Source organism: Psychrobacter vallis, from assembly GCF_904846715.1.
GTDB classification, from domain to species: domain Bacteria; phylum Pseudomonadota; class Gammaproteobacteria; order Pseudomonadales; family Moraxellaceae; genus Psychrobacter; species Psychrobacter vallis.
Genome location: NZ_CAJHBU010000001.1, coordinates 230687 through 288357, shown reverse-complemented (window position 1 = coordinate 288357; position 57671 = coordinate 230687). Strand labels below are relative to the sequence as shown.

General features: G+C 44.2%; 51 protein-coding genes and 1 pseudogene (2 of these 52 running past the window's edge). 28 read left to right on the top strand and 24 right to left on the bottom strand.

Features of this window, described 5'->3' with window-relative positions; translation table 11 throughout:
• Both carA and JMY02_RS01215 read right to left on the bottom strand, forming a co-directional pair.
• Positions 1-428 carry the 5' end (the start) of a glutamine-hydrolyzing carbamoyl-phosphate synthase small subunit gene (gene carA / locus JMY02_RS01220; protein WP_201594360.1) on the bottom strand. Its footprint begins 802 nt before the window's first position, so the window shows 428 of its 1230 coding nt (coding positions 1-428); it begins with the start codon at positions 426-428; its stop codon lies beyond the left edge, outside the window.
• A 286-nt stretch (positions 429-714) separates the two neighbouring features.
• Positions 715-1266, bottom strand: a complete 552-nt coding sequence (locus JMY02_RS01215) for a phosphatase PAP2 family protein (protein ID WP_201594358.1) — start codon at positions 1264-1266, stop codon at positions 715-717.
• A 150-nt stretch (positions 1267-1416) separates the two neighbouring features.
• Between JMY02_RS01215 and JMY02_RS01210 the strand changes: the two genes are divergently transcribed.
• Positions 1417-1953: a gamma carbonic anhydrase family protein gene (locus JMY02_RS01210; RefSeq protein ID WP_201594356.1), complete on the top strand. Its 537-nt coding sequence runs from the start codon at positions 1417-1419 to the stop codon at positions 1951-1953.
• Positions 1954-2056: 103 nt separating this feature from the next.
• Here the strand turns inward: JMY02_RS01210 and JMY02_RS01205 are convergent, their stop codons facing one another.
• Positions 2057-2506, bottom strand: a complete 450-nt coding sequence (locus JMY02_RS01205; RefSeq protein ID WP_201594354.1) for a hypothetical protein — start codon at positions 2504-2506, stop codon at positions 2057-2059.
• 175 nt (positions 2507-2681) lie between these two features.
• On the opposite strand from JMY02_RS01205, the gene JMY02_RS01200 reads away from it, so the two are divergent.
• From JMY02_RS01200 to ppnP, 3 genes are all read left to right on the top strand, one after another.
• Positions 2682-3383, top strand: a complete 702-nt coding sequence (locus JMY02_RS01200) for an HAD family hydrolase (RefSeq protein ID WP_201594352.1) — start codon at positions 2682-2684, stop codon at positions 3381-3383.
• A gap of 131 nt (positions 3384-3514) precedes the next feature.
• Positions 3515-4610, top strand: a protein-coding gene (gene prfB, locus JMY02_RS01195; RefSeq protein ID WP_201594350.1) for a peptide chain release factor 2 whose coding sequence is annotated in 2 segments (ribosomal slippage) — positions 3515-3586 and positions 3588-4610 — 1095 coding nt in all. Because the reading frame shifts where the segments join, the coding sequence is not laid out codon by codon here.
• A gap of 44 nt (positions 4611-4654) precedes the next feature.
• Positions 4655-4939: a pyrimidine/purine nucleoside phosphorylase gene (gene ppnP / locus JMY02_RS01190; RefSeq protein ID WP_201594348.1), complete on the top strand. Its 285-nt coding sequence runs from the start codon at positions 4655-4657 to the stop codon at positions 4937-4939.
• A gap of 117 nt (positions 4940-5056) precedes the next feature.
• On the opposite strand, the gene JMY02_RS01185 is transcribed toward ppnP, so the two are convergent.
• The gene (locus tag JMY02_RS01185) at positions 5057-5509 is read right to left on the bottom strand and encodes a GNAT family N-acetyltransferase (RefSeq protein WP_201594346.1); all 453 of its coding nucleotides are present in this window, start codon (positions 5507-5509) and stop codon (positions 5057-5059) included.
• A 179-nt stretch (positions 5510-5688) separates the two neighbouring features.
• Between JMY02_RS01185 and JMY02_RS01180 the strand changes: the two genes are divergently transcribed.
• The 3 genes and pseudogenes from JMY02_RS01180 to JMY02_RS01170 all read left to right on the top strand — a co-directional run bounded on the left by JMY02_RS01180 (position 5689) and on the right by JMY02_RS01170 (position 8293).
• A complete protein-coding gene (locus JMY02_RS01180; RefSeq protein ID WP_201594344.1) occupies positions 5689-6807 on the top strand; it encodes a DNA topoisomerase IB in 1119 nt (372 codons plus the stop codon).
• A gap of 178 nt (positions 6808-6985) precedes the next feature.
• Positions 6986-7244: pseudogene (locus JMY02_RS13770) on the top strand (IS3 family transposase); the annotation flags it as partial.
• Positions 7245-7513: 269 nt separating this feature from the next.
• Positions 7514-8293 carry a transglutaminase-like domain-containing protein gene (locus JMY02_RS01170; protein ID WP_201594340.1) on the top strand — a complete coding sequence of 260 codons (780 nt, stop codon included), beginning with the start codon at positions 7514-7516 and terminating at the stop codon, positions 8291-8293.
• 206 nt (positions 8294-8499) lie between these two features.
• On the opposite strand, the gene JMY02_RS01165 is transcribed toward JMY02_RS01170, so the two are convergent.
• Positions 8500-8841, bottom strand: a complete 342-nt coding sequence (locus tag JMY02_RS01165) for a hypothetical protein (protein ID WP_201594338.1) — start codon at positions 8839-8841, stop codon at positions 8500-8502.
• A gap of 369 nt (positions 8842-9210) precedes the next feature.
• Here JMY02_RS01165 and JMY02_RS01160 point away from each other — a divergent pair, with 369 nt between their 5' ends.
• Positions 9211-10080 (top strand): DMT family transporter, encoded by an 870-nt coding sequence (locus tag JMY02_RS01160; RefSeq protein WP_201594336.1) that lies wholly within the window; start codon positions 9211-9213, stop codon positions 10078-10080.
• A gap of 25 nt (positions 10081-10105) precedes the next feature.
• Here JMY02_RS01160 and JMY02_RS01155 read toward each other — a convergent pair whose 3' ends face one another.
• From JMY02_RS01155 to JMY02_RS01145, 3 genes are read right to left on the bottom strand one after another with little or no spacing between them, the layout of a single operon-like run.
• On the bottom strand, positions 10106-10873 hold the full coding sequence (locus JMY02_RS01155) for an ABC transporter ATP-binding protein (protein WP_201594334.1): 768 nt from the start codon (positions 10871-10873) through the stop codon (positions 10106-10108).
• Between the two features lie 32 nt (positions 10874-10905).
• Positions 10906-12168: an ABC transporter substrate-binding protein gene (locus JMY02_RS01150; RefSeq protein ID WP_201594332.1), complete on the bottom strand. Its 1263-nt coding sequence runs from the start codon at positions 12166-12168 to the stop codon at positions 10906-10908.
• The gene (locus JMY02_RS01145) at positions 12165-13202 is read right to left on the bottom strand and encodes a FecCD family ABC transporter permease (RefSeq protein ID WP_201594330.1); all 1038 of its coding nucleotides are present in this window, start codon (positions 13200-13202) and stop codon (positions 12165-12167) included. The genes JMY02_RS01150 and JMY02_RS01145 overlap by 4 nt, the downstream gene beginning before the upstream one ends.
• 439 nt (positions 13203-13641) lie before the next feature.
• Between JMY02_RS01145 and JMY02_RS01140 the strand changes: the two genes are divergently transcribed.
• From JMY02_RS01140 to JMY02_RS01115, 6 genes are all read left to right on the top strand, one after another.
• Positions 13642-15369 (top strand): AMP-binding protein, encoded by a 1728-nt coding sequence (locus tag JMY02_RS01140; protein ID WP_201594328.1) that lies wholly within the window; start codon positions 13642-13644, stop codon positions 15367-15369.
• A gap of 102 nt (positions 15370-15471) precedes the next feature.
• A complete protein-coding gene (locus JMY02_RS01135; RefSeq protein ID WP_021813820.1) occupies positions 15472-16251 on the top strand; it encodes an SDR family NAD(P)-dependent oxidoreductase in 780 nt (259 codons plus the stop codon).
• Positions 16252-16365: 114 nt separating this feature from the next.
• Positions 16366-16935: a L,D-transpeptidase family protein gene (locus JMY02_RS01130; RefSeq protein WP_201594326.1), complete on the top strand. Its 570-nt coding sequence runs from the start codon at positions 16366-16368 to the stop codon at positions 16933-16935.
• A gap of 499 nt (positions 16936-17434) precedes the next feature.
• Entirely contained in the window at positions 17435-20032 is a 2598-nt protein-coding gene (gene clpB / locus JMY02_RS01125) for an ATP-dependent chaperone ClpB (protein WP_201594324.1), read from the top strand.
• A gap of 175 nt (positions 20033-20207) precedes the next feature.
• Complete coding sequence (locus JMY02_RS01120) at positions 20208-21458, top strand: PQQ-dependent sugar dehydrogenase (protein WP_201594322.1); 1251 nt, start codon at positions 20208-20210, stop codon at positions 21456-21458.
• Positions 21459-21631: 173 nt separating this feature from the next.
• A complete protein-coding gene (locus JMY02_RS01115) occupies positions 21632-23275 on the top strand; it encodes a BCCT family transporter (RefSeq protein WP_201594320.1) in 1644 nt (547 codons plus the stop codon).
• A gap of 153 nt (positions 23276-23428) precedes the next feature.
• Here the strand turns inward: JMY02_RS01115 and JMY02_RS01110 are convergent, their stop codons facing one another.
• The 5 genes from JMY02_RS01110 to JMY02_RS01090 form a co-directional block, all read right to left on the bottom strand.
• Positions 23429-23797, bottom strand: a complete 369-nt coding sequence (locus JMY02_RS01110; protein WP_201594318.1) for a hypothetical protein — start codon at positions 23795-23797, stop codon at positions 23429-23431.
• A 217-nt stretch (positions 23798-24014) separates the two neighbouring features.
• Entirely contained in the window at positions 24015-24371 is a 357-nt protein-coding gene (locus JMY02_RS01105; protein ID WP_201594316.1) for a DUF3144 domain-containing protein, read from the bottom strand.
• Positions 24372-24443: 72 nt separating this feature from the next.
• Positions 24444-25610, bottom strand: a complete 1167-nt coding sequence (gene metK / locus JMY02_RS01100; protein WP_201594314.1) for a methionine adenosyltransferase — start codon at positions 25608-25610, stop codon at positions 24444-24446.
• Between the two features lie 603 nt (positions 25611-26213).
• On the bottom strand, positions 26214-26909 hold the full coding sequence (gene nth, locus JMY02_RS01095; protein ID WP_201594312.1) for an endonuclease III: 696 nt from the start codon (positions 26907-26909) through the stop codon (positions 26214-26216).
• 32 nt (positions 26910-26941) lie between these two features.
• Positions 26942-27805, bottom strand: coding sequence for an RnfABCDGE type electron transport complex subunit B (locus tag JMY02_RS01090; RefSeq protein ID WP_201594310.1), 864 nt, complete (start codon positions 27803-27805; stop codon positions 26942-26944).
• A gap of 364 nt (positions 27806-28169) precedes the next feature.
• On the opposite strand from JMY02_RS01090, the gene JMY02_RS01085 reads away from it, so the two are divergent.
• Positions 28170-29099, top strand: coding sequence for a DMT family transporter (locus JMY02_RS01085; protein WP_201594308.1), 930 nt, complete (start codon positions 28170-28172; stop codon positions 29097-29099).
• Between the two features lie 50 nt (positions 29100-29149).
• On the opposite strand, the gene nudC is transcribed toward JMY02_RS01085, so the two are convergent.
• The 3 genes from nudC to dnaQ all read right to left on the bottom strand — a co-directional run bounded on the left by nudC (position 29150) and on the right by dnaQ (position 33690).
• Positions 29150-30088, bottom strand: a complete 939-nt coding sequence (gene nudC, locus JMY02_RS01080) for an NAD(+) diphosphatase (RefSeq protein WP_201594306.1) — start codon at positions 30086-30088, stop codon at positions 29150-29152.
• A gap of 148 nt (positions 30089-30236) precedes the next feature.
• Positions 30237-31919, bottom strand: a complete 1683-nt coding sequence (locus JMY02_RS01075) for a hypothetical protein (protein ID WP_227678354.1) — start codon at positions 31917-31919, stop codon at positions 30237-30239.
• Positions 31920-32085: 166 nt separating this feature from the next.
• Positions 32086-33690 carry a DNA polymerase III subunit epsilon gene (dnaQ, locus tag JMY02_RS01070; protein WP_201594302.1) on the bottom strand — a complete coding sequence of 535 codons (1605 nt, stop codon included), beginning with the start codon at positions 33688-33690 and terminating at the stop codon, positions 32086-32088.
• Between the two features lie 404 nt (positions 33691-34094).
• Here dnaQ and JMY02_RS01065 point away from each other — a divergent pair, with 404 nt between their 5' ends.
• Together JMY02_RS01065 and JMY02_RS01060 are read left to right on the top strand one after the other, a co-directional pair.
• Entirely contained in the window at positions 34095-34646 is a 552-nt protein-coding gene (locus JMY02_RS01065; protein ID WP_201594300.1) for a hypothetical protein, read from the top strand.
• A gap of 63 nt (positions 34647-34709) precedes the next feature.
• Positions 34710-35015 (top strand): hypothetical protein, encoded by a 306-nt coding sequence (locus tag JMY02_RS01060; protein ID WP_021813805.1) that lies wholly within the window; start codon positions 34710-34712, stop codon positions 35013-35015.
• Between the two features lie 108 nt (positions 35016-35123).
• On the opposite strand, the gene JMY02_RS01055 is transcribed toward JMY02_RS01060, so the two are convergent.
• Positions 35124-35603: a YkvA family protein gene (locus tag JMY02_RS01055; RefSeq protein WP_201594298.1), complete on the bottom strand. Its 480-nt coding sequence runs from the start codon at positions 35601-35603 to the stop codon at positions 35124-35126.
• A 292-nt stretch (positions 35604-35895) separates the two neighbouring features.
• Between JMY02_RS01055 and JMY02_RS01050 the strand changes: the two genes are divergently transcribed.
• Complete coding sequence (locus tag JMY02_RS01050) at positions 35896-37137, top strand: LD-carboxypeptidase (protein ID WP_201594443.1); 1242 nt, start codon at positions 35896-35898, stop codon at positions 37135-37137.
• Between the two features lie 29 nt (positions 37138-37166).
• Here the strand turns inward: JMY02_RS01050 and JMY02_RS01045 are convergent, their stop codons facing one another.
• Positions 37167-38165, bottom strand: a complete 999-nt coding sequence (locus JMY02_RS01045) for a GlxA family transcriptional regulator (RefSeq protein ID WP_201594296.1) — start codon at positions 38163-38165, stop codon at positions 37167-37169.
• A gap of 293 nt (positions 38166-38458) precedes the next feature.
• On the opposite strand from JMY02_RS01045, the gene JMY02_RS01040 reads away from it, so the two are divergent.
• The 6 genes from JMY02_RS01040 (at position 38459) to arfB (ending at position 44581) form a co-directional block, all read left to right on the top strand.
• Positions 38459-40294, top strand: coding sequence for an acyl-CoA dehydrogenase (locus JMY02_RS01040; protein ID WP_201594294.1), 1836 nt, complete (start codon positions 38459-38461; stop codon positions 40292-40294).
• Positions 40295-40316: 22 nt separating this feature from the next.
• Complete coding sequence (locus JMY02_RS01035) at positions 40317-41324, top strand: NADP-dependent oxidoreductase (RefSeq protein ID WP_201594292.1); 1008 nt, start codon at positions 40317-40319, stop codon at positions 41322-41324.
• A 3-nt stretch (positions 41325-41327) separates the two neighbouring features.
• Complete coding sequence (locus tag JMY02_RS01030; protein ID WP_201594290.1) at positions 41328-42110, top strand: SDR family NAD(P)-dependent oxidoreductase; 783 nt, start codon at positions 41328-41330, stop codon at positions 42108-42110.
• Positions 42111-42250: 140 nt separating this feature from the next.
• On the top strand, positions 42251-43012 hold the full coding sequence (locus JMY02_RS01025) for an SDR family oxidoreductase (protein ID WP_201594288.1): 762 nt from the start codon (positions 42251-42253) through the stop codon (positions 43010-43012).
• A 227-nt stretch (positions 43013-43239) separates the two neighbouring features.
• Entirely contained in the window at positions 43240-44106 is an 867-nt protein-coding gene (locus JMY02_RS01020) for an HpcH/HpaI aldolase/citrate lyase family protein (RefSeq protein WP_227678353.1), read from the top strand.
• A 61-nt stretch (positions 44107-44167) separates the two neighbouring features.
• Entirely contained in the window at positions 44168-44581 is a 414-nt protein-coding gene (gene arfB / locus JMY02_RS01015) for an alternative ribosome rescue aminoacyl-tRNA hydrolase ArfB (protein ID WP_201594286.1), read from the top strand.
• Between the two features lie 126 nt (positions 44582-44707).
• On the opposite strand, the gene JMY02_RS01010 is transcribed toward arfB, so the two are convergent.
• Positions 44708-46582 (bottom strand): autotransporter domain-containing protein, encoded by a 1875-nt coding sequence (locus tag JMY02_RS01010; protein ID WP_201594284.1) that lies wholly within the window; start codon positions 46580-46582, stop codon positions 44708-44710.
• Between the two features lie 106 nt (positions 46583-46688).
• The gene (locus JMY02_RS01005) at positions 46689-47888 is read right to left on the bottom strand and encodes a sugar transporter (RefSeq protein ID WP_201594282.1); all 1200 of its coding nucleotides are present in this window, start codon (positions 47886-47888) and stop codon (positions 46689-46691) included.
• 411 nt (positions 47889-48299) lie between these two features.
• Between JMY02_RS01005 and JMY02_RS01000 the strand changes: the two genes are divergently transcribed.
• The 4 genes from JMY02_RS01000 (at position 48300) to JMY02_RS00985 (ending at position 53971) form a co-directional block, all read left to right on the top strand.
• On the top strand, positions 48300-48932 hold the full coding sequence (locus tag JMY02_RS01000) for a hypothetical protein (RefSeq protein ID WP_201594280.1): 633 nt from the start codon (positions 48300-48302) through the stop codon (positions 48930-48932).
• A 451-nt stretch (positions 48933-49383) separates the two neighbouring features.
• A complete protein-coding gene (locus JMY02_RS00995; protein ID WP_201594278.1) occupies positions 49384-50592 on the top strand; it encodes an acetyl-CoA C-acetyltransferase in 1209 nt (402 codons plus the stop codon).
• A 63-nt stretch (positions 50593-50655) separates the two neighbouring features.
• The gene (locus JMY02_RS00990) at positions 50656-52857 is read left to right on the top strand and encodes a 3-hydroxyacyl-CoA dehydrogenase NAD-binding domain-containing protein (RefSeq protein WP_201594276.1); all 2202 of its coding nucleotides are present in this window, start codon (positions 50656-50658) and stop codon (positions 52855-52857) included.
• A 403-nt stretch (positions 52858-53260) separates the two neighbouring features.
• Positions 53261-53971: a DarT1-associated NADAR antitoxin family protein gene (locus JMY02_RS00985; protein ID WP_201594439.1), complete on the top strand. Its 711-nt coding sequence runs from the start codon at positions 53261-53263 to the stop codon at positions 53969-53971.
• A gap of 242 nt (positions 53972-54213) precedes the next feature.
• Here JMY02_RS00985 and JMY02_RS00980 read toward each other — a convergent pair whose 3' ends face one another.
• The 4 genes in view from JMY02_RS00980 to JMY02_RS00965 are tightly spaced (at most 51 nt apart) and all read right to left on the bottom strand, a layout consistent with a single transcriptional unit that may run on beyond the window.
• Positions 54214-54885 carry a glycosyltransferase gene (locus tag JMY02_RS00980; RefSeq protein ID WP_201594437.1) on the bottom strand — a complete coding sequence of 224 codons (672 nt, stop codon included), beginning with the start codon at positions 54883-54885 and terminating at the stop codon, positions 54214-54216.
• A 51-nt stretch (positions 54886-54936) separates the two neighbouring features.
• Complete coding sequence (locus tag JMY02_RS00975) at positions 54937-55773, bottom strand: class I SAM-dependent DNA methyltransferase (protein ID WP_406947696.1); 837 nt, start codon at positions 55771-55773, stop codon at positions 54937-54939.
• The gene (locus JMY02_RS00970; RefSeq protein ID WP_227678352.1) at positions 55757-56656 is read right to left on the bottom strand and encodes a PIG-L deacetylase family protein; all 900 of its coding nucleotides are present in this window, start codon (positions 56654-56656) and stop codon (positions 55757-55759) included. Before JMY02_RS00970 ends, JMY02_RS00975 begins: the two co-directional genes overlap by 17 nt.
• Positions 56644-57671: the 3' portion of an acyl-CoA dehydrogenase gene (locus JMY02_RS00965; protein ID WP_201594274.1), read on the bottom strand. The gene runs 61 nt beyond the window's last position; 1028 of the gene's 1089 nt are visible here — the last part of the coding sequence; its start codon lies off the right edge, out of view — the gene reads right to left on this strand; the stop codon is at positions 56644-56646. Before JMY02_RS00965 ends, JMY02_RS00970 begins: the two co-directional genes overlap by 13 nt.

Sequence of the window (57671 nt, the reverse complement as noted above, 5' to 3'; positions counted from 1 at the left end):
GAAGCGGTCATGATACAGCCGTTTTGAGCACCTTTATCACGCAATAGACGAGTTAATTGACGCGTGTCAATTTCAGCGATAGCAACGGTATCATTGCGCTCTAGATAATCCGCAAGCGATTCAGAATTTCGGAAGTTGGAGGTAACCAAAGTCGCGTCGCGGATGATGAGGCCGTCTGCCCACACTTTGTGACCGTTGCCAGACTCAGTGTCCTCGCTGTTGGTTCCTGTATTACCAATGTGCGGATAGGTGAGGGTCACTAACTGACGCGCGTAGCTTGGGTCGGTTAGGATTTCTTGATACCCAGTCATGGCTGTATTAAATACTACTTCACCAACACGATGACCTAGGCTGCCGATACTGACACCGCGAAAGATTGTACCTTCTGCTAGTGCCAAAATTGCTTGTGTTTCTGTCGATGAATTCAAGGATTGCCTCCGCTGTTATTGGTGAGTGCCATCATGTTTTGTTGGTTAAGATATTGGTCTGCATCCCTTTGTTATCCTGACGTGACCACTGGTTAGATCAGGATGATAAAAGGGCAATACCCAAAAATTTCCCACAAAAAAGCGAGAAGACATTATGGATGAAAACTACAAAACTCACTGGATAGTGAATAGGTAACTTGCATCATGTCCGCTCGCTTAGGCACAGATTTTGCGTATTATATACAAAATAGGTCGGTATGGCTAGTATTAAGGGCAAACGCAGTGATTAAAATTGATAATGGACAGAAAGCCCATAATAGTCAGGTTCTAGATTGGTGGTGATTACCAGTTGATCGTTATAGCTTTTTGTCAGATACATACTGCTGGCAACGCCTAACGCTGCACCAGCCAGTACATCAGCCACATCATGTTTGTCTGCTTGAACGCGACTATAACCCACAAAAGTAGCACCAACATAGGCAGGTATACTATATTCTAGTCCATAGCGTTTATGGATAAAGCTTGCGCCTTGAAACGCCATAGAAGTATGCCCTGAGGGAAAGGAATCATTATCGCTGTTGTCTGGGCGTTCTTTATCAATGGTTGACTTTAGAGCATGAGTTACGGCAAGATTGGCTGCAAACGATTGATAAAATTGCTGACGACCCTCCTTATCATCCATGTGATAAGTACTACCGTAAGCAATGGCAGGTATGGCAAAGGATAGAATGTCTCCTGCTTTGGCAATATCAGAGCTATTGCCCGCATGAGCAGGGGTAGTGGCAATAATGCTACTTGATAACAATATAAAAGTAGCTGTATGTTTTTTGCTGATCATTGCGGCAAGCCTAAATAGGTTTTATTGGCGGCATTATACTACAAAGTTTTTATCAGTCTTTATGACGGTTAGATTTTACGTCACATTTCTTTATGAAAGGATTTCTACGACAGATCGTCTTTTATAAAATATAACAACTAAGGATGGATTATGATTTATCAGTATTTAGACAAAACGCCTGAGTTTGCTGTGCCATTTAACGGTTGGGTGGCTGATTCAGCACGCGTGATAGGCGACGTATATTTGGGTCATCAAGCCAGCGTTTGGTTCGGTGCCGTGTTGCGCGGCGACAATGAACGCATTCATATCGGTGATTATAGTAATGTACAAGAAAACAGCGTGATTCATACCGATGCTGGTATTGAAGTAAAGATAGGCAACTATGTCACCATCGGTCATTTAGCAATGTTACATGGCTGCGAAGTTGGTGATAACAGTTTGATTGGTATTGGCGCGGTGGTCTTGAATAATGCCAAAATTGGCAAAAACTGTATTATTGGTGCCAAGGCATTGGTTACTGAAGGTAAAGAAATTCCTGATAATTCGCTAGTCATGGGCGCACCAGCAAAAGTGGTTAAGACGTTAACCGATGACCAAGCAGCAATGCTAAAATTATCAGCAATGCATTATGCTGAGCGCTGTCAGAAATTTAAAACAGGTTTAAAGGAAATGGCAATGCCAGACTAAGTTTAGCGGTAGGTAAGTAATAAAGTCATAAGTTCTGGTGTCTCTCTTTTATCTTGAACGGTTTATATCCTATTTATATTTTTGCTTCTTATATGATTGGCCTTTATGCCATCAACATCATAACCAGCCAAATAATGGCAAAGATAACAATACCAATAACTAGTCCGCGAAAAATATCATGGCGTACAGAATAGTCACTTAGGTAAGCGTTCTGATTGCTCGTTTCGTCGATATTTAACGCATTGACACTTTCAGCACCAGCGGATTTACCAACGATGAACCCCATTAACGCCCCAAGTATCAACATAAAAGGGGTAAAGAGCCAGAAAATGTCGCCATTGCCATGACCGAATATTGAACGAATAACTACAATGGCTAAGTCTATCAGTAGGCCACCAATGCCATACATTAGCGCGTTCAAGAGTGCATACATCAGACGATCTAAGAATGACTGATCGTTATTCTCTGATTGGCGCTGCCTAATTGCTCTAATTGAGCGAGCAGGTCTACGTGGTCTGTTAGGCAGGTCAAGTTTATCATTAGGCGATTTCATAGCGTTCTCTAGATTTTTTAAACGGACTATGAAAAATAAGTTACCATGATTTTGTTTGGTAAACAGTAATGTTTTCGCAAGCTTATTTATCAAATTTTTTTCATAGAAACATTTATATCAGAAGTAATTTACATTAAAAATCCTATTTTTCAACAAACAATAAGAAGGTCTCACTATGCAGGCGACTCAAGCACAGAATTATCAAAAAGAATTGGCATTATTTGATTTAGATCATACCTTACTCGATGTTGATAGCGACTATCTGTGGGGCGAATATATCGTCAAGCATGACCTTGTTGATGAAGCTGAATATCGCACGGCCAATCAAAAGTTTTATCAAGATTATATCGAAGGCACGCTTGATGCGACTGAATATAATGAATTTGTCGCGCAGTTTTTGAGTAGTCTACCGATGGACAGACTGCATGAGCTGCGAGAAGATTATATCAAAAGTGAAATCGAGCCACACATCCGTCCAAAAGCGATGGAGGTATTGTGTCAGCACATTGAGCAAGGACATGATGTGGTGATTATTTCTGCAACCAACGACTTTGTGGTGTCTGCTATCGCTAAACGGTTCGGTATCGAAGCCGCCAATGTATTATCGACCCCACTTGAAATAAAAGACGAGCGCTATACTGGTAAATTAATGGACAAGCCAAACTTCAAAGAAGGTAAGATTTATCATCTCAATAAATGGCTCGATAAGCAGCAAGGCGTCGGTATCAATTTTAAAAAAACCTATGCGTATTCAGATTCTAAGAACGACATTCCACTGCTTGAGTGGGCAGATGTGGCTATTTGTGTGTCACCTGATGACGCATTACATGCCCATGCGCTCGCGCATCGCTGGGCAGTAGAAGATTGGTCAATATAGTTTGCTTAGTGTATGGTCAATCGTAATTAGCCAACCATTTGACGTCAATCTCCTTTAAAATAGCACTTTATTGGTTATACACTCGCTGTTCAAGAAAGAAAACAGGCATTATTCAAAAAACAGGAAAATTTATGGAAATCAATTCGTATCAAGAAAAAATCAAAGATTTGTCTGAACGTGGGCAGGACTTGCGGAGGTATCTTTGACTTCGATGGTAAGCAAGAGCGCTTAGAAGAAGTCAATTTAGAATTAGAAAACCCTGAGCTATGGAATGACCCAGAGCGTGCGACCAAGATTAACAAAGAAAAAAGTCATCTTGATGGGGTCATCGATGTCGTGGTCTCACTTGAAACCACGTTAGAAGATGCCGCCGCGATGCTAGAGCTGGCGGTAGAAGAAGATGATGAGTCACTGCTTGCCGATGTGCAGAGCGAGCTCGACAATGCGGAAAAACGCGTTGCAGATCTTGAGTTCCGCCGCATGTTCAGTGGTGAGATGGATCCAAATAATTGCTATTTGGATATTCAGTCGGGCAGTGGTGGTACAGAAGCGCAAGATTGGGCAGAAATGCTACTGCGTATGTATACACGCTGGGCTGAGTCTCATGACTTCAAGGTTGATGTGATCGAAGTCTCCGCTGGCGGTGTCGCTGGGATTAAATCGGCAACGATTGAGATTAAAGGCGATTATGCTTTTGGTTGGCTTCGTACCGAAATTGGCGTGCATCGTCTGGTACGTAAGTCACCATTTGATAGTAACAATGGACGTCATACGTCATTTGCTGCGGTGTTTGTCTCGCCTGAAATCGATGATAATGTCGAGATTGACATCAATCCTGCAGATTTACGCATCGATACGTATCGTTCATCGGGTGCGGGTGGTCAGCACGTCAATACCACGGACTCTGCTGTGCGTATTACCCACGAGCCGAGTGGGGTGGTCGTAACGTGTCAGAATGAGCGTAGTCAACATGGTAACAAAGCCACCGCCATGAAAATGCTGCGCGCCAAGCTTTATGAGCTTGAAATGCAAAAGCGCATGGAAAAACAGCAAGCGGTCGAAGATGGCAAATCTGACGTTGGTTGGGGCAGTCAAATTCGCTCTTATGTACTCGATGACTCACGTATCAAAGACTTGCGTACGGGCGTTGAAACCTTTAACACCGGTGCTGTGCTAGATGGCGACCTCGATCAATTTATTGAGGCGAGCCTAAAAGCGGGTCTGTAACAATACCTTTGAAACATTACCTAAACTCTTATTAAGGATGAATTATGCCAAGCGTTAATAATTATTTTGATGATAAAGTCACTTCTATCGCCTTTCAAACAGCAACCAAGCCTGCCACCGTTGGTGTCATGGAAATTGGTGAGTACGAATTTGGTACCAGTGAGTTTGAGACCATGAGTGTGGTCAGCGGTGCACTGACGGTTAAGCTACCAGAAAGTGATGAATGGCAAACTTTTAATGCTGGCGAGCAGTTTACCGTTGACGCCAATAAAAAGTTTCAGGTAAAAGTAGAAGTCGAAACGGCTTATTTATGTGTGTATGGCAAATAATATTTGTTGAGTTAAAGCTGTATTTATATGACTAATGCTGTCTTGAAACAACCAACGCCAAGTGTTTAACGCTTGGCGTTTTTTTATGGTCATTTTAAAAGAAGTGGGTTCCCAATACTATAAGTTGTGACGATATTGAACCATGTCGGTCAAGCTCGCAATTTTGTCATAAAGTTGGCGCGCGTCGGTATTGCTTTCTTGCGTCGTCCAATAGACACGATTACAGTTTTTCTGATTGGCAAAATCATAAACTTGTTCAATCAGAGCACGTCCTACGCCTTTACCGCGCACAGTTTCACTCACGTATAAGTCCTCTAGATAACAACACTCTGTGGTATTCCATGTATTGGGATGCAGTACCACATGGGTAATACCTACCAAAATATCATCTTTCCACGCCCCAAATCCATAAACGGGGACATCGTCATTAAGCAGATTGCGCCACGTCGTCTCCGTTGTAGTTGACGGCAAACTGGTCTCATAAAATGTCAGATAGTTTTGCCATAAGTGTAACCAAAGGTCGTAATCAGTGAGAGCTAGTGGTTTTATTTTTATAGATGAATGGTTCATTTTATTTTAATAAACTTAAGTCGTGAGTAGTGCTAAATTATGCCTCAAAAGCGCATCGTTTAGAACCCTTGTACCCACTTTATTTTACACAGGATTACACTTTATCCGTGGCAAATAAACAGTAAAAATAGCCTGAGTTCATTATGCTAAAACGATTCATTCATCAAGCGAGTATTGTTATGACTAAGGCAGACCAACAGACCACCATGCCGGATGTGCGTCATGATTATGAGCACTTAGCTGGTTTGGCAAATCTGCGCTATGTGAGCGACGATGAACCGGGATATGGACGCAGACGTTGGGGTAAAGGGTTTACTTATCGAGATGCGACTGGCAAAACGGTAAAGGACAAAGCCTTGCGTAAGCGGTTTGATGCGTTGGTAATACCGCCAATGTGGTCAGAGGTTTGGATATGCCGAGACAATAAAGGACATCTGCAATCAACAGGGCGTGATGACAAAGCACGTAAACAGTACTTGTACCATCCAGAGTGGGATCGCGTTCGCGACCAAGCCAAGTTTGATGCCATGATCGGCTTTGCAGAAGCGCTGCCAAACTTGCGCGCCCAAGTCGAAACAGACTTGGAGGCAACACCTTTATCACGAGCCAATGTCCTCGCGGCGGTGGTCAAACTGTTAGAGACTACCTTGATTCGTATCGGCAATAGCCGTTATGCTAAGTTGAATAAAAGCTATGGTCTCAGCACATTACGCAGCAAGCATGTCAGCGAAACGGACACAGGCTTGGCGTTTGATTTTGTTGGTAAAAGCTCAAAGGAACATCATATTGAATTGCAAGATGAGCGTTTGATAGAGATTATACAAGCATGTTCTGAGTTGCCTGGTTATCAAGTTTTTAAGTATTTGGACGAAAATGGTGACAAGCAAGCGGTCGATAGTGCTGATATTAATGACTATCTACGGACACATACTTGCCTTAATGACAGCAGTGGTCAACTGTATAGCGCAAAGGATTTCCGTACGTGGATGGCCAGTGTCCTCGCAGCTAGTCACTTGTATGATGCGCTGCAAACATCCGCTGGTAAATCCATATTATCCAGTAGTCCTGAAAGCTCTGATCGCCAGCAGCTGGTCACTGATATGGTCAAAGAAGTGGCAGAAGCACTGGGTAATACCCCTGCTGTCTGCCGTTCTTCTTATATTAATCCTATTATTATTGAGAAATTCTTAGCGGGTCAGTTTTTTGAGCCTTATAAACAAGCCCGCCGTGGACGTACCAAGAATTATCAAAGCTGTGAAGAAAAGGCATTGCTTGGATTTCTGAACACAGTAAAATAATAGAATGTGGGCATAAACCGTCATTGCTTAAATTCGAGATTAGGATCTTGTTCAATACGATCCAGTATTCGTTAAACGTATTATCGCTGAGGATATCGCTATTTTAGTGCAACCGATACAATGGTTTTTTTCGAGTCTAAAGTAATTTGCCATAACATCTGTTATGGGAACAATGGCAGCGTTAAATCAAGCGCTAGCAGACAGAAACAAGCCCAAAGATGTGATTCATCATAGCGATCGCGGCGTTCAGTATCTATCCATTCGCTATACTTATAGTATGACTGATTGCGGCGTGATGGCTTCCGTTGGTACAACAGACGATTCATACGATAATGCCTTGGCTGAAACCGTCAACGAGCTATATAAGTCTGAGGTGATTGAGTACCTAAAAGAGCAGTGGCATGGGGTGAACGATGTTGAACTGGCAACCCTTGAATAGGGGGGGGCGCTTCGAGCATAGCTCTCGTCTTGCAAAGCTAAATCGATAATGAATCGATTTTTAACGCTTCTCAGGTTGAATAAAGCCCGACTGCATAGTGCAATTGGTTATGTCTCACCTTTTGAGTTTGAAAAGCGGTATTATGATAATTTAACCCTGTCAAGCATTGCTGCCTGACACAAGTAAACCAGCCTCTGATATAGTGGGGACGATTCAGCCCCACGCGATCGTCAGCCCGCCACATCAATACTCTTAGGGAGTTCGAACATGATCCTGAAACTTAACGTCAAACTCCATTATCGGCTCTCAGAGCCGATGGACCTTTTGCTTCAGATCGAAGCCCCCGATCTTGTGGATCAGCGGGTGCGTTCGACCGAGATTTGGACATCAGACGTTGCGCATTTTTCGCGGGTCGCCGCCGATGATGGCATAGGAGAGCGGATTTGGATCCGCGCCGAAGGGGATTTTAGCTGCACTTACATCGCAGAAATTGCCGTTGACCGTCCTGCTTTGGACATATCGGCACTGCCACAAACGCCCCTCCATCTTTTGCCCGGAGAGACGATCAAGCATTTGATGCCGTCTCGCTATTGCCCGTCAGACCAGTTCCAAGCCTTCGTGGACGCCGAGTTTGGCGATCTCGCTGGCGGCGCACGGATTGCCGCGATGCGCGATTGGATCGAGTCGGCGTTTAGCTATGTGCCCGGATCGAGCCACGCACAAACCACCGCGCTCGACAGTTTTGTTCAACGTCAGGGCGTATGCCGTGACTTCGCGCATGTTCTCGTGGCACTAGCGCGCGCGTCGTCGATACCGGCTAGGTTCGCGAGCGTTTATGCGCCCGATGTAACGCCACAGGACTTTCATGCCGTGGCCGAAGTCTATCTCGGGGGGAGCTGGCACCTCGTTGATCCGACCGGCATGGCAGAGGCTGACACGATGGCCCGCATCGGTGTTGGATCTGACGCGTCCAGCGTCGCGTTCTTAACCGCGTTCGGATCCATAGAATTGGTCAACCAATCGGTATCTGTGACCAGACAAGCTTAGGATTCTGACCCTAGGCATGCGGGCCTGCGTTTAAAACAGACACTGTCCCTCATGCACGATAAAAACTTTACTAAAGCGTCTCAGGCTGCTGCCTTTTTAGGAGTGATCCCTATTCAGTCTCTAAACCCATTTTCAAAGTGGTATATTCATTCAATGAGTTATCAATCTATGTTCGGTACGCTATACAGGCATCGATCTGTTGGATACTAACGGCTATTCAATAAATGATTGTCAACACTCGCTATTAAACTAGTTATATCATTTCTTAAATTTGTTAATATTTTATTCGCTTCAACTCTTTCGTTAAAATCCTCTCTCCAAATGAAGAAATCAGAAAAGCTGCCGTTACCAGAATTCATAAAAAAATAGGTGTTTCCAACGCTTTTAATCGTTGCTTTAGCATTTTCATTATATTCTAAAGAAAACTGTATCATATTTAGAATTGAGTTGATTCCTCTTATAAAGTTGTCTTCATTCTCCTGTAGTAAAATTATTTTTAGTTTATTAAAAAGCACATCTAATTTAATTAGCTCATCAGTATTATCCATTTTATTTACCTATCAATTTTTCTGAAATAACGTTAGTGATATAATTTTTTATAGGGTATACCCCAGCGGAACCAATTAATTCACTCTTCAAACCTATTAATAGACCACTTAAAACAGACTGGTATAATTGAACCACTTATATTAGAGCGTGTTTGATGACTCAACCAAATATATTGAATTTTTTACAACCTTCAAACAACATAAAAGGGTTGGGATTTAAGTCATTTACCCAAGTATTTCAAAATTTTTACCGTCAGGCTGCCTGATATAATCTACCAAGTGTTTTTGTCCGTGATTGATAGCACAGGTCGCTATTACAGGGAGGCAGAATGCTACAATAGCGTTTTTTCACCATTTGATAAATTGACAATGATAAAAACAAAATATGCGTTAGGCTCAGCATGGATGATTGTGGCGGCATTTTTATTTGCTTTAATGAGCATTTTGGTAAAAAATGCTGGCACACAGCTTGATATGAATTCTTACGAGTTGGCGTTTTGGCGGTCAGTTTTGCCTGCCTTGATAATTTTTTGTGGGACGCTCGTGCGTCGGCAAACCCTTAAGACTCCATTTTTTTGGGGGCACATGAAGCGTAGCGTCGCAGGTACAACCGCTTTATTACTGGCTTTTTATGGGTTAAGTCAACTGCCTTTGGCAACCTCTGTGACCCTTAACTATACTTCAGTGGTATTCATTGCCATTTTATCCATTGTCTGGCTAAAAGAAACGCCTTCGTTAAAAACGTGGATAGCCCTGTTAATGGGTTTGGGCGGTATTTGTTTGATGCTGAAACCTGCCTTTGAATCAGATAGGTTGATTCAAACCTTGATTACACTGAGTGGCGGCATTTTTACCGCTTTTGCCTTATTACAAGTGCGAGCGTTGTCGCTGATGGGCGAACCTGCTTGGCGAATTGTGTTTTACTTTTCGGCGGTGGCAGCGGTCATCTCGGCAGTGTTGGCAACGTGGGTGGGGTGGCATCGTCTGACGCCAGAAATCTTGCCTTATATAGCCGGTATTGGTGGCGCAGGATTGTTGGCGCAGCTCGCAATGACTCATGCGTATCATGTGGGACAAAAATTTACGGTGGCGGCGTTGTCTTATTTAACTGTGGTATTTGCGTCCATTTATGGGGTAGTATTTGTGGGCGAAACCATCGGCTTAGTAGAGATTTTAGGTATTGTAGCAGTGATTTTGGCAGGGGTGGTTAGTAGCTTTCCTGAGAAGAAAGCTGGTTAAAATTGCATTAACAATGATAAATAATTTAATCGATTTTTCGGTAAGGATGCACAACAGGCAACCCTCGGCTACTGGTCAAAATCTCGATGTCTACTTGATACACTTGGCGTAAAATCTGAGGCTGTAACACTGCGTGAGGCGTACCTTGTGCTTGGATTTTACCATCTGCCAATAGCAACAATTCATCAGAGAACTGAGCGGCAAGACTTAAGTCATGCAATACCATCAAGCAAATAAGGTGATTTTCTTGAGTATAATGTCTCACCTTTTGTAATAAATTGATTTGATGCGCCATGTCCAGTGCCGACACAGGCTCATCAAGTAGCAGAATTTTGGGACGACGTAGCAAGGCTTGGGCAAACATGGCAAGCTGACGTTGTCCTCCACTTAATGCACTGATAGGACGATGTGCCAGCTCAGCAATATTTAATTGTGCCATCAGGTCAATTGCCTCACGCATCAAGTCATCGCTAATATGCCGACCCAGCGCGTCCATACGCCCCAATAGCACTACCTCAAGCGTGTTAAGCTCGGCATCGGTATGGCTATCTTGGGGCATATAAGCAATGGGTTTACGCCATGCCATCAGATGGGCTTTACGTTGCACGGTGTCTCGATAGCGGACACTACCCAAAAACGCTAATTCACCAAAAATCGCCTTTAATAAGCTTGATTTTCCTGCCCCATTTGCCCCAAGCAGCGTATATATTTTGCCTGAGTGGAACTGGGCATTGATATTTTGGGCAACAGTGAGCGAGCCACGCTGTACGGTTAAATGGTCAAGTTCAAGCATTATTATATCTTTATAAAGTTAATGGCAAAAAATTAAGCAAATAGGTTACGCATCCAACTAACCAGTTTATCCCACCATGACATTGTTTGAGGCGGCGTAGCGGTTGGCGTAGTGTTGGCGGTGGTCAGTCCTGTGTCGGCTATTTCGGGTGCTTTGGCTGTCGTTGATACATTGTCTTTACAAATACTTGCGCCACAGCCTAGCTGGATAAAAAACGTGCCGCTCGGCTTGATTGGCAAGTATTTTTCATGAAAATTCATGTAAGTTTTTTCAGGATCTATATCGGCAAAGGCCTCAGGATACAGAGCCTTTGCCATAAACTGAGCCGATGCCAAGTCAGACAACGAGCGAGAAGCTGTGTGATAAATGCCATACACACGGTTATTTTTTACCGCCGGTAGATTTTCCCAACCGTTACGTGTGGTAAAGCCTTTGAGCCGACGTTGGGCTTCATCGGCACTGATATCAATACCCATTGCCATAGAGTCGGTCTGTTTCATACCAACTTCTGTGCCTGAGATAATAATAACCTCAGGTTTACTCACCAATAGTTGCTCGGGGTTAATAGGTCCCCAGTTTTCGACAAACGGTTTACTGATGTTATCACCGCCCACCGTATCGGCAATCGCACCCCACATATTTTTGCCAAAGGTAAAACTGTGCTCTTTTGGTCCTTTGTCACCAAATTCAACATAGATTTTTGGCTTGGCTGACTCGGTGGCTTGCACCCGCTTTTGGATATCAGCAATCCCATCGGCGTACTCTTGGGCGACTTGGTTAGCCCGTTGTTCTGTCCCTGCAATTTGCCCAAATATTTTGGTGCTTTCGGTATGCCTTTTGACACTTTGTTCGTTATAATCGACCACAACAACAGGGATGTTTGCCGCCTCGAAACGGGCCATTTCGGCTTTTAGTGTATCGTATTGCTGCTTTGCCAATATCACCACATCAGGTTTCAGCGCCAAGGTTTTTTCAAGCGAAAACGTGCCTCTATCGATATTGCCAATATCGCCAATGCCCTGTAAATTGGGCAATTTTTCATTATACAATGCCCAGCTACCAGGGTTGAATTCTTCCCAAAACTCCCGAGAAATACCCACCACTTGCCCAAAACTATCTGCCCCCGTTGCCGCAATATAATCCGGATAATAAAACCCTAACACCACCCGTTTGGCAGGCACATCGACTTTGACGTCACGCCCTAGTACATCATGAATGGTCTTGATTTCAGCTTGTGCATTCATCGCTGTCATTAATACTACTGTCGTCAACGTGGCACGAATAAATTGTCTCACCGCTTACTCCAAATAATCCAAAACAAAAAGGGAACGCCCACAAATGAGGTCACAATGCCAACAGGGAATAATGCCCCCGGAATAATAATCTTCGATAATACCGATGAAAAGGATAAAAAAGCCGCTCCAGCGAGCATGGTTGCTGGTAAAAAATAGCGTTGGTCTTCTCCCACCAATAGGCGGGCAACATGCGGGGCAACCAAGCCGATAAACCCAATGACGCCCACAAAACTGATCGCCGTTGCCGTCATCATAGCGACCAAAATTAGTGTTCTAATACGCAATCTTGTTAAATTGACGCCAAGGGCGGCGGCTCTCTCTTCCCCCAGACGTAAAGCCGTTAATTGCCAACCATCTCGCATCAATAAGGTAATGCAAACCGTACTGACCACCGCAACCACCGCAATATTTGTCCACGTGGCTTTGTTCAGGTTACCAAATAACCAAAATAGAACTTGCTGGGATACTTCAGGCGATGCGATAAATTGCACCAACGATAACAGCGATTGAAAAATGAACAAAAGGGCAATGCCCACCAGTATCAAGGTAGCGGCGGCAAATTGCTTTAAAGAAGCGAATAAAAACAACACCGCTGAGGCTAGCATGGTCATGACAAATGCCCCGATCGGTACGGCATACTGTATAGGTAAACCAAAACCACCAAACGCAATCACGAGCGACGCCCCAAACCCTGCTGCTGCTGCAAGCCCCAAGGTATAAGGGCTTGCCATGGGATTGTTCAATAAGGTTTGCATTTCAGCGCCGCCTGCACCAAGCGATGCACCGACCACTAACGCCATCAAGGCAACGGGCAAGCGTAGATCATAAACAATGGTATGGGTGGTATCTTCCACGCCCGTTAGGTGTAATAAGGCCTCAATCACATCCCTTATAGGTAACATCGAAGGGCCTGTCATCACATCTAAAATCAGCCCCGCTAAGCACGCTACCGCAAACGCCAACAACACTAGGCGGCGCTTGTTCTCGATTTTTCGTTGCTCACGAATGATACGCTCGCTGACTGATTGAGTCATTTTATAATCCATAGGGTTAGAGCCATATTAAACAACCCTATTGTGTTCGCTTGAAATTTGAATTGAGGATTATAATGGTAATGATAAATATTCGCAATTAAATACTAAGTTTTCTCATTAAAACCAATTACTTTAAAATTAAAGATTTAAAAAGTAACAGGAATTATGTTCCACTTAGTCTGAATGAATATTAACCAATTAAAGGTCATCTGAGAATTCGAACCATATAGGGCGGTAAGGAATTTTGTCGAGCTTTGATGCCATATAATTGTCTGGACGAGATTTTTTATAAATGATACGTTATGTATTGAAATAAATATAAAAATGCGTTACTAATAGATCATGTTAAATACGATTGCACACGGCCTATAGGATGTGACCGTCTTGCAATTATCAAAACCATTTTACCAGTGACCTGCTATTGCTAAAGGATTAGCTTATGAATATCTCCTCTCAAAGTGCTTCTTTAAGCCCTTCATCGTTAGACACGGATACCAGTCCTAAAAATGCACCAACGAATTATCGTGACTATTATGATAACTTCGATATGAATACATTGTTGACGGAAATATTTGGCGAGCATGTAGACGATCGTTTGAATGCCTATATGGCGTGCTGCGGTCGCCATGTGCGTGACGGTCGTGGCGATACTATCGCGCTGGTGCACGAAGACACGGCGGGTAATGTGACGCAAATGACATTTTCGGAGCTTGATAACGCGAGCGCCCAAGTTGCCAATTTATTGCAGTCTTATGGTGTACAGATAGGCGATCAAGTGGCGACCATGCTACCGCGCACGCCAGAGCTACTGACCATTGTATTGGCCACATGGCGGATTGGAGCAGTCTATCAACCGTTATTTACCGCTTTTGGTTACGATTCTATTAAGTACCGAATGGACAAAGCAGGCACCAAAGTGGTCTTTACCAATCAGGAGAATCGCGGAAAATTTGAAAATTTGGCCGAGCAAACCAAGATGGTACTGGTTGGCAGTGTCGCGGACGCTCAGACGTGGGGTGACGACAACTATAGCAAGTCATTGGCGACGCAGCCGCAAACAATAGAGCCTGTGATATTAGATACCGCTGCGCCATTTTTGCAGATGTTTACCTCAGGTACGGTTGGTAAATCTAAAGGGGTCAGCGTACCGTTATCAGCGCTATCCGCTTTTTATCTATATATGCACTATGCCATCGATCTACGCAAAGACGATCACTATTGGAATATGGCAGATCCGGGCTGGGCGTATGGATTGTATTACGCCATCACAGGACCATTATTATTAGGCATTACCACGTATTTTAATGAAGCTGGCTTTGATGCTGCCAACACTCGCGACTTTATGATACGTCACAAGATTAGCAATTTGGCTTCTTCACCAACGGCATTTCGTATGATGAAATCCAGCGGGGTGTTTGACAACGTTAATGACGATGCTAATGACAGCAGTAAACTATTTTTACGCTGTGCCAATTCAGCAGGGGAGACGTTAAATACTGAAGTGGTCAATTGGGTCGAAACCTATTTAAATTGTAAGGTTTGTGATCAGTATGGTCAGACAGAGACGGGCATGACCTGCTGTGAGCATCATGCGTTGACACATGAATGTCCAGTCGGCTCTATGGGTATGGCATTACCGGGGCACACCCTTGTCGTATTGGACGATGACATGAACGTGTTGCCTGATGGCGAGCAAGGGCAATTGGCAGTCGTGGTCAGTCAGTCGCCAGCGTTTTATTTTCGTGGCTATAGCTGGAATGAAAAGCAAGCGTTCGCTGATGATTACTATCTGACAGGTGATGTGGTCGAGCGCCATAGCGATGGCAGTTATTGGTTTTCAGGACGAGATGATGACATTATTATCACTGCAGGTTATCGCGTGGGGCCAACCGATGTTGAAAACACCGTGCTAGAACACGAAGCGGTTGCAGAATCAGCCGCCGTTGGTGTGCCGGACGAGGTGCGTGGTCATACCATCAAATCGTATGTGGTGCTAAAAGACGGCATCGAAGGGACTGAAGAGATTGCCAAGCAAATCCAAGAATTGGTACGTAAGCGTTTATCAACTCATGCATACCCACGTGAAGTTGAGTTTGTGGCCGCGCTACCAAAGACGCCCAGTGGTAAGATTCAGCGCTTTTTATTACGTAGCTTGTCGGTGGCTTAAATGTAGTCGGTTTAAAACAAGGCATTATACTAGGATGCATTTTTCTCAATAAAAATATTGAATGAAAACATTGAATAAAAATAGCTATATAAAGGAATCATCATGCAAATTAAAGAAAACAGCTTTTTGGTCACGGGCGGTGCATCTGGATTGGGTGAATCAGTGGTTCGCGCTATCGTCGCTCAAGGTGGTAATGTCGTCATCGCTGATCTCAATGAATCTGCCGGACAAGCATTGGTCGATGAGTTGGGTGATAACGCACGTTTTGTACGCTGTGATGTAACCAGTGGTGATGAAGTACAAGCGGCTGTCGATATGGCAGAAAAAGCGTTTGGCGGTCTGCAAGGTTCGATTAATTGTGCGGGTATCGCAGTGGTACAAAAGCTGCTAGATCGTGACAACAATCCAGCCGATCTTGAGTCCTTTAGTCGCGGCGTCAATATCAATCTTGTGGGTTCTTTTAATGTTGCGCGTTTGGTCGCGGCCAGTATTGCCAAGCGTGTGGCTCATGATGGCAGTGATGAGAAAAATATCGATCAAGGTGTCATTATCAATACAGCCTCTATCGCGGCCTTTGACGGTCAAGTAGGACAAGCCAGTTATGCGTCGTCGAAAGCGGGTGTGGTCGGTTTGACTTTGCCGCTGGCTCGTGAGTTGGCGCGTCATGGTATTCGTGTCATGACCATTGCTCCTGGAGTCTTTGCGACGCCAATGATGCAAAGTATTCCCGAAAAAGCGCGCGAGCAGTTGGAGGCTGGTGTGCCTTATCCAAAACGTTTGGGCAATCCAAATGAGTTTGCCAAACTGGTCACTCATATCATTGATAATGCGTACTTAAATGGTGAGGTCATTCGTCTAGATGGGGCGATTCGTATGGTATAAGTGCTTTTAAGTGTCATTAGGGCTTTATTCATTAATTCTGCACAAAGATTGACATAGTGCTTTGCTATATTATGATTCATTGCTATTAAGTATGAGTTATAAGGAGTAAAATCTATGTCATTTCTTCGCAGAGAGTCTCGTAAATACTCAAGCTGGTTTCTCATTGTGATAGGACTGAGCCTTGCGACTATTGTTAGCGCAAGCGCCATTGCTTACATCAAAAATGCCTCAAATACCAAATCTCCCATTCCTAATACGGTCATTATCGATAAAGTTTTCGTTGATAAATCAGAACGTGTGTTGAAGTTATTAAGTCAAGGCGAGGTTGTTAAAACTTATCATATTGCGTTAGGCGATAATCCTATCGGTCATAAGCAGCAAGAAGGCGATGAGCGTACGCCAGTAGGAAACTATACGTTAGATTATAAAAACGAAAATTCTATTGCCCATCGCTCCATTCATATCAGTTATCCCAATGCTACTGATAAAGCAAAGGCACAATCATTAGGCATCAATCCGGGTGGTAATATCATGATTCATGGACAGATGAATGGCTTTGGTCATTTGGCTTGGATTAATCAACGTCGTAATTGGACAGATGGTTGTATTGCGGTCACCAATAGCGAGATGGATGAGATTATGGCAGTAGTGAAGGTAGGCACTGCTATTGAAATAGTTGAGTAAATGTTGTTTAACTTTCTATCACTCAAGTCAATGAAACATTCATACTTGTAGTAAAGTGGGTTTTGTAGATATTCTAACCATACTTAATAGTCAGTATTAAAAAATGTCTGTCAAATATGATGTATCAACTATTATCAAAATTCTTTTAAATCAGTACTCTACGTATGCTTTTCTGTGAAGTAAACCTTTCTTTTTGTTATTCTTTATTTGTTCTCTTGAAATACATTCTTAATGTACCTATTAAAGTTCTATGGTGATATCATCACAATCAGTAAGGTTTTTTGACAGAATCAAAACCTGACTTTCCTGTCATTTGCCACTAAGTCATTATTTATAATTGACAAGTAATTCAGACGAGTTGATATCTTACATATTGCACCCTATATCAAGAACAACTAACAGTGATGGATACGAAATTAGAGCGATAATAAATGCCATAATTTTGGCATCTTATTTTTTGTCAATCAACTAAAAATACTAATTATAAAAGGACACAATCATGAGGTTCGAAAAATTTACCCAAAAACTGCAATCTGCCATTCAAGAAGCACAAAGCCTAGCGTTGGGACGCGATCATACTGGTATTGATCCAGTTCATCTGCTGGCCGTATTGCTACAAGATGAATCCAATTTGTCTATTTGCCAACAAGCGGGTGCTTCTATTCCTGCATTAAAAAACGGCGTGGCAAAGGCATTAAATAATCAAGCAACGATTTCGGAGCCAACAGGCGACGTCAATCTAAACCCAAACTCAGTAAAAATCTTAAACTTAGCGGATCGCCAAGCCCAAAAAGAAGGCGATGATTTTATTGCGACAGAATGGGTGATGTTGGCACTCGCTGAGCAAGGTGAAACCAAGAAGATATTTGAAAGTGCTGGCGTGACGGCAAGCAAACTAAAGACTGTCATCGAGCAATTGCGCGGGGATGATACGGTAAGCAATCAAAATGCCGAAGATCAGCGTGATGCGTTAAATAAATATACGATTAACCTGACTGAGCAGGCGGAGCTTGGCAAACTTGATCCCGTCATTGGTCGTGACGAAGAGATTCGTCGTACCATTCAAGTATTGTCACGTCGCACCAAAAACAACCCTGTACTTATTGGCGAGCCGGGTGTTGGTAAAACGGCTATTATTGAAGGCTTGGCACAAAAAATCATCAATGGTGATGTACCAGAGGGACTACGTCGCAAAGAAGTGTTGTCGTTAGATTTAGGTTCATTGATTGCGGGCGCAAAATTCCGTGGTGAGTTTGAAGAGCGACTCAAAGCGGTACTCAGTGACTTATCAAAGCAAGAAGGCAATGTCATCTTATTCATTGATGAGTTGCACACCTTGGTAGGTGCGGGTAAAGCTGATGGTGCGATGGATGCTGGTAATATGTTAAAACCAGCACTCGCTCGCGGTGAGCTGCACTGCGTCGGCGCGACAACGTTGGATGAATATCGCAAATATATCGAAAAAGATGCAGCGCTTGAGCGTCGATTCCAAAAAGTACTGGTTGACGAGCCAACGGTCGAGGACACCATCGCGATATTGCGTGGTCTCAAAGAGCGTTATGAGTTGCATCATGGGGTTGATATTCAGGACAGCGCGATCATCGCTGCCGCTCGCATGAGCCATCGCTATATTACCGATCGTAAACTGCCGGACAAAGCGATTGATTTGATTGATGAGGCGGCGAGTCGTTTGCGTATGGAAATGGATAGTAAGCCTGAATCATTAGGGAAGCTTGATAGCCGTCTGATTCAACTGAAAATGCAGCGCGAAGTGCTCAAAAATGAAGAAGACGCTGGCGCACAAGCAGAGCGTAAAGTGCTTGACGCGCAAATTGAAGAGCTAGAAAAAGAGTACGCTGATCTCAATGAGATTTGGCAAGCAGAAAAGGCCTTAGTCAAAGGCAGCCAGCAGTTAAAAGACGAGCTGGACAAAGCACGTATTGCTTATGACAAAGCCAGCCGCGAAGGCGATTATGAAACCATGAGTAAGCTGCAATACGAAACCATTCCGCAGTTAGAGCGCCGTATTCATGAGTCTGACTTGGCAGAACAAAAAGAGCAGACCGGCGAAAGCAGTGGCGTAAAACTGTTACGCAATAAAGTCACGGACAATGAAATTGCTGAAGTCGTGGCAGCAGCGACTGGCATTCCAGTCAGTAAAATGATGCAAGGTGAGCGTGACAAAATGCTTGCTATGGAAGAAAAACTCCATGAGCGCGTTATTGGACAGAATGAAGCGGTCGAAGCCGTGGCAAATGCGGTACGTCGTAGTCGGGCGGGCTTGTCTGATCCGAACCGTCCTTCAGGCTCGTTCCTATTTTTAGGGCCTACGGGTGTCGGTAAGACTGAGCTAACCAAATCACTGGCGAATTTCCTATTCGACTCTGAAGATGCGATCGTCCGTATCGACATGAGCGAATACATGGAGAAACACAGCGTCAGTCGTTTGGTGGGTGCGCCTCCAGGTTATGTCGGCTATGAAGAAGGTGGCGCATTAACGGAAGCAGTACGCCGCAAGCCTTATAGCGTTATCTTGTTCGATGAAGTTGAGAAAGCGCACCCTGATGTGTTCAATATCTTATTGCAAGTGTTGGATGATGGGCGTTTGACAGATTCACAAGGCCGAGTGGTCGACTTCAAAAATACCGTCATCATTATGACCAGCAACTTGGGTTCGCATAAAATCCAAGAGATGGTCGGCGAGAGCTACGATGATATTAAAGCAGAGGTCATGGACTCTGTGGGTCAGCATTTCCGCCCAGAGTTTGTCAACCGTATCGATGAGATTGTGGTTTTCCACCCGCTTGGTATGTCGCAGATGGCAGGCATTGCTGATATTCAGTTAAATCGCTTGCGCCAGCGCTTGCATGAGCGTGAGTTGGATATCGAACTCTCAGCCGATGCGATGAATAAGCTGGTGGCAGTTGGTTACGATCCTGTGTATGGTGCGCGTCCACTCAAACGTGCCATTCAGCAAGAGATCGAAAACCCCTTGTCATTGAAGCTATTGGCAGGTGATTTTATTGCTGGCGACATCATCAAAGTCGATGTTGGCTCAGATGATAAGTTGGTTTTTGAAAAACTTAGAATGAGCTAGTAGCCAGTATTAAACGCTAAATAGTGATTTTTATAAATAAGAACCCTTTACTTGCGATAGCAGGTAAGGGGTTTTTGTTTGGCATTTTCGTATTATTTACTTTTTTAACACGTTTATTATGCCATAAATAATTTAAGCTCTAATGACATGAACTTAACACGGATGGAGAGGACAAATGACAATAATCAATACCAGATATAAGAATTCGCCGTTAACCCTACCAATTATTATATCAGCACTGCTGTTTAGTACGGCTGCTTGTTCTAATCAAGCGGTAGTCAATACCAACGCCGATCTCGCAGAGTATAAAGAAAAATCTCCTGCCGCTGCTGCATCAATTGGTACTGAAAAACCTGAATTTACCACCAAGGCCGTGGCTACTTTTTCTGAACCTTGGGCGATGACTGCGCTACCTAAAATAAATGATGAGCCACCAAAATTCCTTGTGACGCAAAAGACAGGTGAGTTATTTATCGTCGATACAGCAACAGGGGCTAAGACAGCGATTACAGGCGTGCCTAACGTTGCTTATGGGGGACAGGGCGGACTTGGCGATGTCGTCATTGCGCCAGATTTTGCCACGTCTAACGCTATTTATATCAGTTATGCAGAGGCGGGCGCAGGCAGCGAGAGTAATGCATTTGGTGCTAAAGTTGTCAAAGCCAAACTTTCAGGATTGAATACCAATGCGCCACGCTTGCAAGAAATTGTACCGATTTGGCAGCAAACACCAAAAGTAAAAGGGCAGGGTCATTATAGTCACCGTTTGCTCTTCTCACCTGATGGACAGTACTTATATATCAGCTCAGGTGATCGTCAACAAAAAGACCCCGCGCAAGACATGACGGTGAATTTGGGTAAAATCATTAGATTAAACACTGATGGTTCAGTGCCAGCAGACAATCCATTTGCGGACAATGGCAATGATCTTGCCGCTCAGTTCTGGACCACAGGCAACCGTAATGTATTGGGTATGGTATTCGATGGTGATGGCAAATTATGGGCGAACGAGATGGGTCCAAGAGGCGGCGATGAGTTTAATCTGATCGAAAAAGGCAATAACTATGGCTGGCCGCTGGTCTCTAATGGGCGTAATTACTCGGGTCTTGATATTCCAGATCATGATACTGCCCCCGAGTTTGTAGCGCCCAAGATTACGTGGACACCTGTCATATCCCCTTCATCGATGAGCCTTTATACTGTGGGTGCGCAGCGCAATTTTCCAGCGTGGCAAGGTAACATGCTTATCGGCGGTTTGTCATCCAAGGCGCTTATCGTCGTTGATACTGCTGCTGACAATACCGCTGATGAGCGTTATCGCTATGATATGGGCGAACGCATTCGCAGTGTATTGGCCGTGGATGGTGAGGTGTGGGTGTTGGAAGATGGCGATAGTGGACGACTGTTAAAGTTGTTACCTAAGTAGTAGAGTCTTAGTATTGTTTTGAGTGACGCGCCTATATACGGTGCGTCACCCATCATATGTAACTTAATTTATCTATATTAAAATAATATGTATATCAAGTTTTATTTTGTAATTAATTGATTGTTAAGACATATTTTGTTAAGGTGACGTTTCTTAAATTTAGGGACTTGCACATGGACAAAGTAAAAGTAGGTAGATTGGGTCCTTTTCCACGGGTAAGTAAGCCTGTGTTTATCACATCGTCGCTGTTGATTTTGGGTTTTATCATTTTTGGCGCATTTTTTACTGAAACCGCAGGGACACTTTTTAGTTTTTTACAAGATTTTATCACCGATAAATTCGGTTGGCTGTTTATTATCTTGGTGAATATGGCTCTTGCACTTTGTATTTACTTAGCAACGAGTCGCTATGGTGATATACGGCTGGGCAATCAAACTGAGCGGCCACAATACAATCTGTTTTCGTGGATTGGTATGTTGTTTTCTGCAGGGATTGGTATTGGCTTGGTTTACTGGGGTACAGCCGAGCCCTTGTATCATTTTATGGCACCGCCGATGGGTGACGCCGAAACAGTTGCGGCAGCCAAGCAGGCGATGAACCTGTCGTTTATGCACTGGGGTTTACATGCTTGGGCCGTTTATACTGTTGTAGCCTTATCGTTAGCCTATTTTCATTTTCGCCGTGGTTTGCCTTTATCGATTCGATCGACGCTTTATCCGTTGATCGGCAAAAGAATCTACGGTCGATGGGGGCACACTGTCGACATCTTAGCAGTATTTGGTACGATGTTTGGTGTGGTCACCTCACTTGGGCTTGGGGTGATGCAAATTAACTCTGGGCTTGAGAAGCTGTTTGGAATATCCAACAGCCTCACTGTGCAATTTGCTTTAATCGCATTCATTACAGCGCTCGCAGCGGCTTCCGTTATGATGGGTTTGGATAAAGGCATTAAACGACTTAGTGATATTAATATTGGCTTTACGATTGTTTTATTAGCGTTCATGGTCGTTTTGGGTCCGACACTTTTTATCTTTGATAGCTTTATTGAAAACATTGGTAATTATCTGACAGTGATTGTATCTCTAGGGACGTGGGGCGAGTCTTATAGTGGGACAGATTGGCAGAGCGGTTGGACGATATTTTATTGGGCATGGTGGGTTAGTTGGGCACCATTCGTCGGTATCTTTATTGCTCGTATCTCTCGTGGCCGTACTATTCGCGAGTTTACGCTCGGGGTATTGCTTATTCCCATGCTGATTTTATTTTTCTGGTTCACGACGTTTGGTGGTGTTGCCATTCATATGGAGCTTGCCTCTGCAGTAACCGGTATTAGCCCAGGACTGGTGGAAGCAGTACAAGCAGATACTGGTAGTGCAATTTTTAAACTGGTGGAATACTATCCATTGGCAAAACCGATCACGCTGTTGATTGTGGTGATGATTATGCTTTGGTTTGTGACATCGTCAGACTCAGCCAGTTTTGTCATTGATATGCTGACCGCTGGTGGTGATACCAACCCACCAAAGATTCAGCGCTTGTTTTGGGCAACGACTGAAGGGGTGATTGCTGCTATTTTGCTGGCAGCTGGCGGGTTATCTGCGCTACAGGCAGCGGCCATTGTCGCAGGACTGCCATTTGCTTTAGTTATTTTTGTGATGATGTACGCATTATTACGTGGTCTGAGTCGTGATCGTCTGATCTTATATCGGGCGCAGCAGGACTTTATTACTGATGAGTCAGCCGATCATAATTCGGCCAACGAATTCGTTGATGAGCATTTACTCAAAGGCCCGCCTAAGATAGTCAAAGGCGACTAAGCATCCTGCGTCTACATGCAAGATGATGAATAAAAAATGAAAACAAAAAATCCTAAGATGCAGAGACATCTTAGGATTTTTTATGACGCTTTCATTGACTCTATTAGATAGATGTAGTATTGATACTTGTTTATCTATGTTACCAACATAGTATTACTGGCATTCGCCTTTTGTATAGCTGACTGCTCCGGTGACATTACAAGCGGAACAGGCATTGCCTACCGTTTGGGTACTTAATCCTGTTGGCGTTTTGACTTTGACGCAGACAGGATCATATTGCATGGTACACATGGTTTTTTCTGAGCTACTAGGAGCACATTGGGTAAAAATACCCGCATCCGTTTTTTGATTTTTAGTAGCGGTGGCATGTTCTGTTTGAATAGGCGTGGTGTCTGGAGTGGGAACATTGACCATACTACTACAGCTTGCCAAGGCCATGGTTAATGGTAGTCCTAATAAAAATGGTTTAAACAATGAGTGTTTGAGTAAAAAAAGCCATGATTTGATTAAAGCGTTGTGCATAATAATATCTCCTTATAGATACAATCCGATAAATTCCCATTATCGACCAGTGGTTTCAACCCTTTTCAACTCTGTCAGTCATCAAGTGGTCTAAAGCTCATAGTAGACTATTCGTAGGCAGTCATCTACCCATTGAATCGCAGTCAACAAAAAACCCAAGTCTCATATTAAAACTTGGGTTTTACAGTATCATTTTTTTATAAGTTAAAAATAGCTATTATTCAGCATTTTTACCTTCTTGATTTAGGTCTACATACTTATCAAAATTTTGCGCATAATCAGTTAAGTTATCACTCAGCATTTGACGATATTGTTTGACATAAAACTCAACGATATCGTCTTTTTCTTTGGCAAAATCGTCGCCTTTGATAAAACCAATAGAAGCAACTGATGCGCTATAACGAGCGGCGGCATACAATAAAGAAGCCCCTACTTGTCCTGAATGGGCGTCAGAACCTAACTGACTGTTTGCGATACCAATGATGGCATCAGCACGTTGATAAAATGCCTGCATTTCAGGGGTAATCTCAATGCTTGTATCAACATTGTTGTCTTGAATATTGTCTTGAGACATAAGCGACTCCTAATAAGTGTCAGTAATTTTCTATGTATAAAGAGGATTTGTAAAAATCTAAAAGTATGTCTCTTATAAACCAGCATCTGCTTTTAAGATCTCAGCTTTGTCTGTTTTTTCCCACGTAAAGGCAGTTTCTGACCCTATACGCCCAAAATGGCCAAAAGTAGCGGTTTGCTGATACATTGGTTGCAGCAAGTTGAGCATACGAGTGATGCCATAAGGACGCAGATCAAAATGGGTGCGAATCAGGCGGATAATCTCATCATTGCTGATTTTATTCGTCCCGAAAGTATTGACTGAGATAGAGGTTGGTTCAGCGACCCCAATAGCATAGCTGACCTGTATTTCACAGCGCTCAGCCAGTCCTGCTGCTACGATATTCTTAGCGACATAACGGACAGCATAAGCAGCACTACGATCCACTTTTGAAGGATCTTTACCACTGAATGCGCCGCCACCGTGACGCGCCATACCGCCGTAAGTATCAACGATGATTTTACGACCAGTCAATCCTGCATCCCCAACAGGACCGCCGATGACGAACTTACCTGTTGGATTGATGTGATAGCGAGTGCCCGCATGTAATAGATCCGCTGGCAGTACTTGTTTGATGATAGATTCCATGATGGCTTCTTGTAAATCGCTTTGCGAGATACTGGGATCATGCTGAGTAGACAATACAACGGCGTCAATCGCCACTGGTTTATTGCCATCATATTTTAGTGTCACTTGCGCCTTTGCATCTGGACGTAACCAAGGCAGCTCTCCTCCACGACGTAACTCAGACTGACGCTCCATCAAGCGATGAGCGAATTCGATAGGGGCGGGCATTAACACTTCAGTTTCATTACTGGCATAGCCGAACATGAGGCCTTGGTCGCCTGCACCTTGTTCTTCAGGATCACTGCGATCGACCCCTTGAGCAATCTCAGGAGATTGCTTGCCCAGCATATTAATCACCGCACAAGTCTCGCCATCAAAGCCTAAGTCTGAATGGTGATAGCCAATGCCGTTTACTGTATCACGCACAATACGCTCAAAGTCGATATTGGCTGTGGTGGTAATTTCACCAGCCAAGACCACTGCACCTGTTTTAACCAAGGTCTCACACGCCACGCGCGCATGTAGGTCTTCACGTAAGATGGCATCAAGTATGGCGTCTGATATTTGGTCAGCCATTTTATCAGGATGGCCTTCGCTCACAGATTCTGAGGTAAATAAATTGTATTCACGCATAATGGGATCGCTTAATTGAATCGATAAGGATAGGAAAAAGCATAACGTTTGAGCGCTGCTTGGATTAATGTTGGCCGTGCAATTATTCACGCGGCAGATAACGGGTGTTGCGAAATTTTGGTAATAATACCCATCTGAAAAATGTCATTTGCCATGTCAAAATCACGCAGCCTACTAAATATATTGCTAGTGCTGACAGTCGTTTTTCTTGCTACTCAGATTTTGGGCAATCGTATAAATCTGAAGCCTGCTTTTCATCATGACACATTAGGCTAAGAGGGCATCTAGTAATTAGCCACGCAATAGGTGACTATCAACTTCACTGATTAGCTTAGATTATAGAGCGTTAAGCCAAAATGAATCCGGAAATACCGTCATCACTATGCCCATTACCTTATTGTAGTCATGGTAATTGTCACAATGTCTAGATATAAAATAGGGTTATTCTACCTCGAAACGCTATAAAACTCTAGTGAGCAGTACTGGCTTTACTACAAGAAATGCTCAACAAAGCATTTGCTATTGTCAAACATCAATGTTTGATGAACGCTTGCTTAGATTGATTATCGGGTTACGACTCTTGGCTGATTATAATGCTAAAAACTATAGCTCCAAGAACTTGGCTTTGTCCTTAAACATACATTCGTCATAAACGGGGCAAGCACCGCACTTGGGTGTGCGAGCTTGACAAGTATAGCGTCCGTGCAAAATAAGATAATGATGGGCATCAACGATGTAGTCTTCTGGGATACGTTCGACCAGCTTATTTTCGACGATTAATACGTTTTTGCCAGTGGCGAGCCCTGTGCGATTGCCCACGCGGAAGATATGGGTGTCGACCGCCATGGTGGGTTGACCAAAGGCGGTATTTAACACCACATTGGCGGTTTTTCGGCCAACGCCCGCCAGCGACTCTAAGTCTTTGCGATTGTCAGGGACAGTGCTGTCAAATTTTTCGATCAAATCGCGGCAGGTTTTGATGACGTTTTTGGCTTTGGCATTGTATAAGCCAATGTTTTTGATATAAGACTTTAGGCCGTCTTCACCCAATGCCAATATTGCCTCAGGCGTATTTGCCACTGGATACAATTGCTGGGTGGCAATATTGACACTCACATCCGTCGCTTGGGCAGACAATATGACGGCGATCAATAACTCAAAATTACTGGCGTAATTGAGTTCAGTGACAGGCTCTTTAATCGTCTCCGCCAACTTCTCAAAGAATGGCCGCACATCACGATTGGGCATTCTTCTGGAGGGCGGCGTGTCGGCTGTTTTGTGTTTGACAGTTTTGCTCATGGTATTTTTACTATTATTTTGGATATTGATGACTATAACTGTAAAAGCTCGGCCTGTAGTGCGTCAAGCTCGGCTTGCTTTTGCTCGTTGGCACGAACGCTTAACTGCTTCTCTAGTTTTTTAATTTTGGTACGCAGCTTGGCCGCCGCAATAGTGTTCTTTGCCTGAGCTTCACTGATAGTGAGAGATTGGCTGGCAGCATTATTCAGTTTTGCCTCTACCATGCTGACCACAGGTCTACTGTTACTGCTATCAGCAAGCTGCTCGGTTACACGTCTTAAATGCGTGTGATAGCGCTGTCTTAAATCTTCTTGCTCAGTGCTACGTTCAGATACAGAAAGCTCACGCTCTATCGTAACCAAATCGATGCAATCAACTGGGCAGGGGGCGATGCACAGTTCACAGCCAGTACAGAGGTCAGTGAAAATAGTATGCATGTGTTTGCCAGTGCCGACGATGGCATCGACTGGACAAGCAGGAATACATTTGGTACAGCCGATACAGTCATCTTCGCGGATAATAGCGCGTACTTCTGTCGGTCGTCCAGAGCTGATATCTGTTGACCACTGTGACGGTGCCGCCTTAAGTATAATTTTATTAGTGTTTGGTTCAATAATCTGAGCGATAGCGTCAGTGACTGGTTGACCACCAGGGACGCACTTATTATAGGGCTCACTATCTAGCACAATAGCAGCGGCGTACGGCAAACAGCCATCTGGATGCTCGCAAAGACCGCACTGTGTTTGCGGTAGGCAAGCATCGATACGTGAGATTTTTGCTTGTATATCAGCAGGCAGTGTCTCGATATGTAAGGTATCGAACAATATAGGCAGATTAACTAAGCGTGTTTGCTCAATACTTGACGCTGCTTGGACGTGGTGGTCGGTCTGGGACATGGTACTACAGGCCTTAATATCGGTCATTGCTTATATCTGTCAATAATAAGACAGACAATTAACTATTTATTGGGTATTTTATAGGCATATCATAGGTTTATTTATCGATGTTATACGTTCAATGATAAAAACCTAACCATGATGAGTGCCCTTGTGCTGCGAAAGGTTAACACATTTATAGTGAATCCTAAATAAAAAAGGCACAACCATTATAAGGCAGTTGCTATGGCAAATCGTCTGATGCGATTAAGGGCTGCGCATCAACATTGGAACTAAATCCCAGACCCACACGCCTTATTTGCTCATATTGTATTCAAGTTATATATACTGGTGCTCATCTTTTCGCAAGTTTTTTGGAGGCAATATGGGCCGTTCAGCAAATACCAATGCAGTACTGTGTTTGCTATTATGCACGTTTTTTTGGGGCGCAAGTTTCCCCGTTGGCAAACATGCCCTAGGGGAAGTCCATGCCTTAACCTTGGTCGTGTGGCGTTTTAGCATTGCCGCCGTGTGTCTGTATCTCTATGCAAAATACAAACATATGCCAATGCCAAATCTCACACAAAGACAATGGGCGTGGGCTATTGGAGTGTCCATTATCGGTGTCGGCGGTTTAAACTTGGGTTTGTTTACGGGCTTGGCACAGACCAATGCCAACAATGGTGCGTTGATTATGGCGCTCAGTCCGTTGGTGACTTCTTTGATTGGCTCTGTGGCGCAGCGGACACTTCCTACGAGGGGCGCGCTTTTTAGTCTGGTCGTTTGTCTCTCTGGGGTGCTGCTGGTACTGACTGATGGCGCATTTGCAAAACTGCTGGGATTTAAGTTCAACCACGGCGATCAGATGATTTTTTTAGGGATGCTGTGCTGGAGTCTGTATACCCATTTAACCCAAGGAATCAGTCGATGGATGCCGATGATTCCTTATACCTTGGTCGGTATGCTATCAGGTCTTGGAGTAATCTCGATTATGCTACTGTTTAGTGCAGAAGTGCATCCACTACAGGAGAGCTTGGCTATCAGCCGCAGTGTCTTTGGTGACTTGATATTTATTGGCATCTTTGGGACTGTGGGCGGCTATCTACTTTGGATTTCTGGCGTTAAGCAATTGGGCGCTGCCAATGCCTCTTTGTTTTTTAATTTTGTGCCAGTGTTTGCCGCGATCACAGCCTTTGCTTACGGTCAGCAACTAACGGCTTTGCAGTTGTTAGGCATGGTTATTGTAATTGCTGGCTTATTGATACCCAAATTAGTGAAATGGCAGCAGCAGCGTTTGACGGTACGTAATGTCTAAGATGAGCCGCATTAGGCGCTAATATGTTTTGATATTAGGGCATGTCGATTTCACAATAAAACGCCTTGCTCTTTGGCAATCTGATCGATTAACTCTCGAGCGATACTGCCTTTTGGTGGTATTTTGGGCAGGTTTGAGAGGTCAAAAAAGTCAGCGTGCGACAGCTCATCTTCTTGAATAATGATATCACCGCTGGCGTAAGACGCTCGAAAGCCAAGCATTAAATTCGAAGGAAAAGGCCACGGTTGACTGCTTACATAGCGGATATCTTTAAGACTGATATTCACTTCTTCTGCTACCTCACGCACGACCGCGTGTTCTAAGCTTTCACCCACTTCGACGAAACCGGCAATCAAACCATACATTAATGGCAGTTTTTGCTCCCCGTAACGATGATGATGTGCCAATAAAATTTGCATCTCTCCTGTTTGCGGATTGGGGCGGGTGACAGCAGTAATGACGCAAGGCTGGACACGAGGGTATTGCCGCAATCGGCATACTGGACAGACCATGGCACGCTCATCTGTTTCGGCATGGACGGCAGGCGCGGCACAGCGACTACAAAACTGCGTATCTGCCTGCCAACGCAATAACTGTATGGCTTGGCTAATTTGAGTAGACAGTGCGGCAGGCAGCTGAGGGATAAGTTGTCGATAAGGAACAAAGGCATTACCGCTGGTCTCAGCGATAATAGGCAGGATCACGTCATGAACGATTGCGTAATCATAGGTCATAGCACTGGTAGCTTGAGCCGTAAAGCCATTATTATCGGTAAGGTCATGGGCAACGTCTGGTAAGCTGTCAGATAGCCAATGACTGGGCGCTAGGCTTTCGAGTAGCGTTACATGACCAATCTGATAAGCTTGCTGGCAGGTGCTATCGTCTGAGGTTGAACTGGACTCGGGCAATTGAACCTGTAATGGCCACCAGCCGTCAGGCATTTGACGGCATAGTAGGGTGTCATCACTAAATACAAAAGCATGAGTCATATATAAAATTCCAAAACATCAAAAACAAGTTTGTAGTGCGTAACATACAAACTTGCTGAAAGGTGAGATAAGTAAACTAACAACGATAGCAGCAAAGAGCTGACCACAAAAATAACGTTAGCGCCATAGTGGTAAAGCAGCATCCTGATTAGGCAGCGAGGAGATGGCTCAGGCTCTGCTGACCAATATCAAGTGCTTGCTTGCTAACAGGACGATTGTTCTCAAAACCATCTAGATGATAGTCGACAGCCATAATGACATCTGCAATACAGGCAAGCGTATCATCTTCTATACGTCGACCGTTTTTGATTTGCTGTTCAATATAGTGGGCTAATTGACTCAGCATGCTGGCTGGTGTTGGCAGCTGCAAGAAACGCACCGCTCCTGCCACTTGGCGCATCATCTCAGGTATATTTTGAATGTTGAGCATATCTCGCTCTGGCTCAGCCAAATAGTCGTTGATCGCTTGCTCGGCACTGGCAATGGCGGTACGACTTTCTTGTATCAAAGTGTCATTGGCAGTATTGAGCTGATGTAATGAGATATGAGGGTTATTCAATGGCAAGTAAATCGCCCCAGGTGTGTGCATTTCTGCCATAGCGATGGTGGCATTTTCTGCTTGCATTAATGCCAGTAACAAATGATCAAAATCCTCAGGCGATGGCGCAGTCCAACGTTTGACAGCATCTGCTGCTGTGATAAGGCTGTTGGCAGCATGTACCAAACCCAGTAAGCGCATTGCCGAGCTTAAGACAGTGAGCTCTTCAATAATTTGTGTCGTCTGCATGTTAATAGGATTGAGTGAATCACCACGCGCGTAGCTGTCTACGTGCTCTTTTATCGCGTTAATTTGGGTCTGAATAATGGTGTGCAATGTATCGGTAAGCGCACGATTAGGGCCGAACAAGAAACGCTTCATTTGTTCAATTTGCGGACTTTCTAAATGATTACTTGCGTATTGTTCCCGCAGTTTTTGTGCTTCTTCGTTGTCACGCTGGCACGCAAAACTGACCAAATCTGCAAAACGCTTATCCATCACGGGTAAGTAGCTTTGGAACTGCTGCTCTAAATAGATGAGAGTGTGTTTTTGGCTAAGATTCAGCGGTAGGACAGTCGCAATATCGGTGACAGCCGCATTGGCCGCCTGCCAAAATAAGCTGCTGTTATTTGCCGCTATCAAAGCACAGGCGGCACTCATGGCATTAAGTTTTTGCTGATCATCTGGGCTGATGTGACCATCTCGATGAAGCAGAGCAACACCAAGACCACTACGATAAGCATAGGTCAATAGATCACTATCAAGATTGAGCGACGTGAGTGGTTCGAAGTTTTTTTCAGGATTGGCAATGATGACACTACTACTGCCAAAGGTAGAAAAATACTCTGCGGTGATGGGCGTCTCTTGTCCATGCGCATTTAGCTTGTTAATAACAGGTAATAATAAGGTTGGCTCGACCGACTCAGTCAATAAGACAAACTCGACATAGCGATCCAGCGTCATGATAGCTTCTGATAAGTCCATGATTAATTTGGTATCGTTATTATCACCATTATCATAAAGGCGCTGGAGACTATGAACGATAGCGTTACATAAAACCTCGGCACCGACCAAAGCAATCAGCTTAAAGATACGAGACAGCTGCTTTAATACGATAATAGAGTCTAATAATAAAGGTGCTTGACTGTTATCATCATTGAACTCGCTCAGATGAATCTCAGTGTCTTTTAGGGTCACTATGATTTCATCATGCAACAAATGTAGTGATGGCAGATTAAAATCAGTAACACTAAGCGTTGGGGCGGTTAACTTTATTTGCGCAGGTTGGTCCATAGGTATTTTTTCCATAAGGTACTGATGAGAATGGCGATGGTTTCAATGAGGTTTAAAAAAGCATTTATTAGTGATGTTTTAACGCTTATTGCAGCAATAATCAAGCCTATATTATACAAATATCCATATCATAAGCTATTTAAATGATATCCCGTTCAAAGGATATCTATAGGTTGGCTTTGAGCTCAGGGTAATCTGCTTCAAGCGAGGTGTACCAGTGGTGATTGGCTTCCTCATCCACGGATGACGCTAATAATAAAGCCGCTAGATTGGCAAAACTGGCATGGGCGGTCTGTTTGCCGTCCGTCTGTGCGTCTTCTTCGATGGCAAGTGTGACTTGTCCACCAGTCATTGCCAAATATACTTCAGCCAAAATCTCTGAGTCAAGTAAGGCACCATGGAAGGTACGATCTTGTTTACCCACGTTTAGACGACGCACTAACGCATCTAGGGTGTTTTTCTGTCCAGGATATTGCTGTTTTGCCATGACCAGCGAGTCAGTCACTTGTACGCGTTCGGCAAAGTCATTTAGACCGACTTTGGCAAATTCCATATTTAAGAAGTTCATGTCGAACGAGGCATTGTGAGCGATAATTTCAGCGCCGTCCATAAAGTCATACAAAAAATGAGCGACTTGATCGAATGTTGGCTTGTCCGTTAAAAACGCCTCAGAGATGCCATGAATGCGAATAACCTCATCATCCATGCCGCGCTGAGGATTGATATAGACGTGCAGCTTTTCGCCAGTAAATTTGCGTCCGATCATCTCGACAATACCAACTTCAATAATACGGTCGCCTTTTAGGGCATCAAGCCCCGTGGTCTCTGTATCCATAATGAGTTGGCGGTCGGCTTCATGACGATGTATTGGCTTAGGCAGCATTGGTTTGAAATGTGGATTGGCACGGCTGGTATCGCCATCGAATTTAGCGACATCAGCGACAATCTCTGGCGTATCACTATTTTCGATTGTCTCAATCATGGGCGCGTGGGCGTCTAGCATATCTGGGGTACTCACTGGTTTGGGTGCATTGTCTTGATAGTTCGTGGCCTTTACAAGAGCATCATCATTCATTATACGTTCTTCATGACTGTCATGGGCTAGTAACTCATCTTCTGACACGTCTTCATCTGGTTCATCATCATCCATGTCAAGCCCTAGTGGGTCAAAACTTAACCAATCATCATTAGCGGTTGCTGATTTATCAGTCGTTATGGTCTGTTTTTTTTTAGATATGTCTTGTGCAGATGTCGTTGATAACCCCTCACTGCTGGAGGTCACCCCTAAGTTTGCCAGCTCGTCGGCTTTTTCATTGCCAGCATGTCCAGCATGACCTTTAACCCAGTGCCAATCAACATCACGCTGTTGACACAGTTTATCCAATTGTTGCCACAGGTCTTGATTGGCGACGGGTTTTTTACTGGCTGTTTTCCAGCCTCTTTTTTTCCAGCCCTCAATCCATTCGGTGATGCCTTTTTTGACATAACTTGAGTCAGTCCAAATCTCGAGCTTTTGTGTCAGTGGGCTGTGTGTCAATGCTTGTATCGCACCCATCAGCTCCATACGGTTGTTGGTCGTCTCTTTTTCACCACCATACAAATCCTGCGTATGACCATCGCTAAAGATAAGATGCGCGCCCCAACCACCAGCACCAGGATTGCCTTTGCAGGCACCGTCCGTATAGGCAACTGTCGTATTTGGTTTGGCTGTCAACGGATTGATCGCGTTGTTTTTATTGAATGGCTGCGCTGAGGAGTGATTGTCTGACATAAAAACGTATTGGCCTGATAAATGATAAACGTGAGGTCGCGCAAAGGGATTTTGTTAACATGATTTTAATACTGACAACCCCTTTATATGCGGGCTTGAGTATAACAAATCTGTCGTTGCTATGGGCAGCTTTGGCGCACGAAAATGCAAAACTCTTGCGCGCTTTCTATATGGCAATAGTAACGGGCTGGTTTTCTGTTAAAATAGAGCAGGTGGCTAACAAGCAGCTAAAAGTTAACTAAGAGATGTCTGTCTTTTAGTGTCATTAATATGAGCAAGATCGGCGCATTGCTTGCGTCCCAATGCTATCACCATAGTGCTAAATAGCAGTTTTGCTGATAAGCGATGTGATGACAGCGTTCTTAACCAAATCTTTTAACGCATGAATGCAGGATAACCCTATTATGTCCTTATGCCCAAACGTTTTTTCTAAAAGAGTGACAAAGCTGTTGGTTGGTATAGTGGTGAGTAGTGCGCTATGGTTGACCGCTTGTAATGACAGTCATATGCAAACAAATCCAGTCGTAGCTGAAACGACAGACCTGTCGGTTTTTGAAGGGTGTTATACGGTCAGTAGTGATGAGCCTGCTCAAATAAAAGTCAGTCAACAAGAGGGCTCGTGGGTGATGCAAATGAAAGAACCCGCAAGTGCCAAGCGCATCTGGGATAATCCTGAGCCATTAGAGATGATTGAGAACAGTGAAATACCGCAGTTTTTCTCTATCGATCCAGACAATGTCGATGCCGTTATTGGGCGTCCTGATAGAGTGCTGGTGCTGGCTCATGTCAAACCCGTTTATGCCAATATCGATCCGCTACTAGATAGCGAGTATTTGTCTCATATTTATCGCGGTGCCAATACGATCTATCGTGTGGAATGCGACGAGGTCAATACTGATATTTTGGCCAATCCGCATGCCAATATTGTTATTGATAACGTTAATGAGAGTATTTAAAAAACGTCATTTATTATCAAATATCCGCTGTTATAAACCGTTGGATTATTAGAGTTAGGCAATATGAATTTTTTTAGTTATGTGGTATTAGGTGGTTTTTCTTATGCAGCGGGTTGGGCAATAAGAACGTATATATTGGATAAAAAACCTGAACCTGAGCAGCCTTATAATCTTAAGCATCCGACTATTTTGGCGTATTTAGGCGGGTTTCTTATTATTATGCTGATAATCTCTTGGTTAATCAGTCGTTATTTATTAGGGCATGCGTCGCTTGATTTGCCTTTTATTGTTATTAACAGCCTCGTTGCGACCTTTGTATATTCGTTCGGTCTTAATCCCGAAAAGGCTCGTTATGATGTACCGGATTGAAGCGTGTTAGTAGATGGACTAGCAACAAAAAAGCCACGACCAGTTCTTATGTGAACGGTCGTGGCTTTTTCGAGACTGCTGTTTTCTGAGCGGTTAATACATTAGCAGTTACGAGGCCTTTTTGAGGTCGGTAGTGTTTTGATCACTCTCTTTCTTATCAGTGTTAGTCTGCTCGTTACTGATTTTATCCGTGTTTTCCTTAGCCTCTAACTTACTCTGAGCATCCGATTGCTCTTGCTTCCATGCTTTGTATTTTTGTAGATCTTTTCGAGCCTGCCTTAAGCAAAATTTCAGTACGAGGGCGTCGTCGATGTAACCAATGAATGGAATGGAGTCGGGGATAAAGTCAATGGGGTTTAGCGTATAGATCGCGCCAACCACGCCAGCTGAGATAGTTTTAAACGGAACCTTACGGTAATCACCTTTGTAATAGTCTTTGATAAGACTCATAAACAGCATCAAATCATCGCTAAAAGGTTCAAGATAGCTATTGTCTTCTAATTTTTCTTTGAGCTTATCTTCTTTGCCTATCAGGTGTTTTAAATTGGAGACAAGTTCGTCGTGTTTATCAGTTTTTTTGTTAAACATAGTTATTATCCTTACTTTTTGGCGATGAATATATATCTAGAGTAACAAACATAAGAGCGTCGTATTGTGTGTCTAGGTAGCGAAAAAGTAAAGATGGGTAAAGGTTAGGCAACTTAGCGAGTGATCAGATGCGCTACAATACGGGTGCGTAATAATGCGTGTACCTGACAATGTGCTTACGCCTAACGCACTGTTTCAAAGCAGATCAATAACAAATATAAAAATATATAGGTAGTAGTAAAGCATGGGTTCAAAAGCACCATTGATACAGCAAACCATAAATACCAAAAATATGCAGTCAAAGACAGAGGCGACAATCAGTACTGGTTTAAACCGGCGGCAGTTCTTGCACCGTATAGGTGTCAGCGCGAGTACGGCAGCATTAGCGGCGCAAGGCATTTCTCAGGTTTTTGCCGCCAGCCCTAGCGACTATAGTGATAACAACCTACAAGTCACCAAGGACGATTTACCAACCGCATTATTGGATGAGCAGTTCTCAGCGCAAACAGCGCTCGCGCAAACCGGTTGTATCACGCCGACCATCGAGACACGGATTTTTGCCAGCTCGAATGTCGGGGGCAGTGGTGAGCGCAATCAATTGGCATTAGATCGTCTGGCTTGCGCTGGTTTTAAAATAGACAACCCGTTGATTACCAATCGGCAGTATTTGCGCTTTGCAGGTACGGATTCACAGCGTGCGAGTGATTTGCAAAACATCGCTACTGGCGCTATAGCAGCACCTAAGGTACTGCTGGGTGTACGTGGTGGCTATGGAGCAATGCGTTTATTGCCTATGGTTGATTGGCCAACGCTTGGACGTATCATGAAGGAGCGCGGCACGATACTCGCAGGTTTTAGTGATGTAACGGCTATTCAGTGTGCGCTACTGGCAAAAGGCGATATGAGCTCGCTTGCCGCGCCCATGCTTTATAGCGAGTTTGGCAAAATCAAACCAGATCAAGTGACTTGCCAACAATTTGCTGAAGCGCTGAGCAATCCTAATCTCACCATTAACATACAAGATGCATCGCTGACCAGTCCAAATTTACCCAATATTCTATCAAATACTGAGTCAAAAACTTTAACAGGCACTATCTGGGGTGGCAATCTGAGCGTGGTATCCGCGCTGGCAGGTAGTGAGTATTTACCGCGCATTGACGGTGGTATTGTGTTTTTAGAAGATGTGGGTGAGCAGGCTTATCGTATTGAGCGCATGTTGTATGATTTGTATCTGGCAGGCGTGTTTAAGGGTCAGCAAGCGATTGTGTTTGGCGCATTGTCTGGTGCAGGGGAGGACAGTTATGATAAACGTTATGATGTTGCCACCGTTATTCGGCAATTACATGAGCTGACAGGATTGCCGATTTATAGTGGCATGCGCTTTGGTCATATTGGGGAGAAGCATAGCTTTCCACTGGGCGCGACTTGTCAGATAAGGCCAAATACTAGCGGCGGTTATCAATTGGCATTTACGGATTATCCCACTATTAAGGCGGATGCCATGCATGTGGAAGGGTTGTGGCAAAACCTTTAGCCATCAGAGCAAGCAGCAATAAAGAAAGCCTAAATCGCCAATCGCGAAAATTTATCTTGATACTCTTTGGGCGTCAGCTCAGTGGCACGCTTAAACAAGCGGGTAAACGAAGAGAGGTCATCGTAGCCAACCTTATCCGCCAGCGATTTAATGGTCACATCGCCTGATTCCAATAAACGCTTTGCCTGTTCGATTCTGACCGCTTGAATATACTCAATCGGACGCATGGCAACAGCGGCTTGAAAGCGTCTGTTTAACGTACGCGGTGTGATATTGACCATGGTAGCTAAGTGGTTCACTTGAATAGACTGATTAAAATTTTCTTCAATGAATTCTTGTACTTGCTTGACCAGTTGATCTGCATGCGGTTTGTGCAACGTCACGTTGGTATAACTGTTTTGATTGCCTCTTTTACTATCGATAATCTGAGTTTTTGCCACTTGCGTAGAAATCTCACGCCCGCAATATCGTTCTATCAATAACAATCCCAAGTCATAAAACGCACTCCCGCCTGCAGCACAAAATATATTGCCCGATTGGGTAACAAATTGATTTTCCTGTAAATCAACGAGTGGAAAATCTGTCTTAAACTTACTCGCATACCCCCAGTGTGTCGTGGCTATCTTGCCGTCTAGCAGTCCTGCTTTTGCCAAAAAGAAAGCCCCGCTACAATTACTGGCGATATCCGCTTTGGTATTCGCCAGTCGTTTTAAATGCGGCAACAAATCACTGTTTTGCCTCAATACCTTATCAATTGAATCGCCAATGGTTGGGATTAATAGTAGGTCGCATTCTGTCACCTCTCGAATATCGCAGTGTGCTTGCATGATTAATCGATTGCTACAGCGAATATCAACCCCGCCTAGGCTCGCTATCTGTACATTAAATCTAGGCGCTACCGCCTCATCCAAAAATCGCTGCCAGCTGACACCAGTAAACGAAAATAAGTCCAATGCACCAGCAAGCACACTGCCAAGCACACCATTGAAACCCAAAATAATGACTTTAAACGGTTTTAATTGAGACATGAGTCTTTGTTTTCCTTCATTGCTTGCCAATACTATAGCTAAATTAATATAAAAAAATACAGTGAGACTGGGATAAATTTTTTGTAGCATCAAGCTGCAAAGGCACAGCAAGCAAGAAAATTTTGTCCCCGTCTCGCGTCATAATGTCTGGTATCCATTTTATTCAGAATCGATAGTATGTCTTATTTGACCATAATTATGTCATAAATGACAATACGACAACGCGTGAAATTGGCTTAGTATCTATTGATAACCAATTTTAATTTGTCAACGATAATACTAGTGAGAACACTATGGCAACAGATACGCTGATCAACGACTTTGAATTACCCTTTCAGTTGTATGATGTTTTAGATACCGAGGCGCTAACGAAACATCCAAAATTTGCAGAACACAGCCGTGACACATTTGATGCGGTATTAGACACAGCAGATAAGATCGCCACCAATTTGTTTTTACCTCACAACCACTTGGCGGATAAAAATGAGCCACAGTTCGATGGCAAAAAAGTGAGCATGATAGACGATGTAAAAGTCGCTTTTGATGCCTTTCGCGAATCAGGTTTTATTGCGGGTCGTTATAGTTTCGAAGACGGCGGTATGCAGCTGCCTGAGACTGTGATGACGGCCGTGGCAGGCTATTTTATGGCAGCCAATCCATCCACCACTGCTTATCCGTTTTTGACCACGGCTGCGATTAATGTTATCTCACATTTTGCCAGTGATGAGATTAAAAATGCCTTTATGCCGCGCATGCTAACGGGTGAGTTTACGGGAACGATGGCATTAACTGAGCCACATGCAGGCTCGTCGCTGGCTGATATCAAAACCACTGCCGTCAAACAAGCGGATGGTGCGTACCGAGTCAAAGGTAGTAAGATTTATATCTCAGGGGGCGATCATGAGCTGTCTGACAACATCGTCCATTTGGTCTTGGCCAAAATCCCAGGCGGTCCGGGCGGCGTCAAAGGCATCTCTTTATTTGCGGTGCCAAAGTACCGATTAAACGATGACTTATCGATTGGCGAGCGCAATGATGTGCATTTGACAGGACTGATTCATAAGCTGGGCTATCGAGGTGCGACTTCTACCGCACTCAGCTTTGGTGATGCTGGCGAGTGTCATGGTTATCTGATCGGGGAAGCGCATTTTGGTTTGCGCTATATGTTTAAAATGATGAATGAGGCACGTATTGCCGTGGGCTTTGGCGCGGCAATGATTGGTTATCGTGGCTATCAGTATTCGCTCGATTATGCCAAAGACCGAACCCAAGGCCGAATCGCACCCAACAACAAACCTGAAGATGACGCTACTGCCATTATTCAACACGGCGACGTTAAGCGGATGCTGCTGGCACAAAAAGCCTATGCTGAGGGCGGCATCTCGTTGTGTTTATACGGCTCAAACCTGCTTGATCGTATCAACACTTGTGAAGATGCCACCCTAAAAAATGAGCTGTCAGAATTGTTAGATTTGCTAACGCCTGTCTTAAAAGCGTGGCCGTCTGAATATGGCCCTAAAGCCAATGATTTAGGTATTCAAGTCTTGGGCGGTGCTGGCTACACGCGTGAGTATCATGCCGAGCAGTTTTGGCGTGACAATCGCCTCAATCCTATCCACGAAGGTACAAATGGCGTACAGGCATTAGATTTGTCATTTCGTAAGTTATGGCAAAACAAGGGTTTGGGTATTCAGATTTTAAAACGAGAAATCACCCAAGATTTAGAAAACATTACCACACCGCAGACCGCTAAATTGGCAGGTAAGTTGACGCCTTATATGGCGCATTTACATGAAGTATTGGTACATTTAAGCAAAGTTCTACAAACAGAAAAAGCCGTGACGCTTACTGGTAACGCGCAAGCATTGATGAATATATTTGCCTCGATAGTCGTGGGTTGGATTTGGATTCGTCAGGCCAGCAAAGCAGAACAGTTGCTAGGCAAAATCAAAGAGAGTGGCTCACAAAACAGCAGTTTACAAAATGACGATAAGCAAAATTTCTATCAAGGCAAAATACAAGCCGCGAAGTACTTTATCGATTGGGAATTACCGTTAATCAACCGCGATATTGAATTACTCACCAACACCAACTCGGTTTGCACAGACATGCAAGCTGAGTGGTTCTAATGACAACTCTAAGGAAAGAAAAATGACAACGATGAATAAGCAATGGCGACTTAAAGCAAGACCTGTTGGCGAACCAAGTGCTGATACTTGGGATTATACCGAGACAGAACTACCGACAATAACCGACGGTCAGTTGTTGATTAGAATTGATTATATCTCTATCGATCCAGCGATGCGTGGTTGGTTGAATGATGCTAAATCCTACATCGAACCTGTACAGATTGGCGATGTCATGCGTGCCGGTACGGTGGGCGAGGTGATTGAAAGTAAGCATGAAAAATTTGCCGTCGGTGACTATGTGGCGGGTCACAATGGCGTACAGTCATATGCCGTTAGTGATGGTACAGGTCTGCATAAAGTCGATCCAAACTTAGCACCGCTGTCTTATTACTTGGGCGTCTTGGGTATGCCGGGCATGACAGGGTATTTTGGCTTACTAAAAACCGGTGAGCCAAAAGCGGGCGAGACTGTTGTCGTGTCTGGCGCGGCGGGTGCCGTTGGTGGTTTGGTCGGTCAAATCGCCAAAATCAAAGGCTGCCGCGTTGTCGGTATTGCTGGCGGTGCTGAGAAATGCAAATTCTTAATCGATGAACTTGGTTTTGATGCGACCATCGATTATAAAAATGAAGATGTAAAAAAAGCTCTAAAGAAAACCTGTCCAGATGGCGTCGATGTCTATTTTGACAACGTGGGCGGCGATATCTTAAATGACGTACTTACCCAGATTAATCTGCGCGCGCGTATCGTCATTTGCGGTGCGATTAGTCAATATAACAACACCACAGCAGTAAAAGGCCCATCGAACTATCTGTCGCTCTTGGTCAATCGTGCGCGTATGGAAGGCATCGTAGTGTTTGATAACATCAAAGAGTACCCAATCGCAATGAAAGAGATTGCAGAATGGATTGAGTCAGGCGATATTAAAGTCAAAGATCACATTGTTGAGGGTATTGAGACCTTCCCTGATACCTTGATGATGCTTTTTAAAGGTGAAAATTTCGGCAAACTGGTACTTAAGGTAGAGGGATAGAATATGACACTGAATACAAACGGAATTGCATCAAATGTAACAGGCAAGCGTATTTTAATCACTGGCGGTGCTTCGGGCATTGGTGCCGCCAGTGCGCTACTGCTGGCCAGTCGTGGCGCAAAGGTTGTAATTGGCGATTTGGCAGAAGAGATGGGTGCCGCTGTTGCCAAGCAAGGGCAAGATGCTGGCAACAGTATTACCTTTAAAAAAGTAGATGTCACTAGTGGCGATGAAGTGCGCGCGTTGTTTGCTTTTGCGATGGAGACACTGGGTGGTCTCGATGTGGTGATAAACAATGCAGGTGTCGACCATCAGCCTGCGCCTATGCATGAGCTGAGTGACGATGACTTTGATCGTAATATCGCTGTCAATTTAAAAGGTGTCTGGCACTGTATGCGCGCTGCCGTTACTTGTATGGCTACCAATGGCGGTGGTCATGTGATTAATGTGGCTTCTATCGCAGGTCTGCGTTCAGCGCCTTTATTATCAGCTTATAGTGCGGCTAAGCATGGGGTGATGGGTCTTACTAAGTCTGCTGCCCATGAATACGCTCGCGTAAACATTCGCTTTAATGCCGTATGTCCAAGCTTTATCGATACGCCAATGGTACGCAATACCATGGCAAATATGAACGAGCGCGCGCAGCAAGCCACCATCAAAGCCAGTCCATTGCGCCGATTAGGAGAAGTCGATGAAGTGTCTGGCGCGATTGCATGGCTGGCCAGCGACGAGAGCAGCTTTATGAATGGTCATGCCTTTACTTTGGACGGTGGCATGTTGGCTTAGCTGGCTTAATATATTTTATTAAAACAATTGATATTAAGTTTGGCGGTGCTGGGAAAAATTTCCTTGCTGTGTGCTTTGCACTCCAGAGGCTGCGAAATTTTTTCCAGCACCGCTAATTTAAAAAAGTATAAGGAGTTATCATGAAAGATTTATTTGATTTAACGGGCAAGATTGCGTTGGTGACAGGTGCCAGTCGCGGTATTGGTGAGTCTATCGCTCGTTTGCTGGCGTCAAGAGGCGCGCACGTGATCGTTTCTAGTCGCAAAATTGATGCCTGCCAAGCGGTTGCCGATAGCATTATCGCTGACGGTCATAAAGCCAGTGCTTTTGCTTGTCATGTAGGAGACATGGATCAGATTGAGGCAGTCTTTGAGCACATCAAAAGTGAGTTTGGTCAAATCGATATTTTGGTCAATAATGCAGCGGCAAACCCTTATTATGGGCATATCTTAGACACGGATTTGGCTGCTTTTGACAAGACAGTAGAAGTCAATATTCGCGGTTATTTCTTTATGTCTACTGCCGCTGGCAAGATGATGCGCGAGCAGGGCGGCGGGGTGATTTTGAATACAGCATCTGTTAACGGTTTGGTTGCGGGTGACAAGCAAGGCATTTACTCAATCACCAAGGCCGCGGTCATTAGTATGACCAAAGCCTTTGCCAAAGAGTGTGGCCCATTAAATATCCGCGTCAATGCGTTATTGCCGGGCTTAACCGATACCAAGTTTGCTTCTGCCCTCACGACCAATGACAAAGTCTTAAAGATGGCATTGCATTCAATTCCATTAGGCCGTGTCGCTGATCCAGATGAAATGGCTGGCACTGTATTGTATCTGGTGTCGGACGCTTCAAGCTATACCACAGGGGCTACTATTGTTGTCGATGGTGGCATGTTGGCTTAATCAAGCAATCAGCGATAGAGTACAAGCTGCATTTACTACCAAAAACCGCATAAGATCAATCTTTATGCGGTTTTTCTAATTTAATTTTTTGAGTAAGTAGAGAAATTTCGTAAGATATATGGCAGCGGATTAACAACTGAGTCCGTATAAAAATCGACTATGATAGTGGTAGCATAAATTTAGATAACCAAACTGATAGGTAATTGAGTAATAAAACGGAGTCAAGCATGGGTTCAGTGAAAAGCAGTACAATGGGCGCTATTTCTCAGAAAAAAACGTGGTTATTTGTACCAGCGACTCGAATCGATAGAGTAACCAAAGCTTTTGCCAGTGGCGCAGATGCGGTGATTGTGGATTTAGAAGATGCCGTTGCCCAAGCAGACAAAGCGCAAGCTCGAGAGGCGTTAAAAAACCACTATGACGATCAAAATCAAAAGCAAACGTATCAACCAATTTGGCTACGTATAAATAAAGCAGGTAGTGATGCGTTTCACAAAGACTTGGCATTATGTCAGCAGATGCCGAAGCTGGCTGGTGTGCTACTGGCCAAAGCCGAGCAAGCAGCAGATATTGAGTTTGTGCATCAGCGTACAGGTCTGCCAGTTATTGCACTAGTAGAAAACGCTATTGGTTTATATCAAATCGATAACATGGCAAAAGCCACTGGTCTGGTCGCATTCAGTTATGGCTTCTTAGACCTATGCAATGATATACACGTACAAGTAGGCACGCCTGCCGCAGACATCATTGCCAATCAAATTCGCTATCAATTGATTCTGACTTCAAAAGTACACCAGCTATCAGCGCCCATTGATACCGTTTATCCTGATTTCAATGATGAAACAGGGTTGCGCGCCCGCGTCCAGCTATGGTCACAAATGGGTATGTCAGGAATGCTATGTATTCATCCAAAGCAAGTCGCTACCGTACAACAATCCTTACAACCAACAGATCAGGAGCTTTCGTTTGCGCAGCGTGTGATCGAGGAGTATGAGCGGAGCGGGCGGGCGGTGTTTAAAATAGAGGGCGAGATGGTCGATGCGCCTGTGATTGCCCGCGCTCGACAATTATTGAAGCAGTTATTGACTCAGTAGCAGACGAGTAGATAATGCTTTATCATAAGTCACATCTACCAATAATCTATCAAAGCACATTATGATTTTTATCAGTAACAATATTAGCCTCAATGAAAGTGAAGTCGATATCAGCGCTATACGCGCACAAGGGGCAGGTGGACAAAACGTCAATAAAGTCTCCTCTGCCATTCATCTGCGCTTTGATATCACGGCCTCTAGTTTGAGCGATGCGACCAAGCAGCGTTTGCTAGACAGTAAAGACAGCCGAATCACCAAAGAAGGCGTGCTCATCATTAAAGCGCAGCAATTTCGCACGCAAGAACGTAATAAAATTGATGCATTTGAGCGTCTGCAAAGCTTTATAACAAAAGCCACTCACGTCAATAAAACCCGCAAGCCAACCAAACCGAGCAGAAATGCCAAACGCAAACGGGTGGATCAAAAGACCCAGCGCGGCAAAACCAAAGTCTTACGCGGTAAAGTGGATTATTAAAGAAGTTTTTGCAGTAGAAAATATTGAAGATTAAAAAGTCTGATAATGTGTCGCGGTTTTTTAGGTTTAGATAGGTATAGACGATAAATCATCGCCTATACCGTGATGTTAGAATTAAAGACTTGCTTAGAATGCGCCGCTCAGCCCAACGAATACGCTAGTTGTTTTGTCATCATCGCCTTGTGAGTGTGTAACGCCAGCATTAGCATTCAATAGGCCAAAGTTTCTGGATAGGCCAAGCGTCATCCCAAAATTATCATCATCAGTTTCGATCATGGGCGTGCTAAAGCTAATATCAGACAACGTATTTAAGCGTGCTGTTGCTGCTTCGCGATTATCACTTAGCTGTTTTTGGTAATGAATATCACCAAATAAATTAAGGTTTTCAATCAGGTTGCGATTGGCTTTGACCCCAAGCTTGCCATAAGTCGTCGTATATTTTTGCTCATCGAATTGCATGGCGATGCCGGACATTTCTTGTTCTTTAAGTTCATCTATTTTTACGCGGCTAGCTGTTGCACCAATATAAGGCGTGATAGCAATATTGCTTACTTGCATTGGATATCCTGCCTGCACATTGGCATAGTAACGCTTACCATCAGCATTTGATTTAAATTGTTGTCTGTTGCTGCCAAGTGTGACCGCGCGTGTAACATCAACTTCCATGTTACCAAAACCAACTGCCCCATTGAGTTGTACACCGCCAAGATTGTCTAACGTATTACTATGATAGACGCCGAAACCAACCTCTTCTAGCTCAATATTATCCAAACCAGTATCGACGCCTGAGTTTTTAAAATCTTTTTGGGTGATATTGCCATATAAGCCTGTTACCGCGTTTGCTGAGTTAGGATGAGCAAAGTCTACGCCCAGTAGTACTTGTGTATTACCGTCATCTTCAAATCCTGCAATGTCTTGATTCTCAACTTCGCCTATTGCCCATAGTGTACGGGCAGGTTTTTGCTCGCTGCTTTGGATTTGATTGATGTGCGACTGTAAGCGCTCATTGGTTGCCAGTCCGGCTGTCGTGGCAATATGTGGTAAGACTCCTATTAGGCTAGGGGCGGTGACGACAGCATTTGCATAGTCGGCAATCATTTGATGTGCACTACCGGTTGGGTGTATACCATCCGCGAAAAAGTAAGTTTCGTTAGCGTTGGGCGTTTGTAAGTCGTTTGATCCACATAATAGTGAATTGTTCGTGTTACAAGCGGGTGTAGTGACATTAGTAAAGCCATAAGCAGCAGGGTTGTCAGCGATTTGTTGTAATAAATCAAAAGTATCTAACGGTATAATATTAGCGCCCGTAGAAGTGGCACCATTATACATAAATTGATTATATAAATTAGTGATATAAGTGCTTTGCGCTTGTGCTACAGGCCCTTGTTCAATTGCCCTAGGTGTTAGACCGACATCAGGAATGTTAGGCACTAAAATATAGTTTGCACCATTATTTTTTAGAGTATTAATCGTTTCGGTTTGGCTAGCGACGGCGGACAGTATAGTGGTTTGAGCATTAGCAGGATCTGCAGAAGCCGTAAGCAAATCATTTGCGCCTGCCCATACCACATACAGTCCATTAGGGTCTACTCGATTATTAGCGATATAACTATTAACTTGGCTATTGGCAGAAGCAACTGGAAGATTAAACGCCGTGACGTCTACGCCTGCTCTTGCACCGCCGATAGCGTAGTTATTACCCGTTTGGCTACCGTCATAGGTATTGGCGACAGCAGTAGTGCCAAGCTGTTCAGCGAACGACGTCGCCCATGTATTGTCAGGATTGGTAGTAAACTGACCTGACTCTTCAAGTCCAAACGTACCTTGAGTGAGTGGGCTAAAATATCCACCATCTGTTAAACTGTCGCCAAAAAAGGTGACACTACTATAAGCGTTTGCTTGAGCAATACCGGCAATAGATAGGCTAATAGCAAGCATGCTTTTGGTAAAGGTTTTGAGAGTAGTATGGCTGACCATGCAGCGAGCGGTATTACGAGGCATAGCGACTTCCTTGTCGTGAATGTAATAGTTTGTCAATCGAGTGTAACTACTTTTTAGAAGGCTAGCAATCATTTTGATTATAGTTTTCTAAATGTATGGCGTTCAATTAGCCAAGCCTTCTACTTAACTCAGGAAAGTGCCTTATCATAAATAGCATTAGTAGCAAAGCCACAGCAGCAATAGCTGCCCCAACATACCCCACGCTCGACAGAGAAATGTGCGTCACCGCATAACCGCCGAACAAAGCACCAGCCCCAATTCCTAAATTAATAATGCCTGAGAACATCGACATCAGCATGTCTTGGGCGCTGACATCTACCATGAGCACCTTGGCTTGCATGGAGATAATCAGCAACATCAGTGCCGCACCCCAAAGCAGCGCAATCACACTGAGCGCCCATACAGACGTCACGGCAAACAACAACACGAGCATGGACGCCAGCATCAGTATCGTCGATATCAGCATCAACCTAGTATTGAATCTGTCACCCCAGCGACTAAATATCACACTGCCCGCAATGCCTGCCACACCGAATAATAACAGGATAAAAGTGGCTGAGTTTTCACTGATTGAGCCAACTTGACGCATGAACGGCTCGATATAAGAGTAAGCGGTATAGTGTGCTGTAAAGACGAGCAAAATAAGCAAGTATAGACAGACCAGCATAGGGTTTTTGAGCAACTCTGGGATTTTTCTAAAAGATCCTTCAAACATGCTGGGCAGGGTGGGCAAGAGCCTCGCTTGCAGCACAAAGACAACCAAAGCAATCACGCCAATGCCGCCAAATGTTGCGCGCCAGCCAAACCATTGTCCCACCAGTCGTCCTAGTGGCACGCCCAGTACCATCGCCAATGACGTACCCGTTGCCAGCACACTAAGTGCCAGTGCTTTTTTGCCTTCAGGCGCCACACGTATGGCTATCGCCGCTGTGATTGACCAAAATATCGCATGAGACAAGGCAATCCCAACGCGGCTAATGAGCAACACGTTAAAGCTCCACGCAAATACTGACAGAGCATGGCTCACGATAAATACCGCAAACAATGCCAAAAGCAAACGCTTGCGCTCAAACCGACTGGTCAGCAGCATCAGTGGCAATGACATGGCAGCGACGATCCACGCATAAAGCGTCAACATCCAACCAGTCTCTGCCGTCGTGATAGAAAAATCTTGGGCAATGTCACTTAATAAGGCAACAGGGACAAATTCGGTGGTATTCATAATGAACGCACTAACGCCCATCAAAAATACTTGAAAATACTGAGTTCGGCGCGAGCTTGTGCTCGTCTCAAGGTTATGTGTCATAAAATCCAATACAAATCAGGTGCCAATACCATAAAGGAATTAGCCAAAAGTGAGGTCGAAATATTAGGTGATATAGGGATAGGGTGGCAAGATACCAAGCTAATGGTCACAGTTAAAGGGTTTTTTTGATAACGAGCGCTTGTATCAGTATTTATTTCTTATCATTTGATGTGCTATCATTATTGAATGCTCTATCGTGGGTTTAACAGTTTTGTCTGCCAATTATCAATTATTATTGCAATAAAATAATGGCGTACAAACCTTGCAACTTCCAGCACGATATAAAACACTTCTGGTAAAGCGCATGAGCCTGTACTCCGACATCCTCATTTGTGCCTGATTTTATTTGCCTATTTGGGCGTATTTCAACCTTTTTCGTCGGAGTTACAGGAGTATAAGGTGTTTAATATCATGAGCCACATTGCCAACCCATCCAAATATACCCGTCGTTATCATCCCCGTCACCCTCTGGCACAATACGCGGTCAATCAAATAGACACGCTGAAACTGTGTTCGCAAGATATCGTCAAAGCCATGGGTTATCCTTTAAAACATACCATACCTGCCTGTGAGCGGCTGCGACATGTGCTGTCGAACAAACATCTTGGGCTTGATGGTAGCTATATTGACAAACACTTTACGGCTGACGAATTTTTAACCAAATTGTTTATGGTGCTTGAGATACCTTATACGCCATTTTCAGAAGATATTGCCAAAATCAAATACGATTTGGCGCATGGTTCTCAGTCTTTACCAAGCTACAGCTTGCAAGCGAAAATAGCATTTGAGTTTGATGGTGCAAATTGGCTGGCGCGTAGTAGCGCCTCGCGTTTGGCTTATATACGTTTGCCGGACGACTTTGCCGAATTAGAGGAAGCAGAGCGTCATTTGATTGTGAAAGAAAGTATTTGTGAGCATTACCAGCGTTACGAAGGTGGTTTGCCTTTTGACGGAATGATTAAAGGCTACGAGCTGATGACTGAACAGAATAACAAGGTGATCAATAGCTTAAAGTACAGTTTGCCAAAATCCAGTAGCGTGTAGAAGCTTCGATATACGAATATTTAACCATTTTCCTTCATATTAATGACACGCCCTAGCAACATGCAGATTCAGATGAACCAAACCCCACTTTATCGTGGGGTTTTTGTTTTTTGGAGAAGACAAATATTTTTATAGCTATAATCAATCCTAAATAAAGTGAATACACGACATCATGACGTAGGACTGCTACAAATTTTTCTTGCGTGCTGTGCCTGCGCCGACAGAGGCTGCAAAAAATTCTTCCCAGTCCTGCTGTATCTTTTTTATACAGCCCCTATATGTCAAAAAATATGAAGAGTGATGTTAAACCTGCATAGTCTATAAAATATAGTACTTGCACTGGTGTTTCTTGCTACTCTGATTTTAGATATGGATAACCAAACGAGTATTCAGTAAGTAAGCTGACTAAATTACGATTGTTATTTATTTGAACCATAAAAAAGGGATTTTTATGACTGAGTTTGCGTACATTTATGAGGCTATTCGCACGCCGCGTGGTAAAGGAAAAAAGGATGGCTCTTTGTATCAGGCATCACCGATTTGGCTGGTTCGTACTTTATTAAAAGAGATGCAGCAGCGCCATAATTTGGATACCAGCTTGGTTGATGACGTGGTGCTTGGCTGCGTGACACCTGTTGGTGAGCAAGGCTCGGATATTGCGCGTCTCGCTGTCATTGATGCGGGCTGGGCGCAAAGTGTGGCAGGTCTGACCTTGTCTCGATTTTGTGCATCTGGCCTAGAGTCCATCAATCTGGCCGCTGCCAAAGTCATGTCAGGTATGGAGGATATGGTGGTGGCAGGTGGCGTAGAATCCATGAGCCGCGTACCGATGGGCTCTGACGGCGGTGCTTGGTATATGGATCCACGCGTCAATGAAGCCACGCACTATGTGCCGCAAGGGGTTGGCGCGGACACTATCGCGACGCTCAAAGGCTTTAGTCGTACTGATGTCGATGCCTTTGCCACGGAATCGCATCGCCGTGCCACCCACGCTTGGGAGCAGGGTTATTATGACAAATCCGTTGTCCCTGTTACGGATCTCAATGGCATGATGCTATTGGCTAAAGATGAAACCATCCTTCCCAATACCACTGTCGAAACTTTGGCTGGTCTTAACCCTTCTTTTATTAAGCTCGGAAAAATGGGCTTTGATAGCGTGATATTAGACAGATATACCACCATTGAAGCCGTCAATCACGTGCATCATGCGGGCAACTCTTCGGGCATCGTCGATGGTGCTGCTATCTGTTTGATCGGTAGTGCTGCCGCTGGTAAAAAAGCAGGGTTAAAACCACGCGCCAAAATCACAATGGCCTCAGTTATTGGCTCAGAACCTGCCATTATGCTGACAGGTCCCACGCCTGCCTGTCAAAAAGCCCTCAAAAAAGCGCGCATGCAAGCCGCTGATATCGATCTATGGGAGATCAATGAGGCCTTCGCCGCCATACCACTGAATACTGCCGATGATTTTGGACTCTCGCTCGATATCGTGAATGTCAATGGCGGAGCTATCGCCATGGGTCATCCGCTTGGGGCAACGGGTGCGATGCTGATGACAACTGTCCTTGATGAGTTAGAGCGCCGTGATCTAAAGACGGCTATGATTACGCTTTGTGTGGGTGGTGGCATGGGTATTGCGACCATCATTGAACGTGTTTAGACAGCTAAGCGTCTGTATATTGGAAGCAGGGTATTATCTAAAGGATTATTCAAGGAACGAAAAATGACTATAAATAATAATGGAATAGATAGCGCGAAAGACAGTATTGATTCAATTAACACGCTGAAAAACTTCTCTGTTCAGCGTGACGCTGATGGCATTGTCACCGTCATTATCGATCAAGCGAATCGTAAAATGAATGTCATCGGTGATGGCTTTACAGAGGCTTTATCAACGATAGCAAACAGCTTTATCAGCGATGACGCTGCCAAAGGATTAATTCTCACATCAGGTAAAGAAACGTTTGTCGTTGGTGCAGATATCGATCAACTGGCTCATATTGAAACGGCTGAGCAAGCGTTTGCATTGACCCAAGACCTCAAACGCAGTTTACGTAAGCTTGAGCAGTCAGGAAAACCTGTCGTTGCGGCCATAACGGGAACAGCGCTGGGCGGTGGTTTAGAGCTGGCGCTAGCATGTCACTATCGTATTGCTATTGACTTACCTAAAACCAAACTAGGCCTGCCTGAAGTCAAACTGGGCTTGTTGCCGGGCGGCGGTGGTACTCAGCGTTTACCACGTTTAATAGGTATTGAATCGGCATTGATGCTAATGACTCAGGGTAAAGCGGCGCATCCAGCCGCTGCGAGAGATTTGGGTCTAATAGATGCCGTTGCCACTGATAAAGCAGATATGCTAAAACAAGCCAAGGACTGGATTCATAATAATCCTCACGCACAGCAGCCGTGGGATAAAAAAGGCTTCAAAATCCCTGGTGGCGATAGTAAGCATTCGAAAGTCGTGCCCGTTTTTTCAGTTGCGCCAGCTGTGGCAAATCAAAAATCACATGGCAATCATCCAGCGATTACCCATATCATGTCTTGCGTGTTTGAAGGATGCTTAGTGGACATTGATACTGGACTTGAGATTGAGTCGCGTTACTTTGCGGCTTGCGTGCTGTCTTCTGAATCGAAAAACATGATTAACACGCTATGGACTCAGCTCAATAGCATTAAAAAAGGTCAATCTCGTCCTCAAGGGTTTGCGCAGACGCAAACCAAAAAAGTTGGTATTTTGGGTGCTGGCATGATGGGCGCGGGCATTGCTTATGTCACTGCCAAAGCGGGCATAGACGTCATTTTATTGGATACCGAAATAGCAGGAGCTGAAAAAGGCAGAGACTACTCTGCTAAAATTCTTGATAAAGCAATCAGTCGTCAGCAATCGACTGAAGAGAAAAAACAAGGGCTATTAGATCGCATCAAACCGACCATTTCCTACGATGATTTGGCAGACTGCGATCTTATTATCGAAGCGGTGTTTGAGAATCGTAAGATTAAAGCCAAGTGTACCGAACAGAGTGAAGCGGTGATTGCTAACACGGCTATCTATGCCTCTAATACCTCAACACTACCCATCACTGGACTGGCAAAAGCCAGCATGCGCCCGAACCAATTTATCGGCCTGCACTTTTTTTCGCCAGTTGATAAGATGTCATTGGTTGAGATCATCATGGGTGAGCAAACTGACGATGCAACTTTAGCCAAAGCTTTTGATTATGTGCTGCAAATTGGCAAAACGCCTATCGTGGTTAATGACAGTCGCGGGTTTTATACCTCGCGCGTATTTGGCACTTATGTCACAGAGGGCATTGCTATGTTGGGCGAGGGCGTTCATCCGCGCAGCATCGAGGTTGCTGGCATGAAAACAGGGATGCCCATGCCACCACTGGCGCTACAAGATGAAGTGTCATTGAGTTTGGCATTGCACGTCAGCGAACAGCAGCAGCTTGATCTAGCAGCTGAGGGCAAGCCTGTTGAGGTGCGTCCTTCTTATGAAATACTCAAAACGCTGGTCAATGAGTATAAGCGCGAAGGCAAAAAGAGCGGCAAAGGCTTTTATGAATATTTGGACAATGGTGACAAACATTTATGGCCTGAACTGATAACGCTATATCCACCAAATGCTGAGCAACCACCCCAGCAGGATTTGGTTGATCGGTTAATGTTTATTCAAGCCAATGAATCTGCCAAGTGTTATGGAGAAAACGTCGTACGCTCTGTCGCTGATGCCAATATTGGCTCTATCTTTGGTTGGGGCTTTGCGCCTCATCACGGCGGTACGTTACAGTTTATCAATGCCATGGGTTTGGAGGCATTTATCTTGCGCAGTCGTGCGCTTGCGGCTCAATACGGTGAACGTTTTGCACCTGCCGAGATTTTGTTAAAGATGGCAGACAAAAGCGAGGTGTTCTCGGACGATTGATCCGCTGGATAATTTGATATAGTCAATACACTATAAAAGAGTTACAGCGTTAACCTCGCTTGAAGTATTACATATACACCTGTACTCGGTTGCCTTGTACCACTTTCAAATTGGATCAACCATAACTGATTCAATAAGATGGCAGAAAATTGCGTTATTCTGAAGAAACAGTAGGGATAAACTTGGTAAATTCAGTATACTAACAGACTTTTTTCGTGACCAAAAAAATGCGCCAGTATGCTTTCATTGAAACCGATCAGCGCCTCTTTCGCATCATAACGCTGCGTATTTATTTTATTTGATACCGATTATATTTATGCCAAACCCGTTATGAAAGAACATTTATACAAGACCATTGAATACTGATATAAGGCACATCGCTATGGAACAAAGACAGAACCCTATGCAACAAACACCAGACGCTGTAGAACACAGACCTGTATTTATGCCGAGAGTCACCAGTGACAATCTGGTAAAAACGGACATGGTTCGGTTCGAGCGGCATGTAGGGTTTGCGAGTCGACAAAAGAAAAAATCCATCAATGATATGCATCAAGTCATTCGCAAAAAATATGGGTTCAGTCACGTTTTAGAGCTGTCCAGTAAGTCTGGCAACAAGTTAAGTTTTCCGCTAAGTCCATTGAGCTTAAAGCTTACGAGTGATGACGGTAGTCAGTATAGTGTCGAAAATGCCTTTCAAAGTAGTATGATTTTTGAGGACGGTGGCCCTTATACTGATTTGCTAAGTGCGCCGCCAAGACAAGCCAAAAAGGACGAGCGATTAATAACCTCGGGTGAACTGATTGGCTATAACTATTTTGGTATGGAATGGAGTGTCGAGCCATTAACCACCTTTTATGATTGGCTGTATGTGAATGCCCTAAAACAAAATACTCAGCTGCATGAAGAAGTGATGCAATATCAGGCTTTTACTGATTTGGAGTTTAATCCAAAGAAATCTATCCACTCTGCCGCTTATGCGCTCGCTATGTTTGTCGCGCTGAATAAACGCGAGTTGCTCGATAATGTTGAAGACCCAATGGTATTTTTTAATTTATATCATGAATTTAAAGTCAGTAATACCGAGAACCTTTTGGAAGCTGGCTGGGTCTGATAGCCAGCAACGATAAAACATTTGAATCACCTAAAAGCTGCGATGCAAGAGCATACGTATCGTAGCTTTTTTTGTTTGTATACGTCGTTATTTTCAATAAGGTTTAGGTACTACATGAAGAGTAGCGATAGAACGTTTGGACTTATATAAAGTGAATTAGCGACCTCTCCCATGTCAAGGTAGTTTTCTGAGTTCTATATTATTGGCAAGTTGCCTATTCCTTATATCTAACACCTAATGCTTTACAAATTGCTTTTTTCTAAATTCCCTAAAAACGTAGCAAACCCTTCACTCGCTCGCGCTTCTAAACGGCTGCTGGTAATCACACGGACACTGTTGCTCCAAGTAATATCATAGCCTTGATCTTCAAAATTTTTCACCAAATCCACGTCTTCATGACATCGTAGGGGAGCAAAGCCGCCAACAGCAAGATAGGCCTCATCCCTAAAGCTCAAATTTGCCCCATGAATATGACGATGTCCCATCATATCTTGATAATGCGCGATATAAGCTTCTCGCGTTTGTGATGTCAGATGCGCCCAGTTATCAACGTCTACTACGCCGCAAATCATATCGGTAGGCTGCTGCTTAATATGAGTAACTTGCTCCACCAGCCAATCTGGCATCACGATTGAATCTGCATCTGTACAGGCAATCCAATTTGCACCGTTTTTTATAGCATGGCGAATGCCCACATCTCGCACTCGTCCCACACAGTGATAATCACACGCTATATAATCAACACCTGCGCTTTCGACCAATGCCAGTGTATTATCGGTACAGCCATCAAGCACCACAAGCGGATACGCCGAAATGTTTGAGGGCAGTTGCTCAATGGCGGTCTGAACCGACGCTAAGCAATCGCTGATCGTCATCGCCTCATTATGAGCGGGAATAACAATACCGATTTTTATAGCAGCCATGACTTCATCTTCCTCGCATTATTTTACTGATTGTCATATCCATTATGTTAAGTTTTCTTGCATGGCGACCGACTTCGGAGAATTTTGCCAAACATCCAATAAAAAATCGGTATCTACCATTTTACTTTGATGCGTAAAAGTCCCTTGATGTTGCTTTTGCTGCTCCTTTTCATTCAATGCCTCATTACTTGTTACATCGTCGGTCAAATTAAACGCTTGATATAAGCGTTGGTGCACCGTCTCACCTGTCATCTCAAAGCCATCGATAGGGTAGCGCCAATGACAGCATAGTAATGTGCCACCTATAGCAAGGTTTTGTTCGATCCAAATGACTACCTTATCAATATCAGCGGGCGATAAATAATATAAAATTTCGCTAATAATAATCAAATCAAAGGGCGATTGATCGGGAGGCGGGCAGTTTGATAAAGAATCTGATAAAGAATCAGCGCCTAACAATGTCTCGTTTAGCGTCAATAATCCATTAGGGATGACTCCTTGTATCACCCTTACATGAGAGGATTGCGCCAAGCGTTGTTTGGCAAGTTCTACCGCATTTTTATTACCATCGATACTGACCAATGCCTGACAACGGTGGGCAAGTAATTCACTAAACACCCCATTACCACAGCCCAATTCGATGGCATTACCATATTGAGCGTGGGGCAGTACCGCCAGACACATATCACGTTTGCGTTTTTCGTACCAGCGGGTCTGATATTGCCACGGATCGGTACTGTCACTGTATAAAGCATCAAAATAGGTTTCTGAATAAGTGTTAGAGTGAGCCTTAGTATTGGCGCTGTCTGCCCACATGGCTTTGGATACCTTTAAACCATCGGTATGGGTTTTCGTTGTAGATTTAGAGAGAGGATTCATATAAATAAACTTCCCAGAGCTGGCTAATTCTAGCGATGGTTTGAGCCGACAAAATAGGCGGATTACCCGTACTTTCATCAACGGTGATTTGGCTTGCAAAGCAAGCAATGGCTTGAGTTTTGCGCTGTAGCTGTTCAGCCGTTAAGTCCAATCTAACGGCTGAGTGCCAAGGAATGCGGCTATCGGCAGGCTTGGCCCAATGCCACGCCCAAATTAATACTTGATAACAGGCGAGATTATGCTGTTTGGCAAAGGCCGCGACCACTTGCCCTGTTGCTTCATGGTCAGGATGCCCATCATGGATAAAGGGCGTCACCAAAACATCATCAGGCTGGATAATGGTGGCCAGTTTTTCATTAAACTGGTCCTGCTGGGCGAATACATCACCATCAGGTAAATCTAAAGAAATAATCGTCACCTGATGAGAGATGCCCAATACGTCTAGTGCCGCAAGGCTTTCTTGTGGACGAATGACATCAAGTGTTTGCGGTGGATAAATTTGCGAGTCTGGATGGCTTTGCGTGCCATTGGTCACGTGAACGAGTATGATAGGATTGCCATTTGCCGCCAGTTGTTGCAGCATACCGCCGCAGCCCAAAATTTCATCATCAGGATGCGGAGCAAAGACACACACGCGCTGGTTTGCTAAGAATTTTCGTGCAATATTCAATCGAGGTAAGTCTTGCAATCCTTGCCAATTTTGCCACGCGTCTTGACTGGTGCCAGCGCCCTCAATCACACGGTCGCCGACAATGGGATGATTGTGTTCAGAAGTTGCCGTGTTATCTGTTATAGCATTGGTACTGATCACTGACTCATTATCGCTAAATAATGAGTCAGAACAGGCATGATTTTCTGTCATATTGGTTGTTACAGTTGCCATATATTTTCCTGTCCATCAGTTGTTTCATGAGTTAAAGCGCTGGCCAAAGTACTTGATAGCTCACCAATTTTCTGTAAATCGAACGCGCCATGACTTTGTCGAATAAACACAGACAAATCCGCTGATAGCCTTGCGAAATGGGCGTTACTGCAAAATGGGGCTGCTCCCAATGCCAGTCCCACGGTTTCAATGACTTCGCGCGCCAGCTGCTCGACGTTTGCTCTTAATTGGCGAATGGCAAGTTCATGACTGCGATTTGGTTGACTATCGATCAAGTGAGAAACGTGATGAAAGTACTGCTGAGTAACTGCCAATGCCGTACCAATCTGCCCCACATACATGGCTTTATAATCATTCGGTTTTTGCTGATACGCCTTTATTAAATAGTCAGCTATGGAAGTCGTTGCGCCATACCAGCAAGCCGCCACACCTGCTGCGCCATGCCAAAATCCCACACGTTCTAGATACGCATTTGCCGCCCCAACATTACTGGCTACTACTTGATGGAACTGTATGGTAGCCGTATCAGTGGCTTGCATTCCCACCGCTTGCCATGCTCCATTATCAATATTGATCCCATCTTGCTTCATGTGCACAACAAGCAGTTGTGATTGACCCTCCTCATCTCGGTACGTCATGAGACCATGATCCACGATATTGGCGCCTGAACACCATGATTTTGTGCCACTGATTTTGCCTTGTTTAAAACGTATGGGGTCAGGATGACCTTCTGCTGCCCAAACTGCCCATAAACCTTGTGTCGCTTCGCTATAGCCTACTTCATATAAAATACTCAGTGCGTCTAAGTGCGACTCAAACCATTTGGCAATCGTTAGGTCAATACCTGCAATATATGCCAAAATCTGCCAACGAATCAAGGTTGGTGAGTTATCGGCGTCGCCACTGGCAGGGTGAGGTATTTTGTCGCTATAAGTCACTAATATATTCATAATGTCATGCCGTAATGTATCGGTTATGACAAACGTACTGATGGATTGATGATCAGCGGTAATGA

Bases quoted from the DNA above. Each gene is read 5' to 3' on its own strand.
- JMY02_RS01215 (WP_201594358.1), bottom strand. From the start codon at position 1,266: ATGATCAGCAAAAAACATACAGCTACTTTTATATTGTTATCAAGTAGC.
- JMY02_RS01210 (WP_201594356.1), top strand. From the start codon at position 1,417: ATGATTTATCAGTATTTAGACAAAACGCCTGAGTTTGCTGTGCCATTT.
- JMY02_RS01205 (WP_201594354.1), bottom strand. From the start codon at position 2,506: ATGAAATCGCCTAATGATAAACTTGACCTGCCTAACAGACCACGTAGA.
- JMY02_RS01200 (WP_201594352.1), top strand. From the start codon at position 2,682: ATGCAGGCGACTCAAGCACAGAATTATCAAAAAGAATTGGCATTATTT.
- ppnP (WP_201594348.1), top strand. From the start codon at position 4,655: ATGCCAAGCGTTAATAATTATTTTGATGATAAAGTCACTTCTATCGCC.
- JMY02_RS01185 (WP_201594346.1), bottom strand. From the start codon at position 5,509: ATGAACCATTCATCTATAAAAATAAAACCACTAGCTCTCACTGATTAC.
- JMY02_RS01180 (WP_201594344.1), top strand. From the start codon at position 5,689: ATGACTAAGGCAGACCAACAGACCACCATGCCGGATGTGCGTCATGAT.
- JMY02_RS01170 (WP_201594340.1), top strand. From the start codon at position 7,514: ATGATCCTGAAACTTAACGTCAAACTCCATTATCGGCTCTCAGAGCCG.
- JMY02_RS01165 (WP_201594338.1), bottom strand. From the start codon at position 8,841: ATGGATAATACTGATGAGCTAATTAAATTAGATGTGCTTTTTAATAAA.
- JMY02_RS01160 (WP_201594336.1), top strand. From the start codon at position 9,211: ATGATAAAAACAAAATATGCGTTAGGCTCAGCATGGATGATTGTGGCG.
- JMY02_RS01155 (WP_201594334.1), bottom strand. From the start codon at position 10,873: ATGCTTGAACTTGACCATTTAACCGTACAGCGTGGCTCGCTCACTGTT.
- JMY02_RS01145 (WP_201594330.1), bottom strand. From the start codon at position 13,202: ATGACTCAATCAGTCAGCGAGCGTATCATTCGTGAGCAACGAAAAATC.
- JMY02_RS01140 (WP_201594328.1), top strand. From the start codon at position 13,642: ATGAATATCTCCTCTCAAAGTGCTTCTTTAAGCCCTTCATCGTTAGAC.
- JMY02_RS01135 (WP_021813820.1), top strand. From the start codon at position 15,472: ATGCAAATTAAAGAAAACAGCTTTTTGGTCACGGGCGGTGCATCTGGA.
- JMY02_RS01130 (WP_201594326.1), top strand. From the start codon at position 16,366: ATGTCATTTCTTCGCAGAGAGTCTCGTAAATACTCAAGCTGGTTTCTC.
- clpB (WP_201594324.1), top strand. From the start codon at position 17,435: ATGAGGTTCGAAAAATTTACCCAAAAACTGCAATCTGCCATTCAAGAA.
- JMY02_RS01120 (WP_201594322.1), top strand. From the start codon at position 20,208: ATGACAATAATCAATACCAGATATAAGAATTCGCCGTTAACCCTACCA.
- JMY02_RS01115 (WP_201594320.1), top strand. From the start codon at position 21,632: ATGGACAAAGTAAAAGTAGGTAGATTGGGTCCTTTTCCACGGGTAAGT.
- JMY02_RS01110 (WP_201594318.1), bottom strand. From the start codon at position 23,797: ATGCACAACGCTTTAATCAAATCATGGCTTTTTTTACTCAAACACTCA.
- JMY02_RS01105 (WP_201594316.1), bottom strand. From the start codon at position 24,371: ATGTCTCAAGACAATATTCAAGACAACAATGTTGATACAAGCATTGAG.
- metK (WP_201594314.1), bottom strand. From the start codon at position 25,610: ATGCGTGAATACAATTTATTTACCTCAGAATCTGTGAGCGAAGGCCAT.
- nth (WP_201594312.1), bottom strand. From the start codon at position 26,909: ATGAGCAAAACTGTCAAACACAAAACAGCCGACACGCCGCCCTCCAGA.
- JMY02_RS01090 (WP_201594310.1), bottom strand. From the start codon at position 27,805: ATGTCCCAGACCGACCACCACGTCCAAGCAGCGTCAAGTATTGAGCAA.
- JMY02_RS01085 (WP_201594308.1), top strand. From the start codon at position 28,170: ATGGGCCGTTCAGCAAATACCAATGCAGTACTGTGTTTGCTATTATGC.
- nudC (WP_201594306.1), bottom strand. From the start codon at position 30,088: ATGACTCATGCTTTTGTATTTAGTGATGACACCCTACTATGCCGTCAA.
- JMY02_RS01075 (WP_227678354.1), bottom strand. From the start codon at position 31,919: ATGGACCAACCTGCGCAAATAAAGTTAACCGCCCCAACGCTTAGTGTT.
- dnaQ (WP_201594302.1), bottom strand. From the start codon at position 33,690: ATGTCAGACAATCACTCCTCAGCGCAGCCATTCAATAAAAACAACGCG.
- JMY02_RS01065 (WP_201594300.1), top strand. From the start codon at position 34,095: ATGTCCTTATGCCCAAACGTTTTTTCTAAAAGAGTGACAAAGCTGTTG.
- JMY02_RS01060 (WP_021813805.1), top strand. From the start codon at position 34,710: ATGAATTTTTTTAGTTATGTGGTATTAGGTGGTTTTTCTTATGCAGCG.
- JMY02_RS01055 (WP_201594298.1), bottom strand. From the start codon at position 35,603: ATGTTTAACAAAAAAACTGATAAACACGACGAACTTGTCTCCAATTTA.
- JMY02_RS01050 (WP_201594443.1), top strand. From the start codon at position 35,896: ATGCAGTCAAAGACAGAGGCGACAATCAGTACTGGTTTAAACCGGCGG.
- JMY02_RS01045 (WP_201594296.1), bottom strand. From the start codon at position 38,165: ATGTCTCAATTAAAACCGTTTAAAGTCATTATTTTGGGTTTCAATGGT.
- JMY02_RS01040 (WP_201594294.1), top strand. From the start codon at position 38,459: ATGGCAACAGATACGCTGATCAACGACTTTGAATTACCCTTTCAGTTG.
- JMY02_RS01035 (WP_201594292.1), top strand. From the start codon at position 40,317: ATGACAACGATGAATAAGCAATGGCGACTTAAAGCAAGACCTGTTGGC.
- JMY02_RS01030 (WP_201594290.1), top strand. From the start codon at position 41,328: ATGACACTGAATACAAACGGAATTGCATCAAATGTAACAGGCAAGCGT.
- JMY02_RS01025 (WP_201594288.1), top strand. From the start codon at position 42,251: ATGAAAGATTTATTTGATTTAACGGGCAAGATTGCGTTGGTGACAGGT.
- JMY02_RS01020 (WP_227678353.1), top strand. From the start codon at position 43,240: ATGGGTTCAGTGAAAAGCAGTACAATGGGCGCTATTTCTCAGAAAAAA.
- arfB (WP_201594286.1), top strand. From the start codon at position 44,168: ATGATTTTTATCAGTAACAATATTAGCCTCAATGAAAGTGAAGTCGAT.
- JMY02_RS01010 (WP_201594284.1), bottom strand. From the start codon at position 46,582: ATGCCTCGTAATACCGCTCGCTGCATGGTCAGCCATACTACTCTCAAA.
- JMY02_RS01005 (WP_201594282.1), bottom strand. From the start codon at position 47,888: ATGACACATAACCTTGAGACGAGCACAAGCTCGCGCCGAACTCAGTAT.
- JMY02_RS01000 (WP_201594280.1), top strand. From the start codon at position 48,300: ATGAGCCACATTGCCAACCCATCCAAATATACCCGTCGTTATCATCCC.
- JMY02_RS00995 (WP_201594278.1), top strand. From the start codon at position 49,384: ATGACTGAGTTTGCGTACATTTATGAGGCTATTCGCACGCCGCGTGGT.
- JMY02_RS00990 (WP_201594276.1), top strand. From the start codon at position 50,656: ATGACTATAAATAATAATGGAATAGATAGCGCGAAAGACAGTATTGAT.
- JMY02_RS00985 (WP_201594439.1), top strand. From the start codon at position 53,261: ATGCAACAAACACCAGACGCTGTAGAACACAGACCTGTATTTATGCCG.
- JMY02_RS00975 (WP_406947696.1), bottom strand. From the start codon at position 55,773: ATGAATCCTCTCTCTAAATCTACAACGAAAACCCATACCGATGGTTTA.
- JMY02_RS00970 (WP_227678352.1), bottom strand. From the start codon at position 56,656: ATGGCAACTGTAACAACCAATATGACAGAAAATCATGCCTGTTCTGAC.